The 55,814-nt window shown below is 73.5% G+C and carries 50 protein-coding genes and 1 pseudogene (2 of these 51 only partly in view); 20 read left to right on the forward strand and 31 right to left on the reverse strand.

The genetic code is table 11. The features are described 5' to 3' along the window. Together ACWDBE_RS25970 and ACWDBE_RS25975 are read right to left on the reverse strand one after the other, a co-directional pair. A protein-coding gene (locus tag ACWDBE_RS25970; RefSeq protein WP_449789927.1) for an ABC-F family ATP-binding cassette domain-containing protein crosses the window boundary here: on the reverse strand, positions 1-930 show its 5' portion. 708 nt of this gene lie to the left of the window's left edge; the window shows 930 of its 1,638 coding nt (coding positions 1-930); its start codon is at positions 928-930; the stop codon falls past the left edge of the window. A 181-nt stretch (positions 931-1,111) separates the two neighbouring features. After that, positions 1,112-2,335 carry a trypsin-like serine peptidase gene (locus ACWDBE_RS25975; protein WP_449809255.1) on the reverse strand — a complete coding sequence of 408 codons (1,224 nt, stop codon included), beginning with the start codon at positions 2,333-2,335 and terminating at the stop codon, positions 1,112-1,114. A 574-nt stretch (positions 2,336-2,909) separates the two neighbouring features. On the opposite strand from ACWDBE_RS25975, the gene ACWDBE_RS25980 reads away from it, so the two are divergent. Further along, entirely contained in the window at positions 2,910-4,523 is a 1,614-nt protein-coding gene (locus ACWDBE_RS25980; RefSeq protein WP_449789925.1) for an ABC-F family ATP-binding cassette domain-containing protein, read from the forward strand. A gap of 21 nt (positions 4,524-4,544) precedes the next feature. On the opposite strand, the gene ACWDBE_RS25985 is transcribed toward ACWDBE_RS25980, so the two are convergent. Continuing rightward, entirely contained in the window at positions 4,545-6,029 is a 1,485-nt protein-coding gene (locus tag ACWDBE_RS25985) for a S41 family peptidase (RefSeq protein WP_449809256.1), read from the reverse strand. A 241-nt stretch (positions 6,030-6,270) separates the two neighbouring features. Here ACWDBE_RS25985 and ACWDBE_RS25990 point away from each other — a divergent pair, with 241 nt between their 5' ends. Both ACWDBE_RS25990 and ACWDBE_RS25995 read left to right on the forward strand, forming a co-directional pair. After that, entirely contained in the window at positions 6,271-6,483 is a 213-nt protein-coding gene (locus ACWDBE_RS25990) for a hypothetical protein (RefSeq protein ID WP_224280451.1), read from the forward strand. A gap of 100 nt (positions 6,484-6,583) precedes the next feature. Next, a complete protein-coding gene (locus tag ACWDBE_RS25995) occupies positions 6,584-6,973 on the forward strand; it encodes a toxin Doc (protein WP_402413744.1) in 390 nt (129 codons plus the stop codon). Between the two features lie 24 nt (positions 6,974-6,997). Here ACWDBE_RS25995 and ACWDBE_RS26000 read toward each other — a convergent pair whose 3' ends face one another. From ACWDBE_RS26000 to ACWDBE_RS26045, 10 genes are all read right to left on the reverse strand, one after another. Further along, positions 6,998-7,696: a Pr6Pr family membrane protein gene (locus ACWDBE_RS26000; RefSeq protein WP_449809257.1), complete on the reverse strand. Its 699-nt coding sequence runs from the start codon at positions 7,694-7,696 to the stop codon at positions 6,998-7,000. A 157-nt stretch (positions 7,697-7,853) separates the two neighbouring features. Beyond that, positions 7,854-8,546 carry a response regulator gene (locus ACWDBE_RS26005; protein ID WP_449809287.1) on the reverse strand — a complete coding sequence of 231 codons (693 nt, stop codon included), beginning with the start codon at positions 8,544-8,546 and terminating at the stop codon, positions 7,854-7,856. 8 nt (positions 8,547-8,554) lie between these two features. Next, positions 8,555-9,853 (reverse strand): sensor histidine kinase, encoded by a 1,299-nt coding sequence (locus ACWDBE_RS26010; RefSeq protein ID WP_449809258.1) that lies wholly within the window; start codon positions 9,851-9,853, stop codon positions 8,555-8,557. Continuing rightward, entirely contained in the window at positions 9,850-10,827 is a 978-nt protein-coding gene (locus ACWDBE_RS26015; RefSeq protein WP_449789921.1) for a hypothetical protein, read from the reverse strand. The genes ACWDBE_RS26010 and ACWDBE_RS26015 overlap by 4 nt, the downstream gene beginning before the upstream one ends. Before the next feature lie 151 nt (positions 10,828-10,978). Further along, the gene (locus ACWDBE_RS26020) at positions 10,979-11,521 is read right to left on the reverse strand and encodes a GNAT family N-acetyltransferase (protein WP_449809259.1); all 543 of its coding nucleotides are present in this window, start codon (positions 11,519-11,521) and stop codon (positions 10,979-10,981) included. 79 nt (positions 11,522-11,600) lie between these two features. Then, positions 11,601-12,671, reverse strand: coding sequence for a hypothetical protein (locus ACWDBE_RS26025; RefSeq protein WP_449809260.1), 1,071 nt, complete (start codon positions 12,669-12,671; stop codon positions 11,601-11,603). A gap of 90 nt (positions 12,672-12,761) precedes the next feature. Further along, complete coding sequence (locus ACWDBE_RS26030) at positions 12,762-13,835, reverse strand: hypothetical protein (protein ID WP_449809261.1); 1,074 nt, start codon at positions 13,833-13,835, stop codon at positions 12,762-12,764. Positions 13,836-13,867: 32 nt separating this feature from the next. Beyond that, positions 13,868-14,929 carry a hypothetical protein gene (locus ACWDBE_RS26035; RefSeq protein ID WP_449809262.1) on the reverse strand — a complete coding sequence of 354 codons (1,062 nt, stop codon included), beginning with the start codon at positions 14,927-14,929 and terminating at the stop codon, positions 13,868-13,870. 1 nt (position 14,930) lies between these two features. Continuing rightward, entirely contained in the window at positions 14,931-17,054 is a 2,124-nt protein-coding gene (locus tag ACWDBE_RS26040; protein WP_449789917.1) for a hypothetical protein, read from the reverse strand. Between the two features lie 23 nt (positions 17,055-17,077). Further along, entirely contained in the window at positions 17,078-17,545 is a 468-nt protein-coding gene (locus tag ACWDBE_RS26045) for a hypothetical protein (RefSeq protein ID WP_449789916.1), read from the reverse strand. A gap of 256 nt (positions 17,546-17,801) precedes the next feature. Here ACWDBE_RS26045 and ACWDBE_RS26050 point away from each other — a divergent pair, with 256 nt between their 5' ends. The 4 genes from ACWDBE_RS26050 (at position 17,802) to ACWDBE_RS26065 (ending at position 23,768) form a co-directional block, all read left to right on the forward strand. Further along, the gene (locus ACWDBE_RS26050) at positions 17,802-18,983 is read left to right on the forward strand and encodes a CaiB/BaiF CoA transferase family protein (protein ID WP_449809263.1); all 1,182 of its coding nucleotides are present in this window, start codon (positions 17,802-17,804) and stop codon (positions 18,981-18,983) included. A 2-nt stretch (positions 18,984-18,985) separates the two neighbouring features. Next, positions 18,986-20,128 (forward strand): acyl-CoA dehydrogenase family protein, encoded by a 1,143-nt coding sequence (locus ACWDBE_RS26055; RefSeq protein ID WP_449809264.1) that lies wholly within the window; start codon positions 18,986-18,988, stop codon positions 20,126-20,128. A 154-nt stretch (positions 20,129-20,282) separates the two neighbouring features. Further along, positions 20,283-21,497, forward strand: coding sequence for an acetyl-CoA C-acetyltransferase (locus ACWDBE_RS26060; RefSeq protein WP_224279338.1), 1,215 nt, complete (start codon positions 20,283-20,285; stop codon positions 21,495-21,497). A 33-nt stretch (positions 21,498-21,530) separates the two neighbouring features. After that, positions 21,531-23,768, forward strand: a complete 2,238-nt coding sequence (locus tag ACWDBE_RS26065) for a 3-hydroxyacyl-CoA dehydrogenase NAD-binding domain-containing protein (protein ID WP_449789913.1) — start codon at positions 21,531-21,533, stop codon at positions 23,766-23,768. 161 nt (positions 23,769-23,929) lie between these two features. On the opposite strand, the gene ACWDBE_RS26070 is transcribed toward ACWDBE_RS26065, so the two are convergent. From ACWDBE_RS26070 to ACWDBE_RS26085, 4 genes are all read right to left on the reverse strand, one after another. Continuing rightward, a complete protein-coding gene (locus tag ACWDBE_RS26070; RefSeq protein WP_449789912.1) occupies positions 23,930-24,685 on the reverse strand; it encodes a MerR family transcriptional regulator in 756 nt (251 codons plus the stop codon). Positions 24,686-24,983: 298 nt separating this feature from the next. Further along, a complete protein-coding gene (locus ACWDBE_RS26075) occupies positions 24,984-26,072 on the reverse strand; it encodes an isopenicillin N synthase family dioxygenase (protein WP_449789911.1) in 1,089 nt (362 codons plus the stop codon). 428 nt (positions 26,073-26,500) lie between these two features. Next, positions 26,501-27,148 carry a response regulator transcription factor gene (locus ACWDBE_RS26080; RefSeq protein WP_355259304.1) on the reverse strand — a complete coding sequence of 216 codons (648 nt, stop codon included), beginning with the start codon at positions 27,146-27,148 and terminating at the stop codon, positions 26,501-26,503. Next, entirely contained in the window at positions 27,100-28,548 is a 1,449-nt protein-coding gene (locus ACWDBE_RS26085; RefSeq protein WP_449789909.1) for a histidine kinase, read from the reverse strand. The genes ACWDBE_RS26080 and ACWDBE_RS26085 overlap by 49 nt, the downstream gene beginning before the upstream one ends. 277 nt (positions 28,549-28,825) lie before the next feature. On the opposite strand from ACWDBE_RS26085, the gene ACWDBE_RS26090 reads away from it, so the two are divergent. Both ACWDBE_RS26090 and ACWDBE_RS26095 read left to right on the forward strand, forming a co-directional pair. Continuing rightward, complete coding sequence (locus ACWDBE_RS26090) at positions 28,826-29,539, forward strand: ABC transporter ATP-binding protein (RefSeq protein ID WP_449809265.1); 714 nt, start codon at positions 28,826-28,828, stop codon at positions 29,537-29,539. After that, positions 29,536-31,929, forward strand: coding sequence for an FtsX-like permease family protein (locus ACWDBE_RS26095; RefSeq protein ID WP_449809266.1), 2,394 nt, complete (start codon positions 29,536-29,538; stop codon positions 31,927-31,929). The genes ACWDBE_RS26090 and ACWDBE_RS26095 overlap by 4 nt, the downstream gene beginning before the upstream one ends. Before the next feature lie 341 nt (positions 31,930-32,270). Here ACWDBE_RS26095 and ACWDBE_RS26100 read toward each other — a convergent pair whose 3' ends face one another. From ACWDBE_RS26100 to ACWDBE_RS26115, 4 genes are all read right to left on the reverse strand, one after another. Next, entirely contained in the window at positions 32,271-33,029 is a 759-nt protein-coding gene (locus ACWDBE_RS26100; RefSeq protein ID WP_449809267.1) for a MerR family transcriptional regulator, read from the reverse strand. A gap of 131 nt (positions 33,030-33,160) precedes the next feature. Next, positions 33,161-34,213: a DUF2332 domain-containing protein gene (locus ACWDBE_RS26105; protein WP_449809268.1), complete on the reverse strand. Its 1,053-nt coding sequence runs from the start codon at positions 34,211-34,213 to the stop codon at positions 33,161-33,163. A 152-nt stretch (positions 34,214-34,365) separates the two neighbouring features. Beyond that, positions 34,366-35,580 carry an SUKH-4 family immunity protein gene (locus ACWDBE_RS26110; RefSeq protein ID WP_449809269.1) on the reverse strand — a complete coding sequence of 405 codons (1,215 nt, stop codon included), beginning with the start codon at positions 35,578-35,580 and terminating at the stop codon, positions 34,366-34,368. 141 nt (positions 35,581-35,721) lie between these two features. After that, a complete protein-coding gene (locus tag ACWDBE_RS26115; protein WP_449809270.1) occupies positions 35,722-36,312 on the reverse strand; it encodes a DinB family protein in 591 nt (196 codons plus the stop codon). Between the two features lie 167 nt (positions 36,313-36,479). Here ACWDBE_RS26115 and ACWDBE_RS26120 point away from each other — a divergent pair, with 167 nt between their 5' ends. Next, positions 36,480-37,319 carry a class I SAM-dependent methyltransferase gene (locus tag ACWDBE_RS26120; protein WP_449789903.1) on the forward strand — a complete coding sequence of 280 codons (840 nt, stop codon included), beginning with the start codon at positions 36,480-36,482 and terminating at the stop codon, positions 37,317-37,319. A 31-nt stretch (positions 37,320-37,350) separates the two neighbouring features. Here ACWDBE_RS26120 and ACWDBE_RS26125 read toward each other — a convergent pair whose 3' ends face one another. The 4 genes and pseudogenes from ACWDBE_RS26125 to ACWDBE_RS26140 all read right to left on the reverse strand — a co-directional run bounded on the left by ACWDBE_RS26125 (position 37,351) and on the right by ACWDBE_RS26140 (position 39,402). Then, positions 37,351-37,923, reverse strand: a complete 573-nt coding sequence (locus tag ACWDBE_RS26125) for a dihydrofolate reductase family protein (RefSeq protein ID WP_449789902.1) — start codon at positions 37,921-37,923, stop codon at positions 37,351-37,353. A gap of 257 nt (positions 37,924-38,180) precedes the next feature. Beyond that, positions 38,181-38,375, reverse strand: a pseudogene (locus tag ACWDBE_RS26130) (ArsR/SmtB family transcription factor); the annotation flags it as partial. Between the two features lie 73 nt (positions 38,376-38,448). After that, complete coding sequence (locus ACWDBE_RS26135) at positions 38,449-38,844, reverse strand: hypothetical protein (RefSeq protein WP_449789901.1); 396 nt, start codon at positions 38,842-38,844, stop codon at positions 38,449-38,451. An 18-nt stretch (positions 38,845-38,862) separates the two neighbouring features. Further along, positions 38,863-39,402 carry an RNA polymerase sigma factor gene (locus ACWDBE_RS26140; RefSeq protein ID WP_449789900.1) on the reverse strand — a complete coding sequence of 180 codons (540 nt, stop codon included), beginning with the start codon at positions 39,400-39,402 and terminating at the stop codon, positions 38,863-38,865. A gap of 509 nt (positions 39,403-39,911) precedes the next feature. Between ACWDBE_RS26140 and ACWDBE_RS26145 the strand changes: the two genes are divergently transcribed. From ACWDBE_RS26145 to ACWDBE_RS26155, 3 genes are all read left to right on the forward strand, one after another. Further along, the gene (locus ACWDBE_RS26145) at positions 39,912-40,574 is read left to right on the forward strand and encodes a hypothetical protein (protein ID WP_449789899.1); all 663 of its coding nucleotides are present in this window, start codon (positions 39,912-39,914) and stop codon (positions 40,572-40,574) included. Between the two features lies 1 nt (position 40,575). Then, on the forward strand, positions 40,576-42,306 hold the full coding sequence (locus ACWDBE_RS26150) for a DNA polymerase Y family protein (protein WP_449789898.1): 1,731 nt from the start codon (positions 40,576-40,578) through the stop codon (positions 42,304-42,306). A 63-nt stretch (positions 42,307-42,369) separates the two neighbouring features. Then, complete coding sequence (locus tag ACWDBE_RS26155; protein ID WP_449809271.1) at positions 42,370-45,660, forward strand: error-prone DNA polymerase; 3,291 nt, start codon at positions 42,370-42,372, stop codon at positions 45,658-45,660. 124 nt (positions 45,661-45,784) lie between these two features. Here the strand turns inward: ACWDBE_RS26155 and ACWDBE_RS26160 are convergent, their stop codons facing one another. Together ACWDBE_RS26160 and ACWDBE_RS26165 are read right to left on the reverse strand one after the other, a co-directional pair. Beyond that, positions 45,785-46,396, reverse strand: coding sequence for a hypothetical protein (locus ACWDBE_RS26160; RefSeq protein WP_449809272.1), 612 nt, complete (start codon positions 46,394-46,396; stop codon positions 45,785-45,787). 112 nt (positions 46,397-46,508) lie between these two features. Further along, on the reverse strand, positions 46,509-47,327 hold the full coding sequence (locus tag ACWDBE_RS26165; protein WP_449809273.1) for a TIGR03084 family metal-binding protein: 819 nt from the start codon (positions 47,325-47,327) through the stop codon (positions 46,509-46,511). Positions 47,328-47,510: 183 nt separating this feature from the next. On the opposite strand from ACWDBE_RS26165, the gene ACWDBE_RS26170 reads away from it, so the two are divergent. Beyond that, positions 47,511-48,287, forward strand: coding sequence for a helix-turn-helix transcriptional regulator (locus ACWDBE_RS26170; RefSeq protein WP_449809274.1), 777 nt, complete (start codon positions 47,511-47,513; stop codon positions 48,285-48,287). Here ACWDBE_RS26170 and ACWDBE_RS26175 read toward each other — a convergent pair. Then, positions 48,280-49,815: an AMP-binding protein gene (locus ACWDBE_RS26175; RefSeq protein WP_449809275.1), complete on the reverse strand. Its 1,536-nt coding sequence runs from the start codon at positions 49,813-49,815 to the stop codon at positions 48,280-48,282. The genes ACWDBE_RS26170 and ACWDBE_RS26175 overlap by 8 nt on opposite strands. A gap of 400 nt (positions 49,816-50,215) precedes the next feature. Between ACWDBE_RS26175 and ACWDBE_RS26180 the strand changes: the two genes are divergently transcribed. Beyond that, on the forward strand, positions 50,216-50,815 hold the full coding sequence (locus ACWDBE_RS26180) for a GNAT family N-acetyltransferase (protein ID WP_449809276.1): 600 nt from the start codon (positions 50,216-50,218) through the stop codon (positions 50,813-50,815). A gap of 4 nt (positions 50,816-50,819) precedes the next feature. After that, positions 50,820-51,206, forward strand: a complete 387-nt coding sequence (locus tag ACWDBE_RS26185; protein WP_449789891.1) for a VOC family protein — start codon at positions 50,820-50,822, stop codon at positions 51,204-51,206. Between the two features lie 17 nt (positions 51,207-51,223). On the opposite strand, the gene ACWDBE_RS26190 is transcribed toward ACWDBE_RS26185, so the two are convergent. Beyond that, on the reverse strand, positions 51,224-52,006 hold the full coding sequence (locus tag ACWDBE_RS26190) for a dioxygenase family protein (RefSeq protein ID WP_449809277.1): 783 nt from the start codon (positions 52,004-52,006) through the stop codon (positions 51,224-51,226). Between the two features lie 143 nt (positions 52,007-52,149). Between ACWDBE_RS26190 and ACWDBE_RS26195 the strand changes: the two genes are divergently transcribed. Beyond that, entirely contained in the window at positions 52,150-52,617 is a 468-nt protein-coding gene (locus ACWDBE_RS26195; RefSeq protein ID WP_392870016.1) for a MarR family winged helix-turn-helix transcriptional regulator, read from the forward strand. Here the strand turns inward: ACWDBE_RS26195 and ACWDBE_RS26200 are convergent. Continuing rightward, positions 52,614-53,954 (reverse strand): RNA polymerase sigma factor, encoded by a 1,341-nt coding sequence (locus ACWDBE_RS26200; RefSeq protein ID WP_449789889.1) that lies wholly within the window; start codon positions 53,952-53,954, stop codon positions 52,614-52,616. The two genes, ACWDBE_RS26195 and ACWDBE_RS26200, sit on opposite strands and share 4 nt — an antisense overlap. Before the next feature lie 52 nt (positions 53,955-54,006). Beyond that, the gene (locus tag ACWDBE_RS26205) at positions 54,007-54,378 is read right to left on the reverse strand and encodes a YciI family protein (RefSeq protein ID WP_449789888.1); all 372 of its coding nucleotides are present in this window, start codon (positions 54,376-54,378) and stop codon (positions 54,007-54,009) included. Between the two features lie 250 nt (positions 54,379-54,628). On the opposite strand from ACWDBE_RS26205, the gene ACWDBE_RS26210 reads away from it, so the two are divergent. From ACWDBE_RS26210 to ACWDBE_RS26220, 3 genes are all read left to right on the forward strand, one after another. After that, positions 54,629-55,039, forward strand: a complete 411-nt coding sequence (locus tag ACWDBE_RS26210) for a hypothetical protein (RefSeq protein ID WP_449789887.1) — start codon at positions 54,629-54,631, stop codon at positions 55,037-55,039. Between the two features lie 146 nt (positions 55,040-55,185). Further along, positions 55,186-55,644, forward strand: a complete 459-nt coding sequence (locus tag ACWDBE_RS26215) for a molybdopterin-dependent oxidoreductase (RefSeq protein WP_392868819.1) — start codon at positions 55,186-55,188, stop codon at positions 55,642-55,644. A gap of 128 nt (positions 55,645-55,772) precedes the next feature. After that, positions 55,773-55,814 carry the 5' portion of a GNAT family N-acetyltransferase gene (locus ACWDBE_RS26220; RefSeq protein WP_449809278.1) on the forward strand. The gene runs 477 nt beyond the window's last position, so only the first 42 of its 519 coding nucleotides appear in the window; the start codon lies at positions 55,773-55,775; the stop codon falls past the right edge of the window.

Genomic DNA, 55,814 nt, shown 5'->3' on the forward strand with positions numbered 1-55,814 from the left:
CTGCTTCTCGGTGGACTCGGTGCGCATCGCGCGGCCGATCTTGTCGTTGTCGGAGGACTTGCGGCGGGCGTTGCGCACGCCGTTCTCCATCCAGCCGCGCTGCATCCGCGCCCGGGCCTCCAGCCCGGCCTTGGTGTCGGCGTACTCCTCGTACTCCTCGCGGGCGTGCCGGCGGGCCACCGCGCGCTCCTCCAGGTACGCCTCGTAACCGCCGCCGTACAGGTTGACCTGCTGCTGGTGCAGGTCCAGCTCCAGCACCTTGGTCACGGTGCGGGCCAGGAACTCGCGGTCGTGGCTGATCAGCACGGTGCCCGCGCGCAGGCCCTTGACGAAGGACTCCAGCCGCTCCAGGCCGTCCAGGTCGAGGTCGTTGGTGGGCTCGTCGAGCAGGAAGACGTCGTAGCGGGAGAGCAGCAGCGAGGCGAGGCCGGCCCGGGCGGCCTGGCCGCCGGACAGGGCGGTCATCGGCAGGTCCAGCGAGACCTTCAGCCCGAGCGAGTCGGCGACCTCCTCGGCGCGCTCCTCCAGGTCGGCGCCGCCGAGGTCCAGCCAGCGCTCCAGGCCGGCGGCGTACGCGTCGTCGGCGCCCGCCCGGCCCTCGACCAAGCCCTCGGTGGCCTCGTCCAGCGCGGCCTGCGCGGCCGCCACGCCGGTGCGGCGGGCCAGGAAGTCGCGCACCGACTCGCCCTCGCGGCGCTCCGGCTCCTGCGGCAGGTGGCCGACGTTGGCGCCCGCCGGGCTCAGCCGCAGAGACCCGCCCTCGGGGGTGTCCAGGCCGGCCAGCAGGCGCAGCAGGGTCGACTTGCCGGCGCCGTTCACGCCGACCAGGCCGATCACGTCGCCGGGGGCGATGACCAGGTCCAGGCCGGAGAAGAGGGTGCGTTCGCCGTGGCCGGCGCTGAGGTCCTTGACTACGAGTGTCGCGCTCATGATGGGGCCGATTGTAGGAGGAGCGGGGCGCGCGGCCGAAAAGGCGGAGGCCGCGGCTGTCCCGCCGCGGCCCCGCCCCCGGATCAGTCGGCCCTGATCACTCGGCCCTGACCACTCGATGCCGATCGCTCGATGCCGATCACTCCGGGCCGATCACTCCGGGCCGGTCACCCGGTGCCGATCACTTGGCCTTCTTCGAGAAGTACTCGAACATGTGCTGGGCCACGTCCTCCAGGTACGGACCGGCCTCGTAGGTGTTCGCGCCGTTGCCGATGGAGGTGTCGCTGACCAGGGCGGGCTTGCCGTCCTTGGTCGCGTACCAGCCGCCGCCGCTGCTGCCGCCGGTCATGTTGCAGCCGATCAGCAGCATCGCCGGGCGGCTCGGGTCGCCGGTCTTCTTGGACGGCTTGCCGCCGTCGCAGTGCTCCAGCTCCACGCCGTCGAAGGGCTTGCCCTCCGGGAAGCCGTAGTTGCTGACGGCACCGACCTGGTCACGCGGGGCGTTGAACCAGAGCGGGACGGAACCGCCGACGGTCTCCTCCAGCGACTTGCCGCCCGGGTTGGGGTTGGCGACCTTGATGATCCCGAAGTCGTACTGGCTCCAGGGGCCGCCCTTCTCCGGGTCGGCCTCGGCGGCCCACTGCGGCGAGACCATGCCGGAGGTGGCGGTCCACTCGCCGTACGGCTCGGCGTCCTCCAGCTTGGCCTGCTTGTTGCCGTTGCTCAGCACGCCGTTGCTGTTGAAGGCCGGGGCGAAGGTGATGTCGGTGTAGTACTTGTTGCCCTTGCCGCCGTGCAGGCAGTGGCTGGCGGTCCACACCAGGTTGCTCTTGCCCGGGTTGGCCGGGTCGGAGACGACGGTGCCGGAGCAGACGTAGTCCTCGTTGCCGTCCTTGAAGAAGATCTTGCCGTTGACGTGCATGTTCTTCGGGAACGGGTGCGCCACGGGCTTGGCCGGGACGACGGCGGGCAGCTGGTCGGCGCCGCCGGGCTGGGCCGCGGTGGGCTGCGTGGTGGGCGCGGCGGCGGTGGGCGCGCCGGTGGCCGGGGCGGCGCCGGTGGGCTGTGCGGGCGGCTGGGTCGCGTCCGGCGCGGGCTGCGGCAGCGGCTTCGGCTTGGCCTCCAGCAGCTTCTGCAGCGTCCAGTAACCCTTGACCGCCGGGGTGATCACGTTGGCCTGGGCCCACTTGTCCCAGTCCTCCAGCTTCCAGGTCTTGAGCTCCTCGAGCGTCGGAAGCTTGATCGGAGCCGCCCCCGGGGTGCCGGCGGCGCTGGCCCCGGCGGTGGGAGCCGCGGTCGCGGGCGGGTCGACGTTGTCCGGCCCGCAGGCGGTGGCGACCACCATGGTCAGCGCGGCGACGGAGGCGCCCAGGACGGCACGGCTCGGCCGGGATATCGGTGACATGCGTTCAAATCCCCCTGTTGACTACCGCCATGCGGCCCGTTCCCCGGGCGCGGCCCCACTCGGCCGCAGGCATGGCAGGTGAGGAGTCTGCCATGCGTCCGGCGGCCTCTCGGCACCCGCCCCGGACCGGGAGGCGGCCGTCACCGGATCGGCACGGGATCGGCACCGGGCCTCCGTGGGGCCTCCGTGGGTCGTCCGTCGGGGCGCCGTCGGGGCCTTTGCGGGTCGTCCGTCGGGGCGCCGTCGGGGCCTCAGTGGGGCCTTCGCCGTGGCGCCGCCGGGGCCTCCGCCGGATAAATCGGTTGCACGCCTCGTGCGGGCTGCCTAGCGTGGTCCGGGTCACCAGCCAGACAAGGAGAAGGCCGTTGCTCTACTGAGGTCCCGGGACACCGCCCCCGCCGCGCAGGCCCTGCTGCCGTTGCGCGGTGCGCGAGTGTGCGACCTCAGTCACGGCCCGTGGCGCTCCCCTGCATGACGCCACCCCTTCGTTTCCTCCGGCCGTCCCCGGTTCCGCACCCGCGGTGTCTCCCCGTGTTGCTCACCACCCCTTCGGCAACCACCCCGGGAGGCCTGTATGGCACACCAACCCACCACCACCGCGGTCCTCTGCACCGAGCTCTCGTTCGAGTGGCCCGACGGCAAGCCCGTCCTGGACGGCTTCCACCTCGCCGTCGGCCCCGGTCGCACCGGCCTGATCGGGCTCAACGGCGCGGGCAAGTCCACCCTGCTGCGGCTGATCGCCGGCGACCTCACCCCCTCCGGCGGCACCGTCCGGGTGGGCGGCGAACTCGGCTACCTGCCCCAGGGGCTGACGCTCGACACCACCCTGAGGGTGGACGAGGCGCTCGGCGTCCGCGCCACCCGCGAGGCCCTGCACGCCATCGAGTCCGGCGACACCGACCAGCGCCACTTCGACGCGATCGGTGACGACTGGGACGTCGAGGAGCGCGCCCGCGCCACCCTCGACCGGCTCGGCCTGCACCGCCTCGGCCTCGACCGCACCACCGGCGAACTCTCCGGCGGCGAGGCGGTGTTGCTGCGGCTGGCCGCCCTGCTGATGGCCCGCCCCGACATCCTGCTGCTCGACGAGCCCACCAACAACCTCGACCGGGCCGCCCGCGAGCGGCTCTACGAGACGGTGGCCGGCTGGAACGGCGTGATGCTGATCGTCAGCCACGACCGCGAGCTGCTCCGGCACGTCGACCAGATCGCCGACCTCAGGGACGGCGAAGTCACCTGGTACGGAGGAAACTTCGAGGACTACGAACGCACCCTCGCGGCCCAGCAGGAGACGGCCGAGCGGCAGCTGCGCAACGCCGAGGCCGACGTCCAGCGCCAGAAACGGGACTTGGCCGAGGCCCGGGTCCGGCTGGACCGCAGCGCCGCCTACGGGAAGAAGCGCTCGGTCACCCGCAACGACCCGCACATCTTCGCCGGGATGCTCAAGCGCAAGGGCCAGGAGACGGCCGGCCGTCTCCAGGGCATGCACACCGAGCGCCTGGAGGAGGCCAGGGCCCGGCTCAGCGTGGCCGAGGAGGCGGTGCGGGACGACGCCGAGATCAGGATCGACCTGCCCCGCACCGCCGTCCCGGCCGGGCGCACCGTGCTCACCCTGGACAAGGTCCGGCTGCCCTACGGCACCACCGCCGCCCTCGACCTGCGCGGGCCCGAACGGATCGCCCTGGTCGGCCGCAACGGCGCCGGCAAGACCACCCTGCTGCGCACCATCGCGGGCGAACTCGCCCCGCTGGCAGGGGAGGTCATCACCCCGGTGCCGCTGCGGCACCTCCCGCAGCGGCTCGACCTGCTGGACGACGAGAGCTCCGTGGTGGAGAACGTCAAGCGGTTCGCCCCCGCCGCCGGGGACAACGCGGTCCGCGCCCGGCTCGCCCGCTTCCTGTTCCGCGGCGCCAGGGCCGACCAGCCCGCCGCCACCCTCTCCGGCGGCGAGCGCTTCCGCGCGACGCTGGCCGCCTTGCTGCTGGCCGACCCGCCGCCGCAGCTGCTGCTGCTCGACGAGCCGACCAACAACCTGGACCTCGCCAGCGTCCGCCAGCTCACCCAGGCTCTGGCCGCGTACCAGGGCGCGCTGGTCGTGGCCAGCCACGACCTGCCGTTCCTGCGCGGCCTGGGGCTCACCCGGTGGCTGGAGCTGGACGGCGAACTGCGGGCGGTGGCGCCGATGTAGAGAGTGTGGCCGAGGCGGCGGCTACTGCTGCCGGTCCTCCTCGCCCTGGGAGTCCTGGGAGTCCCGGGTGTCCCGGGCGTCCTCGGTGAGCATCCGGCGGGCCGTGCTCAGGGCCGAGTCCCTGAGCCCGGCCAGCTCGTCGGGGGTGAACACCGGGGTGCGGACGTTCGGCGGGATGCCCGGTCCGTCGAAGGTGCCGCCGTCCCGGGTGAGGTACTTCTCGTTCGGCAGGCCGACCAACAGATCCGGCGAGAGCGTCTTGATCATCACGTCGGAGAAGACGCCCTGGGTGTTCTCGCCGACGCGGAGCACCTTCGGGGAGCGGCCCATCATGGCCTGGGTGAAGGTCTCCGCGGCGCTGGTGGAGATCGAGGAGGTGAGGACCGCCACAGGCCCGGTGAAGTGCCTGCCCGCCGAGGGCCGTACGGTGATCGGCTCGGGCCGGGTGAACCTCGTCGGGTCGGCCGGGTCGTTGCGCGCCACCTTCCGGTAGGCGACGTAGGGGCGGTCGGTGAGTCGGGCGGCGATGTGCAGCCCGAGCGCGTCCGAGCCGCCGCCGTTCAGCCGTACGTCGACGACCAGGCCGGTGAGGCGGTCCGGCCCGGCCAGCAGGGCGTCCAGCGCCCGGTCCAGTTCGGCGAGCTGGTTCCGATGGCCGCCCTCGGCGTACCTGCCGAAGCTGCTCACCCGGAAGTAACCGATGCCGTCGGGGAGCCGGCCCACGCCGAGCCGACCGTCGGCGAAGAGTTGCTCCGGGCCGGCGAGCTGGGCGGCCGAGGCCTGTCGGGCCCGGGCGGTCAGTTCCTCGCTCTCCTCCGTCGTCCCGGGCCGCTGTCCGCCGAAGACCGACCCGGGGTGCCCGTCGACCACCCGGGCCAGTCCGGTGTGGGCGTCGCCGAGCGGGCGGAGCATGTCCACGAAGAGGTCCTGCAGCTGGTCGACGGTCGTCGTCGGGGTGATCGTGCGCCGCTTCTCGTCCCGGACGGCGTGCCAGTCGATGCCCTTGGCGGCGAAGAAGGGGTAGTTCTCCTCGAAGTTCTCCCAGAACCGGTCGAAGACCGCCAGCGGGTCGTTCGGAGCCGGCGAGGCGCACAGCGGCGGCAGGGCGTCCAGACGGGAGAGCGACTTGCTGCCGACCCCGCCCTCCTCGCGTTCGACGGCCCGGTTGTGGCCCTTGGGGGTGAGTGTCAGGGCGTTGTCGCCCATCTCGTAGCGGATGGTGCCGTCCGGCCCGGGCGCGGCCGTCTGAGTCCCGGTGATCCACCCGGGTACGCAGCTGTGTGCCGTCACGTCGTACGTGGTGAGCCGGCTCCCGGAGACCGCGAACAGCAGACCGTAGCCCTCCATTCGCCAGACCCCCTCCAGCGGGTTCGCCCGCCCTTCCCGGGCCGCCCCTCCCTGGGCCGTCCCTCCCTGGGTCGCGGCCGCCCCCGGCGCCGCCAGTCCCACGGCCGCCGCGAGCGCCACCGCCGCGGCCGCCGTCCTGCTGATGTTCCTGCGTGTCATCTCCGGCCTCCGCCGAACCCCGGTCTCCCCCGCGGAACCCCTCCGCCACCGCTCCCCGCCGACGCTACGGCCGCCCCCGTCGCCCGGTCGTCATCCCGGGTGGCGCACCCGCTTCCTCCTCCGGGTCCATCCGCACCGGCTGGAATGGTCCCTGGTGCTCTCGACAACCACCGTTTTGACTGCGGGTGAAAATCCGCCGTCCACGGCCCCAACTGCCCCTGGCTCCAGTACCATCGGTGACATGCCTGCGCTCAACATCGAGTACACGGAGCACGAGCTCGCCGCGATCCGCGAGGCCGCCGCCGCGGACGGCAAGACGGTGAAGGCGTACGTCCACGACCTGAGCGTGCGGGAGCAGCAGCGGAGAGTCTTCGTGGACCACGCGGTGGCGTTCTGGAAGGCGCACCGGGCCGAGTTCGACGCCGCGTTCCCCGAGGACGCGCCCGCGGCCTGAGCGGCCGTGCGGCGGCGGTGCGAGCGGCGGCCACTGTGGCTACGGCGGGCGCGAGCGCGCCGGGTGCTGGTGCTGGCGCGACCGGTGCGGGCGTGACACGGTGAGGGGCGGGGGAGCGGCGCTGCTCCACGTCGACCTGCGCTGGCTCCTCGACGTCCAGGAACTGGCCTCCCCGGAGGACCTCAGCGTGCGGGACTACTCGGCGCTCCAGGCCGCCGTCGCCCGGCACCGGGTGAACACCGCCCAGCTCGGCCACCACGCGGACCCGGCCTGGTGCGCGGCCACCCTGATGCACACCATCGTGCTGCTGCGCCCGCTGCCGGTGCGCAACAACCTGTACGCCTGCATGACGACGGCCGCGTACATGCACGCGGCCGGGGAGGGGATCGACTCGCCCTACGGGGCGTTGGTGGAGCTGGCCCGCGACATAGCGGAGGGCCGGGCGGACGTGTACGCGGCGGCCGACCGGATCCGCGCCTGGCGGATCTGAGGCCGGCCGGCCGTCGCGTCATCGTCAGTCCGAGGCCGCGCCCGATCCCGCGGCCGAGGCCGCGCCCGATCCCGCGGCCTGCGGCGCCGGCCGCAGCCTGCCCGCGATCCGCGTCCCGAGCCGGTCCAGCCCGACGACGAGCGCGGCGAGCACCACGAACTCGACGGTCAGCAGGGCGATCTGGCCCCAGACGTAGCCGTAGCCCTTGGTGGTCGGGTCGAAGAAGAAGTAGGGGTACGGCAGCGGGTAGTCGTCGAACAGTGCGTTGCGGGTGAGGACGATCGCCGCGTAGCCGAGCGGGAAGGCCAGCCAGAGCGGTATGTCCTTCCAGGCCGCGGCGTTGCGCGGCCTGAGCACCAGCCAGTCGACGATCACCAGCACCGGCGTCACGTAGTGCAGGAAGAACGACGACCAGTGCGCCAGCCTGTCCGGTCCGCTGACCAGCCCGGGCAGCGGGTTGGCGCCGTGTTCGAGCAGGATGTGCGAGACCAGCCCGGTGATCAGGATGTACAGCGTGGCGGCGCCGCGCAGCCGGGGCGCGGGCGCGTCCACGGTGTCGCGCTTGAGCATCCAGTACGCCGCGCCGACGAAGTAGCCGAACACGATCACGTTGCTCTGCACGGTGAAGTACACCAGCGGCGCGGTTCCGAGGCTCAGGCCGAGGCCCGCCGAGAGCACGATGCCCATGCGCCACCACAGCGCGGGCCGGGTCCGGACTGTCATGCGGCCACCAGTTCGTTTCAGGCGATACGGGAGGTATCAGGCGTCAAGGGGGAAGGCTGCACTCTACTCGCTGGGGCCGAGCGGATGGAATCCGTGTTCGACCCGCCCCGGCCCCGGTCTCCCCTTCCAAAAACTGATGAAGCGCCAGTTCGGCCTGTCAGCCGGGCAGTACGAAGCCCGACTCGTACGCCGCGATGACGGCCTGGGTGCGGTCCCGCGCGCCCAGCTTGGCCAGCACGCTGCCGACGTGCGTCTTCACCGTCTCCTGGCTCACCACCAGCTGCCGTGCGATCTCGCCGTTGTTGAGCCCGGTGGCCATCAGTCGCAGCACCTGGCCCTCCCGCTCGGTCAGCCGCCCGATCGGGCCCCGGTCCGCAGCCCCGGCCTCCCGGCGCCGGTCCGCGCCGTGGCGCAGCGCGAGGTCGCGGACGGCCGCCGGGAACAGCAGCGAGTCGCCGCGCGCGACCAGTCGCACGGCCTGCACCATCTCCTCCGCCCGGGCCCGTTTCAGCAGGAACCCGGCGGCGCCCGCGCGCAGCGCGTCGTACACGTGGTCGTCGTGCTCGAAGGTGGTGACCACCAGGATGCGCGGCGGCGGGGCCATCCCGCTGACCAGCTGCTCGGTGGCCCGGATGCCGTCGATACCGGGCATCCGGACGTCCATCAGCACCACGTCCGGGCGCAGTTCGCGCACCAGCGGGACGACCTCGGCGCCGTCCGCGGCCTCGCCGACCACGGTGAGGTCCGGCTCGCTCTCGATCACCACCCGCAGGCCCAGGCGGACCAGCCGCTCGTCATCCGCGATCACCACCCGGATGCTGTCGACACCCCGCTCCGCGCCGCTGTCCATGCCCTCGTTCACGTCGTCCCTCCCGTCGGCAGCCAGACGGCCAGCCGCCACGTCGTTCCGTCCTCGCCCGGCCCCGCCGCGCTGCCGCCGTGCAGTGCCGCCGCCCGCTCCGCGATCCCGCGCAGCCCGCGTCCGCCGCCGGGGCGGCTCGGTCGGGCGGGGCCGAGCGGGTTGGTCAGTTCGATCTCCAGCCGGCCGCCCGTCAGTGCGACCCGCAGTCCGGCCGGGGCGGGTCCGGCGTGGCGCAGCACGTTGGTCAGGCCCTCCTGCACGATCCGGTACGCCTCGCGGGAGACCGCCTCGGGCAGGCCGGGCAGCCCGGGCGCCAGCTCGGCGTCCACCGTCACGCCGGCGCGGCCGAGTTGGCGCAGCAGGTCGTCCAGCCCGGCGAGGGTGGGCCCGGCCGGTTCGGCGGCCCGCGGGTCCTCCTCGCGCAACAGTCCGAGCACGGTGTCGAGTTCGGCGACGGCCGCCCGGGCGGTCTCCTCGATCGCCGCGAGCGCCTCGGCGGCGAAGTCCGGGTTGCTGCGCAACACCCGGGCGGCGGCCGAGGCCTGGATGCCGACGGCACTGAGCGCGTGCCCGACCGAGTCGTGCAACTCGCGGGCCAGCCGGTTGCGCTGGGCGAGCACCGTGGCCCGGCGCTCGGCGGCGGCCACCCGCTCCTCCGGGGTCGGGCCGAGCAGGGCGGGCGCCCAGCGGGCGAGCAGCGCGCCGCAGACGGCGTTGGTGCCGATGATCAGCAGCAGCAGGCCGAGGCCGAGGGCGGGGCCGCTGGCCAGCCAGGCGGGGAAGTGCCGCTGCCACATCCGGACGAACTCCTCCGTCCCCGAGAAGCCGCAGACCAGCACCACCGCGAAGGGGGTGCCGGCCAGCGTCATCCCGGCGACCACCCCGCCGAACAGCAGGTGCAGCACGTACCAGAGCGCGGTGCGCCGGCGGGCGGCCCAGGAGCGGGCCGGTCCGGCGGCCAGCTCCTCCGGGTGGGGCGCCGAGCACAGCGCCCGCGCGGCCGCGCCCTCCAGTCCCCGCACCATCGGCACCAGCGCGGTGACGGCGGCCATCGGTAGCGAGGTGGCCAACGACAGGACGTACAGGAGCAGTTGGCGGGCGGGTGACTGGTTCGGGTCGAGTGCGCCGAACAGCACCACCGACAGCATCCAGTACGGCATCAGCAGCGCGCCGCCCAGCACCAGGTGCACCCAGCGCAGCCGGGCCCGCCGCCCCAGTGCGGCTCCCGCCGCACGCCGCAGCCGGTCGCCCACGCGCGCCGCACGCCGCAGCCGGTCGCCCACCCCCGTGATCACCCGCGCGACTCTACGGCAGCGGCGCGTCGGCGGGCGCCCAGTTCGGTCAGCGCCATCGCCCCGACCGCCAGGACCAGCACCGCGGCCACCACCTGGGCGGCCTGTACCAGGGGCATCAACCCGGGCACGGCCATCCGCAGCTCGGTCACCCGGGTCGTCGTCGCCCCGAAGGCCACCACCTGCCAGGCACCCCAACCGAACAGCGAGCCGGCCGCCGTCCAGACCACCAGCAGCGGCCCGAGCAGCCGGCGCCCCGGACGGAACCGGAAGACCAGGACCAGCAGCGCCGCCACCGCGGCCACCGCCATCACCGCGCAGACCCCGTCCATCACCGCCACGCCCCGGTTCCGCTCCTCCACCATGACCTGCGGCAGTCCGGCGCCACCCCCGAGCGCCCAGTAGGCCCGGCTCGCCGCGACGCCCGCGGCGAGCAGCGCGGCGACGCAGGCGAGGGAACGTTGCACGGGCAGCGTGGGGGAGTCGGGCAGGTCGCCGATCCGCTCCCGCAGCAGCCCGGCCCAGCGCCGGCGGGCGTACAGCGCGAAGGCGGTGAGCAGGGCGAGGCCCTGGACGGCGAAGCCGCCGTACACGACGAGGAAGACCCAGTCGCCGACGCCCTTGTCGTCCGGGTCGGCGCGCTCCGGCCCGAGCACCAGCAGGCTCAGCAGGTACAGCGGCAGCGCGACCAGGATGGTGCCGAGCAGCCCGGTCGCCACCCACATCGGGAACGCCACCAGCCCGGCCGGTGCCCGCCGCCCCCACGGGCGGACGAACGCCAGCGCCAGTGCCACGGCGATCGCGTCCATGCCGAAGGTCAGCAGGTTCACCAGCCACAGCCGGTCCATCCCGCCGGGGTCGTCCGATCCCACCGGATGCCCGGTCAGCCAGAGCAGCTTCAGCGTCAGGTACGGCCCGGTCGCCGCCACCGCCGTCCAGGCCGCCCCGGCCCGCAACACGTGCTCGTTGATCCTCATGCCCCCACGGTCCCGCCGGGGCGCACCCCGGGGCGTCCGCCGGGGGCGCGATCCCCCTCCCCCTGGCGGGGGATCTCCGGCCCGGGACCGCGCTGTGGGCCGACCTCAAGCCGGGCGGCAGGCCATTCTCGGGCCGTGCGGCGGACCGACCTCAGGCCATGCGGTGGATCAACCGGTCCTCCTCGTCGGTCCGGCCGTCCGGGTCGGCGACCAGCCCGAGCCGCCCGGCGAGCCGACGCGAGGGCAGGTTGTCGGCGTGGATCAGGGCGATCACCGGGACGCCCGGGTAGCGCGGCAGCGCCTCGGCCATCGCCGCCCGGGCCGCCTCCGCCGCGTACCCCAGACCCCAGGCGGACGGCCGGAACCGGTAGTAGAGGTTGAACACCCGCTCCCCGTCCAGGGTGTGCAGGTACAGCCCGGCGAACCCGATGACCGTCCCCGGGTCCTCCCGGGTGGCGACGGCGCAGTACCCCACCCCGTCCCGCACCCAGTCGGCGACGAACCCGTCCAGCATCTCCTGCGCCTGGGCGATCTCCCGCTGCGGCCCGTTCGGGTTGTACCGGTTGGTCTCCGGATCCCCGTGGATCGCGAACACCACCTCCACGTCGCCCTCCTGCGGCCGCGTCAGCACCAGCCGCTCGGAGACGGTGACGATCGTCCGGGAGGTGTGGTCGGTCAGGTCGGTGGTGGTCATGGTGCTTCCCCGTGTCTCGCGTAATAGGTCTCCCGCAAGATAGACCATTACTCCGACACTCGCTCGTCGATTTCCGCCGCTAGAGGATCGGCTCGCAGCCGATCGCCCTGCCGCCGGCGGTGAGGAACTGCTGCCACGTCTCGGCGGTGCCGGGGAACGGCCCCTGGACGGTGATGTCGGAGTCCATCCGGAAGTACGTCGGCTTGCCCTGGCAGGTTGCCACCACTTCCTGGTCCGTCATGGGAGACCCCGCCCAACGCGACCGCCCGAACGCCGGCGAGGCGGTCTTCTCGGACACCGGGCCGCGCACCCGGGGCTCGGTCCCGATGGAGAAGGAGATCGCGGGACGGCCCTGGTCCGTACTGATCCGGCAGACCCACAACGGGTCGAACGCGGTGTTCACGCTCTCCTTGTAGCCCTTGCCTCCGACCGCACCGGTTGCCGTGAATCCGGGCAGGCCGCAGACCGAGGCGGGATCGAGTCCATGCTCCTGCCCGGCCCGCGACAGCTCGTGCGGTGCGGGAAGCGGCGACTTCCCGCACCCCTTGTCCGCGGCTAGGCCGTTCGCCGCGGCCACGGCGAGCCGGGCGAGCTTCTCGGCGTCGGGTCCACCGGGGCTGCCAGAGCCGACCTCGACCCGCAACCCGTTGCCGCACTCCTCGGGAAGCAGCGCCCAGGCCCGGCCGTCGCGAGCAGCCCCGGACGCGCCGCCGTTCGCCGAAGCCGCGAACAGCCGATCCCCCGAGTCGGCCAGGTAAGGACCGAGGTCGTCGGCCTGACGGACTTCCACGAAGACGGACCGGCTGTTGCCGAAGACTCCGTAGCTCACCGTCGCCGTGCAGAACGCTCCACCACTGGGCGACTGCCAGGCACCGTTCGCCTCGCTGCCGACGGTGCCCGGCCCGAGAGCATCGTTGAGGGCCGCCGCGCTCACCGCGCCCTCGCACACGCTGCCCGGCCCGAAGGCGTTGGTCAGGTTGTTCGCGAGGAACGCCCCCGCCCCGGCCAGGACCGCCGCCACCCCCACCACGGCGACCGCCGCCCGCACCCGCAGCGGCCAGGTGGTGAACCCGCGCCGGTCGAGCGCCGCGTCGATGCGTCCGAGCCCCTCGTCGGAGCTGCCCGGCTTGTCGTCATCCTTCGTTTCCACGAGTGCTGTTCCCTGGTCGCTGATCGGTCGGTCGGATGCGGGCGTGCTGCTGCGGGCGGCCGGTCACGAACCGGCCGCCCGCAGCAGGTGCTAGAGGATCGGCTCGCAGCCGATCGCCCTGCCGCCGGCGGTGAGGAACTGGCGGACCAGGTCCTTCTGGTCGGGGAAGAGGAAGGGCTTCTCCAGGCCCGAGGTGATCCCACCGGTGACGGTGAAGAAGACGTCCTTGCCCTGGCACGTGGTGACGAGCGTTCCGCCGGCCACCCACTGGGCCCGCCCCAGATCGGACGTGCTCGCGCCGTCCTTCCGGACCAGGGCGGTGGTCCGCGGCTCGGTCGTGATCGCGAACTCCTGCACCCGGCTGTCGTACTGCGAGTCCCCGCCGATCCGACACGACCAGATCGGGGCGGTGGCGGTAGTGACCTGCTGCGGCATGCGCCACTGGGCCTCGGGGTTCCTGGCGGGTGCGAACCCGGGCAGTCCGCAGAGGTTGGTCCAGTCCGGGTCCGTCACGGCGCCCTTCGCCGACAGTTCCTTCGGCGCCGCAAGGGCCCGGTCGGCACAGCCGCGTGCCTTGGCGACCCTGTTGGCGAAGGCCACGGCCAAGCGGGCTCGGGCCTCGTCGTGGCCCGGCTGGTCGGCGCGCACCTCGGCGCGCACGCCCTTCTCGCACCCCTCGGGGAGCACGGCCCATGCGACATCCGGAGTCACCGAACCGGCCGAGTCACCGGAGAACAGCCGGGCATCCGACGCGGCCAACACTCCCGGTCCGTCATCGGTGTTGAGGGCGATGGTGAAGTGCACGAGCTTCTCGGAGGTCGTGAACACACCGGAGCTGACCGTGGCCGTGCAACTGTTCCCGGTGTGGTCCTCCGTCGCCGAGTAGCTGCCCTTGCTCCCACGGATCCGCCCGGACCCCAGCAGGTCGTGCACCTGGGCCGCCGTGGCCACCCCGTCGCACACGGCGTCCGGCCCACCGAGGTTCGTCAGCCGGTAGACCGCGAACCCCAAGGCCCCGACGAGGACGAGGCAGAACGCCACCAGCACCGTCGCCAACCGCATCCGCAGCGCCCGCGTGGTGAACCCCCGCCGGTAGAGCGCGGTGTTCAGCCGCCCCGCCGCGCTCCGCCGGCTGTCCTGGCCGTCCGGGTCGTTCTGTTCCATGGCGTGTCCCCCTTCGCTCGTCGTTCGTCCGGCTAGAGGATCGGCTCGCAGCCGATCGCCTTGCCCCCGGCGGTGAGGAACTGCTGCCAGGTGGAGTCGCCGGCCGGTCCGGAGCTCCAGGTGCCGTTGAGTTCCATCCGGAAGGTGGTCGGCCGGCCCTGGCAAGTCGCCGTCATCTCGCCGGGCCGCACCCAGCGGGCCCGGCCGATCCCCGGTTCGTCCTTCGGGGTTGCCGGGGCCAGGAGCCGGGGCTCGGTGCCGATGGTGAAGGTGATCGGGGACCTCGGACTCGCGTCCGAGTGGATGAGACAGGTCCACAGCGGGTCGGTCGCGGTGGTCACGGTCTCCCGGAGGGCCGCGCCGCCGAGGCTGACGGGCGCGGTGAGCCCGGGCAGGCCGCAGACCGCGTTGCGGTCGACGTCGTGGTCCTTCCCGGCAGCGGAGAGTTGGTGCGGCGCGGGCATGGACGACGTACCGCACCCCTGTTGTGACGCGACGTGGCCGGCCGCCGACACGGCGAGTGCGGCGAGCTTCTCTGCCCCGGGCCGGTTGTCGCGGTCCGCCCTGACGGTGATCCGCTGCCCGCTGTCGCACGCCTCGGGAAGCAGCGCCCAGGCCCGGTGGTCGAAGCCCGCGCCGGACGCTCCACCGTTGGCCGAAGCGGCGAACAGCCGGGCCTCCGCGTCATTCGCGACGACGGATAGATCGCCGTTCTTGCGCAGTTCAACGGTGACGGACCGCTCGTTGCCGAAGACCCCGGAACTCACCTTCGCCGTGCAGAAGGCTGATCCGCTGTGCAGGTACCCGTTGCCGAACGCCTGATCGCTGACCTTGCCCGGCCCGAGCGCGTCGTTCAGCAGATCCGCGCTCACGGCGCCCTCGCACACACTGTTGGGACCGAAGGCGTTGGTCAGGTTGTCCACCAGGAACACCCCGGCCCCGGCCACGACCGCCGTCACCGCCACCACGGCGACCGCCGCCCGCACCCGCAGCGGCCAGGTGGTGAACCCCCGTCGGCTGAGTGCCGTGTCCAGACGCCCGCCGACGGCGCTCCCGTCGCCGGACTGATCGGCGGTGTGCTGTGTCTTCTTCATCTCAGCGCCCTCCGAGTGCGTTGCGGTACGTCTGGTTGACGCCTGTCCCGTAGCTTTCGGACACGTCGTGCAGCAGCTTCTGGGGCACACCGGCGGTCGAGTTGATCTCCGCCTGGGTGAGACCGGCCAGTCCGGCCTTCTCGACGATCATCGTCTTCAGCTGGTTCTCGCCGGAGTTGAACATCTTGGACAGGTCCGCCTGCGTCTGCTGGTCCTGCTCGCTGTTGAGCCCGTTCGCCCACTCCGAGGTACCGACGTCCACCATGCGCTGGACGAAGTCGCCCACGACCGGTACGGGAGTCAGGGGCGTGCCGATGAGGTGGTAGTTCATCTTCGCCTGCCAGTTGTTCTGGAACACGACGTCGTCGTGGTGACGGGTCATGACGTCCGACTGTGCGCCGCTGAGCGCCCCCAGGACCTGGCCGGCCTCCCGTACGTAGCCTTCGATGCCGGGGCCGGGGTGCCCAGTGCCGTCCGGCCTGAACGCCTCGGCGGGGTAGGCGTCGAGTCGCCGGGCGATCTCCTGGCTCTCGGCGTAGTGGATGGCCTTGAACGCCTCCGGGTCGTCGGACACACCTCGGATGACCCGGATGAGGCGGTCCCGGTCGATGGCCAGCCCGCTGGTCTCGGAGTGCCCGTTGACCTCCTTGCCGATGATCTCGTACGTGTCGGCCGCGTAGTCGGCGATCATGTTGCCGAACGGCCGGCGCAGTCCGACGGGGAGTTCGGTCACATGGCCGGCGGAGTCGCCGCCGAAGTGGCTGATCGTGTCGGACATGATGCGCGCCATCGCCGCATCGTGCGGGCGGACCGGCGGCTGGTTGCCGTGCGGATCGCGGCCGGTGGTGGCGGCCTCCAGGGCATCGCCGAACGCACCGCGGGAGGTGTCCTGCGCGAGCGCGTCCAGCTGGTTGTGTTCGTAGCCCTGGTTGGGCCACTGGCGGTCCTTCAGCAGGTAGGCAAGGTTCTTGTTGGCCGCGGGGTCGAGGAACTCCTTCGACGCCTCGGGGTGGCGGCTCATGGTCTGCATGAGGTCTCGCATCGGATCGCCCTGGTGGCCGGAGATGTTGCTCCAGTCCGGGCCCCACAGGTCTTCGCCCTTGAGTTTGCTGCCGCGCTCGTAGTCGACCAGGTCGGTGCCGACCTTGGTCAGGAAGCCCTTGTCGAAGCTGCCCCTCGCGTTGAGCAGTGCTGTCAGCGCCGGATAGTTGTCGTTGTAACCCGCCGCAGATGCCCCGGGGCGACGGGCGGCGGCCAGCAGGCCGTCCTCCCAGGCCTTGCCCATTCCGCCGTCGCGGGTGGCGGTGGCCAGTGCGACGGACAGGCTGCCGTAGACCTCCTGGTAGCCCTTGGCGTTGTGGTTGCCGTGCGCGAGGCCGTCGTAGACCTTGCTGTACTCCAGCAGGGCGTCCGGACCTGTCTTGCCGCCGTAGTTGAGGCCGTTGAGCAGGGTGGTGGAGAAGTCCTTCTTGTCCGCGTTGGCGGCCATGAGCGCCTGTAGCTGCTTGAGCTGGTCGTCGGAGAGGCTGCCGGCCTTGGACATCAGGTCCTTCGCCCGGTTGGCGTCGGCGACCGGGCCGGCGCCGTACGGGGCGGCGTTGAAGGCGGTGGTGCTGGTTCCTATGTCGCCCTGGAGGGCCACGGTGGCCCGCTGGTCGGCGGCGGTGGCCTTCGCGACGGCCTTGCCGAGCCGGTCCGACAGTGCCTGGGCGTTGGCCCGGATCGTGCGCTCGGCCTCGGGGTCGTTCCTCTCCTCCTTCGGGACGGTCCAGTTGACCGTCCCGTCGGCGGTGACGCTGAGGGTGGTGTCGCCCTGCGCGTCGTGCAGCGCCGCGTCGAGGTCGCGGCGGGCGGCCGCGAAGTCCTCGGCGGCGGCTTTCATGATCGCGGCGAGGGCGGTGGCGACGGCCGAGGCCTGCTTGAAGTCGCCGTCGATGCCCTGCATGGCCGTGGTCGCTGCGTCGGCGGCGTCGCCCTTCCAGCCGGCCCGCTGTGCGGTGCTGGTGAGGTCCTTGGCGACTCGGCCGTCCAGGGCGGTGAGGGCCTTGGCCACGCCGGCCCAGGCTTCGGCGGCTTCGTTCACCCCGGAGAAGTCGGCCTCGTGCAGTTCCTTGAAGGACACCATCTGTCTGTTCCCCCCGGTACCTGTCAGTTGTTCGAACGCATGTCGGCGGCGATTCCGGCCTCGTTGGCGCCGTAGAACCGCTGGGTCTTGTCGAGGTTTCCGGCGGCGTTGCCGAGCTTGTCGTGCAGGGTCTTGCACTGCTGCAGCCAGCGCTCGGTGCTGCTGGTGAGGGCGCCGCCGAAGGAGAAGCCGCGGATCCTGGTCGACGCGGTGCTCGCGTACTCGGTGAGGCTGTGCGCGCCGGGGCCCGCCTTGCCGTTGGCGTTGTCGAGGTCGGTGGCGATCTGCCGGGCTATCCCGGCCGAGGCGTTGAGCTCGTGCGGGGTGTCCAGCCGGGTGGTGCCCAGGGCGGGTGGGATGAGCGCGGGGTTGCCGTCGCCGACCGGGGCCGGAGGGGCGTACGGCGACTTCGCGGTGTATGCGGGCCCTGAGCTCGGCATCGGGTCCTTGGCCGGTGCGACCGGTCCCGTGGTGAAGTACGGGCTACCCATGTGCGAATCCTCCCCATTCGATGAAGCAGCCGCTCCCCTGCGGCAGTGAAGACCGTACAGGGACCCGCTGTCAGTACACCGACCCACCCTCCGTGGCGCCGGACGCGCGGAGAGTGGTCGCGCTCAGTGGGGCTGTGCCAAGGGGGAATTGGCGGCCCGGCGCGAGGGCGGAGGTCTTGTTACCGGCGGGTCGCTTGCCTATCATCCCGAGTGTTACAGCTTTACTGTCAAACCCGTCGGAAGGGTTCAGCAGCCAGTGGGTGACGCGAGCAGGACGCCGGGGGCCGGGGGGCCGTTGGCGGGTGTGCGGGTGGTGGAGCTCGCCGGGATCGGGCCGGGGCCGTTCGCGGCCATGCTGTTGGGGGACCTCGGGGCGGACGTGGTGCGGGTGGACCGGCCGGAGCCCTCGCCGCTCGGCACGGACCCGGCGTACGACCTCAGCAACCGCAACAAGCGCTCGGTGCTGATCGACCTGAAGTCCCCCGAGGGCCCTGCGCGGGTGCTGGACCTGGTCGAGCGGGCGGACCTGCTGATCGAGGGCTACCGGCCGGGCGTCGCGGAACGGCTCGGGGTCGGGCCCGAGGCGTGCCTGGCGCGCAACCCGGCGCTGGTGTACGGCCGGATGACCGGCTGGGGGCAGCACGGCCCCCGGGCGGCGGCCGCCGGGCACGACCTCGGGTACGCGGCGGTCGCCGGGGTGCTCGGGATGGTGGCGGCGCCGGGCGGGGCCGAGGAGCCCCCCGGCATCCCGGCCAACCTGCTGGGCGACTACGCCGGCGGCTCGCTGTACCTGGTCGTCGGCCTGCTCGCCGGACTGCACCACGCCCGGGCCACCGGCACCGGCCAGGTGGTCGACGCGGCGATCGTGGACGGCGCGGCGCACCTCGGCAGCATGCTGTGGGGCCTGCTCGCGGCCGGCCACTGGCAGGACCGCCGGGGCGTCAACCTGCTGGACGGCGGCGCGCCGTTCTACGCGGTCTACCGGGCGGCGGACGGCGGCCACCTGGCTGTCGGCGCGCTGGAGCCGCGCTTCTACGCGGAGTTCGCCCGGCTGCTGGAGCTGGGACCGGACGCGCCCGGCCAGTACGAGCTCGCCCGCTGGCCCGAACTGCGGGCCCTGATCGCCGCGCGCTTCGCCACCCGGACCAGGGCCGAGTGGGAGGCCGTCTTCGCGGGCTCCGACGCCTGCGTGGAACCGGTACTGACGATGCGTCAGGCCTCCGTGGACGCCCACCTGTCGGCGCGTGGGACGTACGTCGAGGTGGACGGCGTCACCCAGCCGGCCCCCGCCCCGCGCTTCTCCGCCACCCCGGGTGCCCTGCGCCGCCCGCCGGCCCGGCCGGGTGCGGACACCGCCGAGGTGGCCCGGGACTGGGGCGTCCCCTCTCTCGACGTCAGTACCCCATCCCCCAACGCTTCGGCAGAGCAAGGAGAGTAGCGTTGCAGCGCGAGATCTTCACCGAGCAGCACGACGACTTCCGGGCCACCGTGCGGGCCTTCCTGGCCAAGGAGGTGCTGCCGCACTACGACCGCTGGGAGAAGGCCGGCATCGTCGACCGCTCCGCCTGGCTCGCGGCCGGCCGCCAGGGCCTGCTCGGCCTCGCCGTGCCCGAGGAGTACGGCGGTGGCGGCACCCCGGACTTCCGCTACGCCGCGGTGCTGGCCGAGGAGTTCGCCCGGGCCGGTGCCTCGGGTCTGGCCATCGGCCTGCACAACGACATCATCGGCCCGTACCTCACCTCGCTCGCCACCGAGGAGCAGAAGCGCCGCTGGCTGCCCGGCTTCTGCTCGGGCGAGCTGATCACCGCGATCGCGATGACCGAGCCCGGCACCGGCTCCGACCTCCAGGGCATCCGCACCCAGGCCGTCGACCGGGGCGACCACTACCTGCTCAACGGCGCCAAGACCTTCATCTCCAACGGCATCCTCGCCGACCTGGTGATCGTGGTCGCCCGCACCACCCCCGAGGGCGGCGCGCACGGACTGAGCCTGCTGGCCGTCGAGCGCGGCACGCCCGGCTTCGAGCGCGGCCGCAACCTCGACAAGATCGGCCAGAAGGCCCAGGACACCGCCGAGTTGTACTTCGAGGACGTCCGGGTGCCGAAGGAGAACCTGATCGGTGAGCTGAACGGCGGCTTCGTCCACCTGATGCAGAACCTCGCCCAGGAGCGGCTCACCATCGCCGCTGCGGCGATCGCCGGCGCCGAGTACCTGGTCGAGATCACCACCGACTACGTCAAGCAGCGCGAGGCCTTCGGCCGTCCGCTCGCCAAGCTCCAGCACGTCCGGTTCGAGATCGCCGAACTGGCCACCGAGTGCGCCGTCACCCGTGCCTTCGTGGACCGCTGCATCACCGAGCACAACCGCTACGCGCTCACTCCGGCGGACGCCTCGATGGCCAAGTGGTGGGCCACCGAGCTGCAGAAGCGCACCGCCGACCGCTGCCTCCAACTGCACGGCGGCTACGGCTACATGAGCGAGTTCCCGGTCGCCCGGGCGTTCACCGACGGCCGCATCCAGACCATCTACGGCGGCACCACCGAGATCATGAAGGAGATCGTCGGGCGTTCCATCCTCGGCTGAGACCCTCCGTCGATCGGGTTGCCCCGCCGGCCCGTTGCCCCGCAAGCCCGTTACCCGCAAGCCCGTACCCGCAAAGCACGTTGCCCCTCAAGCTCACCGCACCGCAGACCACAGACCCACTGCTCCGAAGAACCCGCTGAAAGGCGTTCCCACCGTGACCACCGAAGCGTACGTCTACGACGCGATCCGCACCCCGCGCGGCCGGGGCAAGGCCTCCGGCTCGCTGCACGGCACCAAGCCGATCGACCTCGTCGTCGGACTGATCCACGAACTGCGCAACCGCTACCCCGGGTTGGACCCGGCCGCGATCGACGACATCGTGCTCGGCGTGGTCAGCCCGGTCGGCGACCAGGGCTCCGACATCGCCCGGATCGCCGCCATCGCGGCCGGCCTGCCCGACACCGTCGCCGGCGTTCAGGAGAACCGCTTCTGCGCCTCCGGCCTGGAAGCCGTCAACCTGGCTGCCGCCAAGGTCCGTTCCGGCTGGGAGGACCTCGTCCTGGCCGGCGGCGTGGAGTCGATGTCCCGGGTGAAGATGGCCTCCGACGGCGGCGCCTGGTTCGCCGACCCGATGACCGCGTACGAGACCAACTTCGCCCCGCAGGGCATCGGCGCCGACCTCATCGCCACCATCGAGGGCTTCTCCCGCACCGACGTGGACGCCTTCGCCGCGGAGTCCCAGGCCCGCGCCGCCAAGGCCCAGGCGGACGGCCTGTTCGACCGCTCGGTCGTCCCGGTGCGCGACCGCAACGGCCTGGTCGTGCTGGAGCGCGACGAGTTCATCCGCCCCGGCACCACGGTCGAGACCCTGGCCGGCCTCAAGCCCTCGTTCGCCGCCATCGGTGAGGCCGGCGGCTTCGACGCCGTCGCCCTCCAGAAGTACCACTGGGTCGAGGCCATCGACCACGTCCACCACGCGGGCAACTCCTCCGGCATCGTGGACGGAGCCGCGCTGGTGGCGATCGGCAACCGCGAGGTCGGCGAGCGGTACGGGCTGCGCCCGCGCGCCCGGATCGTCTCCGCCGCCGTCTCCGGCTCCGAGCCGACCATCATGCTCACCGGCCCCGCCCCGGCCACCCACAAGGCCCTCGCCAAGGCCGGTCTCACCGCCGCCGACATCGACCTGGTCGAGATCAACGAGGCCTTCGCCGCCGTCGCGCTCCGCTTCATCCGCGAACTCGGCTTCCGCCACGACCAGGTGAACGTCAACGGCGGCGCGATCGCGCTCGGCCACCCGCTCGGCGCCACCGGGGCGATGCTGCTCGGCACCGTGATCGACGAACTGGAGCGGCGCGACCTGCGCTACGGCCTGATCACCCTCTGCGTGGGCGGCGGCATGGGCATCGCCACCATCGTCGAGCGCATCTGACTCCCTCCCCGCAGATCTGGAGACCGTGAACCCATGAGCGACACCACCACCATCCGCTGGGAGCAGGACCAGGACGGCGTGGTCACCCTCGTCCTCGACGACCCCACCCAGTCCGTCAACACCATGAACGAGGCCTTCGTCGCCGACTTCGAGGCCGTCGTCGAGCGGCTGGCGGCCCTGGCCTCCCAGGAGGCCTCCCCGGACGCGCTGCGCGGCGTGGTGATCACCTCCGGCAAGAAGACCTTCTTCGCCGGGGGAGACCTGCGGATGCTCTCCGCCGCCCGCCCCGAGGACGCCGAGGCCGTCTTCGAGAAGTCCATGCGGATCAAGCGTTCGCTGCGCAGGCTGGAGACCCTCGGCAAGCCGGTCGTCGCCGCCGTCAACGGCAGCGCGCTCGGCGGCGGCCTGGAGATCGCGCTCGCCTGCCACCACCGGATCGCGCTCGACACCCCCGCCAGCCGGATCGGCCTGCCCGAGGTCACCCTCGGCCTGCTGCCGGGCGGCGGCGGTGTGGTCCGTACGGTCCGGCTGTTCGGCATCGCCGACGCCCTGCTGAAGTTCCTCGTCCAGGGCCGCCAGTACCGTCCGGCGCAGGCGCTGTCGCACGGACTGGTGCACGAACTGGTCGACACCCCCGAGGAGTTGGCCGCCCGCGCGAAGGCCTGGATCGAGGCCAACCCGAACGCCGTCCAGCCCTGGGACGTCAAGGGCTACAAGATCCCCGGCGGCACCCCGGCCACCCCGGCCTTCGCCGCCAACCTGCCCGCCTTCCCGGCCAACCTGCGCAAGCAGCTCAACGGCGCTCCCTACCCGGCCCCGCGCAACGTCCTCGCCGCCGCCGTGGAGAGCGCCCAGGTGGACGTCGACACCGCGATGGTCATCGAGGCCCGCTACTTCACCGAGCTGGCCTGCGGGCAGACCAGCACGAACATGATCCAGGCGCTGTTCTTCGACATGCAGGCGGTCAACTCCGGCGCCGGGCGGCCGAAGGGCGTCGAGAAGCGACCGGTCCGCAAGGTCGCGGTGCTCGGCGCCGGGATGATGGGCGCGGGCATCGCCTACGCCTGCGCCAAGGCCGGCATCGAGGTCGTGCTCAAGGACGTGAGCCTGGAGGCCGCCGAGCGCGGAAAGGCCTACTCCGAGGGACTGTTGAACAAGGCCGTCGGCCGCGGGCGCTCCACCGAGGCCAAGCGCGACGAACTGCTGGCCCGGATCACCCCCACCGCCGAGGCCGCCGACCTGGCCGGCTGCGACGCGGTCATCGAGGCCGTCTTCGAGAACACCGAGCTCAAGCACAAGGTGTTCCAGGAGATCGAGGGCGTCGTCGGCCCCGACGCGCTGCTCTGCTCCAACACCTCCACCTTGCCGATCGGCCTGCTCGCCGAAGGCGTCGAGCGCCAGGGCGACTTCATCGGCCTGCACTTCTTCTCGCCGGTCGACAAGATGCGGCTGGTCGAGATCATCCGCGGGCCGCAGACCGGCGACGAGGCGCTGGCCCGTGCCTTCGACCTGGTCCGGCAGATCGACAAGACCCCGATCGTGGTCAACGACTCCCGCGGCTTCTTCACCTCGCGGGTGATCGGCCAGTTCCTCAACGAGGGCGTCGCCATGGTCGGTGAGGGCGTCCACCCGGCCAGCATCGAGCAGGCCGCCGCCCAGGCCGGCTACCCCGCCAAGGTGCTCTCCCTGATGGATGAGCTCACCCTCACCCTGCCGCGCAAGATCCGCGACGAGCACCGGCGTTCGGTGGAGGCCGCCGGCGGCACCTGGACGCCGCACCCGGCGGACGCCGTGGTCGACCGGATGGTCGACGAGTTCGGCCGCCCGGGACGCAGCGGCGGCGCGGGCTTCTACGAGTACGGCGAGGACGGCAAGCGCGGGCGGCTCTGGCCGGGGCTGCTGGAGCACTTCGGCCGTTCTTCCGACGGTTCTTCCGACGGTTCCGCCGTTGGTTCTGAGGTCGGTTCTGCCGCTGAGGTTCCGTTCGAGGACCTCAAGGAGCGGATGCTGTTCAGCGAGGCGCTGGACTCGGTGCGCTGCCTGGAGGAGGGCGTGCTGACCTCCGTCGCCGATGCCAACGTCGGCTCGATCCTCGGCATCGGGTTCCCGGCCTGGACGGGTGGCGTGTTCCAGTACATCAACGGGTACGAGGGCGGACCGGCCGGCTTCGCGGCCCGCGCCCGCGAACTCGCCGCCGCGTACGGCGAGCGGTTCGCGCCGCCGGCGCTGCTGGAGCGGGTCGCGGCCGAGGGCCGGACCTTCACGGACTGAGCCGCGCTCCCGGTCGGGGTTGGTGAGGCCGCAGGCGCCGTGCGACGCGCGGCGCCTGCGGCCTGCGGCCACCGGTGTGCGGTCTGTGATGTGCGGTCCGGGGTCCGGGGTCCGGGGTCCGGGGTCCGGGGTCCGCGATCCGCGACCTCACCGGGCTTCCGCTACCGCTCCGGGCGGCCCGGCTCCTGGCTCAACTCCTCGTCCAGTTCGTCCCGCAGGGACCGCTGGAAGGCTGTGACCAGGGCCTGCGCCACCATCGGCTGGATGTGGTCCGTCAGTGCCCGCATCCGGGCCAGCTCCTCCGGCGCGGGCTCGCTCTCCCGGTACGGCTTCCACACCGTCTCGCGGAACAGCCGGTGCAACTCCCGTGCCGTCGCCCGACTGTGCTCCAACACCACCGCCCGGGCGGCCAGCAGCGTCTCCAACGGGATGGGCACGTCCAGGATCCGCACGCCCAGCGGCAGCAGCCCGGGATCCACCCGGAACACCTCCGGATCCGCCGTCCGCTCCAGCGCCCCCATCGCGGCGAGCCGTTCGACCTGCTCCTCCGTCAGCCCCCGCCCGGCCCGCCGCTCCAGCTGAGCCCTGGTGGCCTCCTCCGGGGTCTCCGGCGTCCAGGACGCCACCAGCGCACGGTGGATCGCCAGGTCCAGCGGCGTGCTGTCCTCCGGCAGCCGCGCCAGGTACCGCTCGATCGCGGCCAGCGTCAGCCCCTGCCGCTGCAACTCCTCGATCAGCTCCAGCCGGTCCAGGTGCGCCGCCCCGTACAGTCCCACCCGCCGCGGCCCCAACTCCGGTGGCGGCAGCAGGCCCTTCGTTCCGTAGAACCGCACCGTCCGCACCGTCACCCCGGCCCGGGCCGCCAGCTCGTCCACCGTCAGCCGCGGTCCGGCCCCCGCCCCGCCGTGCTCCCCCATCTGCCGCCTCCCGCGCTGGCACACTCCTGCTGTGACAGCAGCAGTGTGACAGTGCCGTCCCGGCCGGTCCACCGATGGGCGAGGGGCGGTGGGCGGTGGGCGGGCGGCGGTGCATGGTGGGCGTAGGTGTGGGCGTGGGCGTGGGCGTAGGTGTGCGCGTGCGCGTGGGCGTGCGGCCGGGGGAGGCGTACGGGTGCGGATACGCCGACGCCCCTGCCCTCCGCCGGGGCCGGCTTCCGGCGGAGGGCGGAGGGCGGAGGGCGTCGGGCGGGGCGTCGGGTGGAGGCGCCGGGCGGGGTCAGGCGAGGGCGGCGTGGTGGCGGCGGGTGACCTCGGGGTGGGCCCGGGTGTACCCCTTCCACTCGTTGAGGCCGAAGTCGGCGAAGAGCGGGTTGTCCGGGTCCTCGGTGGCACCGGGGGCGTGGTGGGCGTGCGGGAAGTCCAGCGGCTCGATGTGGGCATCGAGGCGGGGGTTGTAGAAGAACGGCACGGAGAAGCGCTCGCGGGCTCCGGGTGGGCTCACCACGCGGTGGCTGGTGGCCTTGAGGTAACCGTCCGTGGCCACCTCCAGCAGCTCGCCGAGGTTGACGACGAAGGCACCGTCGAGGGGCGGGACGTCGAGGAAGGTGCCGTCCGCGCGCTCGACCTGGAGGCCGCCGACGGTGTCCTGTAGCAGCAGGGTGATGAAGCCGTAGTCCTTGTGGGATCCGACGCCCTGGCCGGCGCCGTCCGGGGCGGTGCCGGGGTAGCGGACCAGCTTGAGACGCAGGTGGGGGTGGCCCGCGAAGGCCCCGTCGTAGAAGTCGGGGCGGGCGCCGATCGCGGTGAGGAGTTCGTGCAGCAGACGGCGGGCGACCTCCCCGAGGTGCTCGATCCAGCCGAGTGCGGCAGTGCGCAGCTCGGGGAGCGCCTCGGGCCACTGGTTGGGCCCCTCCAGCCACCAGTACGGGGGCTCGCCGTCGCTGGGGACGTGCGGGGGCAGCTCGGCGCCGATGTCCAGCTGGTCGCGCCAGTCCTGGCTGCCGCCGGTGCGCTCGTCGCCGGTGCGGGTGTAGCCCCGGTAGTGGGGGGAGTTGAGGTTGCTCACGGCGAGCCGGTCGGCCTCGGGGAGCGCGAAGAAGGCGCGCATGGCCCGGGTGAGCGCGGTCGTCTCCTCCGGGGTGACGCCGTGACCGACGAGCTGGAAGAAGCCGACGCCGGTGGCCGCAGTGCGGAGCTCGTCGTGCAGGCGGCGGCGGTCGTCCGGGCTGCCGTCGGCGAGCGAGAGGTCGATCACCGGGAGGGCGTCCGCCGGAGAGTTCGCCGGGGCGTCTGCAGGGGCGTCCGCCGGAGTGGAGCCGGTAGCGGTCTCGGATATGGGCGTGTACTGCTGCGTCATGTGTGACATCCGCTGGGTCTCGTCCCGGCTGGTCCCGGTGGTCGACCGGGGACGGCCGGAGCTGCGCCTGGTGCGGCGGGTGCTCCGGGGGCCGGGAGGTGGCGGCGGCCGGGCAGGGGCCGCCGGTGAGGGTGGGTGGCGCGAGGTTCAGCCGGAGCGTCGACAGGACATGGTCGTCACGCGGAGCAGGTCCACGTGGCGGCGGCGAACAAGGATGAGCACCTCACCAGCGTAATTGACCCGTTCTGCGGTGGGCGAGCCCCCTGCAGCGGAGGGCCACTCGCCACTTGTCGGTGATCTATCAAGTTGTGGGGCGGTGGGGCGACGGAGCCGGAGTGCGGCCGATTGTGACTCCCTTCGATTGGCGGACCCCTTCAGGTGGCAGGCTCCTTCGGGTAGCGGACCCCTTCGGATGGACGATCCCTTGGCGGCTCCCTTCAGGAGTTGTTGAGGTAGGCCAGGACGGCGAGGACCCGGCGGTTGTCGTCGTCGGAGGGCTGGAGGTCGAGCCGGACGAAGATCGACGCGGTGTGCTTGGCGACGGCTCGCTCGGTGATCACCAGCTGCTGGGCGATCGCCGCGTTGGACCGCCCCTCCGCCATCAGCGCCAGCACCTGCCGCTCGCGCGGGGAGAGGGTGGAGACCGGGCCGGCCGAGGAGTTGTGGGTGAGCAGCCTGGTGATCACCTCCGGATCCATCGCGGTGCCGCCCTGGGCGACCCGTCGTACGGCGTCGATGAACTGGGTGCCGTCCATCACCCGGTCCTTGAGCAGGTAGCCGATCCCGCCGGTGCTGCCGGCCAGCAACTCGCGGGCGTACAGCTGCTCCACGAACTGCGACAGCACCAACACGGGCAGGCCCGGGTGAGCCCTGCGGGCCGCCAGCGCGGCCCGCAGCCCCTCGTCCGTGAAGCCCGGTGGCAGCCGGACGTCCACCACGGCGATGTCGGGCCGGTCCGCGGCCACTGCGGCGAGCAGTTGCTCGCCGTCCTCCACCGCCGCGGTGACCTTCATGCCGTTGGCCTCCAGCAGCCGGGTCAGGCCGTCCCGGAGGAGGAAGAGGTCTTCGGCGATGACAACGCGCACGGGATCTCCAGGTTCACGATGGTCGGTCCGCCGGACGGGCTGCTGATCGCGAGCACCCCGTCGAAGGCGGCCAGGCGGCGTTCGGTTCCGCTGAGGCCGGTTCCCCGGGACGGCTCGGCGCCGCCGCGCCCGTCGTCGGTGACCGATATCCGCAGCAGCCCGTCACTGTGCCCTATCTCGATCCACACGTGCGAGGCCCCGGCGTGCTTGACCACGTTGGCCAGCAGCTCCGTCACCGCGAAGTAGGCGGCCGACTCCACCGGGGCCGGCGCCCGGCCGGACAGGCTCCCGGTGAAGCTGACCGGCAGCGGCAGGTCCAGCGCCGTCGCCTGCACCGCGTCGGCCAGGCCGCGGTCGGCGAGCACCGGGGGATGGATGCCGCGGACCAGGTCCCGCAGCTCGCCCAGCGCCTTCACCGAGGACAGCCGGGCCTCGGCCAGCAGCGGCCCGAGGGCGTCCGGGTCGTGCTTCAGCTGCTCGGCCACCGTCAGCAGCATGCCCAGCGCCACGAGCCGGGCCTGCGCCCCGTCGTGCAGGTCCCGCTCGATCCGGCGCAGCTCGGCAGCTCCGGCGTCGATGGTGTCCGCCCTGGTCCGTGCGAGATGGCTGACCTGGCGGGCGAGCTCGACCCGCCGGGACGGCCCGAGCAGGGCCCGGGCGGCCTTCTCGTGGATCCTCAGGACCGGTGGGGCGGCCCACAGGGCGGCCAGCGGGGAGATGGTCAGGCCCATCGAGTAGACGACGCCCAGGGCGAAGAACCGTTCGTTCCGGCCGAAGACCTCCAGGGCGATCGGCGCCAGCAGGACGATCACGGCGACGAGCAGCACGGTGGTGCCGGTGAGCAGCACCCAGGCGAAGTCCCGCCACGTCGCCGGGTCGGTGAGCCAGCCGCCGGCCCGCAGCCGCTGCCAGGGCCCGGCCCCGGCCGGACCGCGGTACGGCACCGGGATCGGCCGCCCGCTCCACTTCCCGACCGTCCGCCTGCTCTCCGTCGCGATCCAGCGGGCGCCGAACAGCCCGAGCACCACCAGCGAGGGCGCCATCCAGAGCGAGCCGGCCCGGCCGCCGGGGGCGGCACCGCCGTAGAGGTGCGCCGCCATCAGCGCTATCGCCCCCGGGGCGAACAGCGCGGCGCCGAGCGCCCGGCCGCCGCCCCCGGTGGCCCAGCACAGCGCCCAGAGGGCGACCGGTGCCATCGGCACCGCCAGGATCAGCGGCCCGCCCGGGTGGAAGTCCCGGGGCTCGTCCGGACCGAACAGTGCGGTGGCCAGCAGGACCGGCCCCGCCAGCAGCGCGAGGAGGCCCGTCACGGCCAGCGTCACCGCGTACCAGGCACGCACCCCGTCCGCGCAGGCCCGGCCGACCCGCAGGGCCGCCCCGTTCAGCACTCCCGCGTTCATGACGCGCCCCCTCTTCCTTCCGAGACCCCCGTCCGGAGGCCTCGAGGCCACGGCTCCGGAGCCCCCCGTGGGCCCCGGTTCCGATCTTTCGCTGGGTCAGTCTGCCCGGCCGGAGCCTCCGGCGCTCTAGGCCTGAACACCCAGTTCGGGGTGTATCTGGATACACCCCGAGGAGGCCGTCCAGACGGCTGTCGGCACCCCGCCGCCGATTCGTAGCGTGATGTTCCGTCAGCCGGCCCGGGATTCCCGGTGCCGGATCTCGAACCGTGGAGGGCCCGTGAACGCGCCGATCATCCGGATCCGCGGCGTCAGCAAGACGTACGACCGATCCGACGCCGCCCGCCCCGCCCTGGCCGGGCTCGACCTGGAGGTCAGGGCCGGCGAGGCGGTGGCCGTGCTCGGCCGATCGGGCAGCGGCAAGTCCACCCTGCTGAACCTGATCGCCGGCCTCGACCGCCCGAGCGGGGGCGAGGTGGAGGTGGACGGCGTGGCCGTGCACCGGCTCGGCGAGGCCGCGCTGGCCGAGTACCGGCGGGCGCGGATCGGCATGGTGTTCCAGTTCTTCAACCTGCTGGACGACCTGAACGCGGAGGACAACGTGATGCTCCCGGCCCAGCTGGCCGGGATGCGGCGGGAGCAGGCCCGGGCCCGGGCCGGGGAGCTGCTGGAGCGGCTGGGGGTGGCCCGGCACGCCAAGGCCTTCCCCGGCCGGCTCTCCGGCGGCGAGCGCCAACGGGTCGCGGTGGCCCGGGCGCTGATGAACCGCCCGCCGCTGCTGCTGGCCGACGAGCCCACCGGGGCGCTGGACACGGCCTCGGCCGCCGACGTCCGCGACCTGCTGCGCGCTCTCAACGCGGACGGCCAGACGATCCTGCTGGTCACCCATGACACCGCGCTCGCCGAGGACTGCGCCGACCGGACGATCGAACTGCTCGACGGCCGGCTGGTCAGGGACACGGCCGCCCTGCCAGTACCGGGCGGTGGCCGATGAGCGCGCTCGGCAAGGTGGTGCGCGCCGGGGTCGGCCGTCGGCGGGTGCAGACCCTGGTCATGGTGCTCACCACGATGATGTCGGTGACGGCGTGCATCCTCGCGCTCGGGCTGCTGGTCGCCGCCCGGGGCCCGTACCAGCGCTCCTTCGCCGACCAGCACGGCGCCCACCTCAACGTGCTGTACGACCAGGCCAAGGCGAGCCCGGCCCAGCTCGCCGCGGCGGCCCGCCTGCCGGGTGTGACGGCCTCGGCCGGCCCCTACCAGGCGGTCACCGTCCAGCCGCGTTCCGGTCCAGGCACCAGGATCCCGCCGGCCGGGAGCCCCCTGCCGCCGACGACGCTGGTCGGCCGCGGCGAGAAGGGCGCGCTGGACGATCTGCGGATCACCGAGGGCCGCTGGGTCGCAGGCCCCGGGGAGGTCGTGTTCCTGGACGGACACTCCTCGCTGGCGGTCGGCGACACCATGGAGTTCCCAGGCCTTCCGGGGCACCCGGCGCTCAAGGTCGTCGGCCTGGCGGCCTCGGTCTCCTGGAGTGCGGACGGCTGGGTCGTCCCCGAGCAGGTGCCCGGGCTGACGGCGCCCGGCACCACGCCCGCCGCCCAGTACCTCTACCGCTTCGCCCACGCCGACAGCGACGCCGAGGTGGAGGTCGACCGCGCCGCGCTCGCCGGCGCCGTCCCGGCCGGGGCGCTCGCCAAGGCCACCTCCTACCGGCCCGTTCAGGAGGAGGCGAACCGGACGGCCTCGACGTTCGTCCCGTTCGTCACGGCCTTCGGGGCGCTCGGGCTGGCCATGTCGGTGCTGATCATCGGCGTCGTGGTCAGCGGCGCCGTCAGCGCCGCCACCCGGCGGATCGGCATCCTCAAGTCCCTGGGCTTCACCCCGGCCCAGGTGGTGCGCGCCTACGTCGGCCAAGCGCTGATCCCCGCCGGAGTCGGCACGGCGCTCGGGGTGCTCCTCGGCAACCTGCTGTCCGTCCCGGTCCTCGGGCTGGCCCACAAGGCCCTGCGCGGCGGACTGCTCGGCATCCCGGTCTGGGCGGACGTCGTGGTCGCGGTGGTGGCCCTGGGGGCCGTGGCGGGCACCGCGCTGGTGCCGGCGCTGCGGGCCGGGCGGCTGTGGACGGTGGAGGCGCTCGCGGTCGGCCGGACGGCGCCGGGCGCCACCCGGGCGGCCGTCCGCGGCGCGGCCGACGGGGCCGGGGCGGCCGGCCCGCTGTCCCGGGCGCAGGACCTGATCGGCCGACTTCCGGTGCCACGGGCCCTCAGCCTCGGACTGGCCTCCCCGCTCAACCGGCCGGGCCGTTCGGCGACCACGGGTGCCGCCGTGGTGCTCGGCACGGTCGGGGTCACCCTCTGCGTGGGCCTGACGCTCTCGCTGGGCTCCCTCCAGGACGGCCTGATGGCCGGCCGCGCGGGCAAGGTGGTGGTCCAGGCCCCGATCGAGGGCTCCGCGCCGCTGGCCGACCACGTGGACGAGGCGGCCGTGGCCAAGGCCATCGACTCCCGCCCGGGCACCCGAGCCTGGTACAGCAGCGCCCCGAGCCCGGCCGCCCTGGCCGGCAACACCGGGCGCTCCGAGGTGGTCGCGCTCAGCGGAGACGCTTCCTGGAGCGGCTTCCAACTGATCTCCGGCCGTTGGTTCCAGGGCCCCGGCGAGGTCGTGGTGGCCGCCGCCTACCTGCGGGCCAACCAGGCGAAGGTCGGTGACACCGTCACCCTCACCGACCACGGACGCAGCACCCCGGCGAAGATCACCGGTGAGGTCCTGGCCACCAACGACCTGGTGTTCACGGACCGGTCCACACTGGTGCCGCTCGGCGGCGCGATCCACGCCGAGGCGCTCACCTTCCACATCGACCTCACCCCGGGCACCGACGCACAGGCCTACGCCGACGGGCTGGACGAGGTCGTGAAGCCCCTGGGCCTGGGCGCCGACCCCGGCGGGGAGCACCTCAACATCGTGGTGCTGGCGATGAACACCCTGGCGGGCACGCTCACACTGCTGCTCTCCGTGGTGGCGGGGCTCGGAGTGCTGAACACCGTGCTGCTGGACACCAGGGAACGGGTGCACGACCTCGGGGTGCTCAAGGCACTCGGGATGTCACCCCGGCAGACCGTCGGCATGGTGCTCACCTCGGTCTGTGCCAGCGGGCTGGCGGCCGGGCTGATCGGGGTCCCGCTCGGCATCCTGGTGCACCACCAGGTGATGCCCGCGATGGCCCGAGCCGCCGGAATCGGTGTGCCGGATGCCGACCTCGCCGTGTTCGACCCCTCGGTGGCGGGGCCGCTGATACTCGGCGGCCTGGTGCTGGCCCTGCTCGGAGCCGTCCTCCCGGCCACCTGGGCGGCCCGCACCAGGACGGTCACGGCGCTGCGGACGGAGTGACGGCGGGGGAGAGAGGAGAGGACACGCCCTGCGCCCGGCGTCTGCCGGGGAGCCCGGGGGAGCCCCCCGTAAGGTTCCCCGGCAGAGCCGGACCGGACCGAGCTGGACTGGACCGAGCTGGACTGGACCGAGCTGGACTGGACCGAGCTGGACTGGACCGAGCCAAGCCGGACCGGGCCAAGCCGGACCGAGTCAGGCCGGGCCGAGCCAAGCGGGATCGGACAGAGCCGTTCCCGCCCGAGCCGGACGGGCAGCCCAGCACGGCCAAGGGTCGCGCGTCGGCCCGGCCGCCCGCCAGGCCCGGCCGCCCGACCAGGCCCGGCCGCCCGACCAGGCCTGGTTCAGGACAGCCGAGTCGCCGCGTACGCCTCCATGGCGGCGCGCTGGTACGCGGCCAGGCCCGGGGCGATGGCCTCGTACGCGGCACTCCACTGCTCGTTCTCGGTGCAGGAACGGGCGATCGCCAGGTACTCCTCGGTCGGGACGGACCGGATGGCGTGCAGCAGCTGGTACTCCTCGTCGATCGTGCTCTGCACGGGCTCGGCGTCGGCCGGGTGGCCGGCCGCCATCAGCTCCGCCAGGTGGATCATGCGGGCGGTCCGCTCGCGCTGTCCGGCCTCGATCTCGGCCGGGGTCATCGCGGCCGTCGCGCGCCGGGCCGCCTCGGCGTGCTCGGGGAAGTCCCGCAGGCTCGCGTCGACGTCGTCGGGCTGGATGCCCTCGAAGAGGTTCTCGGGGCGGTTGATGGTCATGGGGGTGCCGTCCTTCCGGGCGCGTTCCAGGTCGGCGATCGTGCGGGAAACGGTGGCGGCCAGGGCGTCGAGCCGGTCGCGTTCGGCGACCAGCCGCCGACGGTGGCCCCGCAGGGCCTCCAACTCGTCCACCTGATCGCCCAGGATCCGGGCGATCTCGGTCAGCCCCACGCCCAGCGCCCGCAGTACCAGGATCTGTTGCAGCTGGAGCAACTGCCGCTCCTCGTAATAGCGGTGGCCGTTGGAGCCGATCCAGGCCGGGGGCAGCAGCCCGATCTCGTCGTAGTGCCGCAGTGTTCGGGCAGTCACTCCGGACATCCGGGCCACTTCGGCGATGGGCCAGGCCATGGTCCGCCTCCCTCGTCTCCACGTCCCACGTTCGCGTGGACCGGGGCCGGTTCTCCGGCCCTGGTCACGACAGTAGAAGCTGCCGCTGCGGCAGCTTCAAGCCCGAGGGCGCCCCGCCGCCAGCGCGCCGGCTACGCCTCGCCGAACCAGTCCAGGGACTGTCCGTGCGGCCCGGTGAAGGCGACCGGCCGTTCGTCCAGGGCGAGCACGAACAGACCGGAGCCGGCCGGTGCCGGACGGGGGAGGCGTCGGGCGACGGTCGGCAGTACCGAGACCGCCTCATTGGAGATCCAGTGCCCGGAAAGCCCGCGCATCGTCGCCGCGAACTCCTCCCGCCCCTCCGGCGGCAGGTACGAGAGCACCGCGCTGTGGAACACCACCGGAGTCGCCCCTGCCGGGGCCTGCGCCACCAACTCCCGTACCGTCGCGTTGAGATCGCCGCGCACCAGCAACGGCGGTTCGGACCGGGCGACCCGGACGGCGCCGCGGAGCCGGTCCAACCGGTGGGTCTGCTCGGGCCAGACCAGTGATTCCAGCCAGCGCATGTCCTCCTCGGCCCGCACGTCCAGCGGATTGAGGTCGATCCCGGCCCGCCAGACCACCTCGGGCAGCCGCTCCCGCGGGGAGCCGGGGAACGGCACCAGCCCGGTCACCGCGCAGTCCAGCGTCACCGGGCTCGCCGCCGCGCCGAACTCGGCGCCGAACTCGGCGTCGAACTCGGCGACGGTGGCGCCGGCGCCAAGCCTGACTCCCTTCCCCGCCCCGGCCAGGAAGCGGTACCGGTACCGATACCGGTCCGGGTACAGGCAGAGCCCCGCCGAGGCGCCCACCTCGATCAGGGCGAGCGGTTGCGGCAGCGCGGCCAGCAGCGGCAGCAGGGTGGCGCAACGGCCCGCCTCGTTGGTCTGCGTCCGCCGCTCCAGCATCGTCGCCGAGACCTCGGCCCAGTGCTCCGCCACCCAGCGGCGGAAGGCCGGCCAGCCGTCCGTCACCGGCCCACCCAGGTGCCGTACCGCGCCGAACAGCAGGTTCGGCTGCCGCTTCGCGGCCGGAAGCCCGTCGAGCAGCGCACACAACTGCCCGTCTCCGGCGACGCGTTCGGCCAGCTCCTGGTAGACCGGCGAGTTGCCGCGCGCCTCCCGCTCCGCGAATTCCCGGTAGAGGTCCCCCGTACCGCTGCGCATCCCCCACACGTCCTTCCGACGTCTTCTCGAGTGATCGAATCGGCCCAGACTACGCCCGGGCCGACGCGCCACCCTCCGCCCGGAACCGACCCAGAACCGACCCGGAACCGGCTCAAGGCCGCGCCGACGGAAGGCCGCGCCGACCGACCCGCTCAGCCGAGCAGACCGCCCATGTGCCCGTCCTCGGCGAGCAGCCGCCACGAGCATCCGGGCGAGGCGAACGCCTCGGGGTCGACGGCCTCCACCAGCCCGTCCACCACCGCGCTCAGCAGCGCCTGCGGATCGAACACCGCCCAGGTCTGCCGGGCCCGGCCGTACTCCCAGCGGTCCCACTCGGCGCGCAGCCGCTCGTACGTCCAGAGGGAGTAGAGCAGGGCGGTGAGGTCACGGTTCAAGTAGGCCTCGGGGTGGCCGTCGTCGTACCAATCCGGCAGCTCCAGTCGGCCGGTGGCGCCGTCCAGGGCGATCGTCAGATCGGTCGGCCAGTCCCCGAGGGCGAGGAACTCCCGCTGGTACGGGCGCTCCTCCTCGCCGTCGAAGTACTCGGGATACGCCTCGCCCATGGTGACCAGCGGCTCCTCGCACACCCCGAACATGGCTCCGCCCAGCGGCAGGCCGACCTCGGTCAGCAGCCGTCGGGTCGGCCCGTGCACCAGGGCGGCGGGCAGTTCCTCGGGCCGGAAGAGGTGTACCCGGCCGGGGCCGCCGTCCTGGTCAGTCAGCGCCGCCAGCTCCGACACCAGCTCCAGGGCCACCTCGTACGCGGGGCCGCCCGGGCCGCCCGGCAGCGCACCCCAGCCCAACGCCCGCACCAGCAGCGCGGTGCCCCAGTGCGGGGGTGGGGCGGAGCCGTCGCCGAACAGCCCGGGGTCGATCTCCCGCATCCGTCGCTCGGCTTCCGTCAGCACCTCGGCCATCACGGTCGGGCCGCGCCGCCCGTCCAGTGCCTCCGGGCGCCGGGCCGCCTCGGCCACCGCGTCCACCTCGCGCACCAGGCCCGCCAGCGCGGCGACGCCGGAGGCCAACAGGTCCCGCCGTGGGCCGCCGTTGTCCAGGAACACCTCACCGGTCACCCCGTCCAGCAGCACCAGGCTGCCGCCGGCGGCGAACGGTGTGGAGTACGCCGTCTCCCCGAGGACGAACAGCCGCTCCGTCTCCGCGGGGACCGCCGTCGGCTCCCCGTCCCCGAGCACCTCGAAGTCCAGGAACGCCCCGGTCTCCGGCAGCCCCTCCCGCGCCAGGAACTCCCGACTCCCCGCGTGCACAACCCCAGCCGGAAGCTCCACCACCCGCTGACACCCCACGTGCCCCACCTCTCCCGGCCCACCCCGTGATCCCCAGACCCTAGCGGCCCGCCCCGACAGCACTCGGGCACTCGCCGAGCGGGGCAGCCGGTGGGAGCCGACCGGTTGCTGCGGCGCCGGGCCCTTTGCGGCGGCTCAGACCCTCCTCGCCGCACCCTCGCCGAACCTCGCCGAACCCCGCCTCACCCCCGCCCCCCTTCCTCCTCAGCCGAGGCCGCCGGCCTCCCGGGCGGCCTGCTCCACGCGGTCGTGGTGGGCCCGCCACCAGTCGGCGTCGCCGGGGGCGGTGTTGGCGCCGTCGGAGCGCTGGCCGGTGGCGCCGTCCACGAGTTCGCGGACCAGGTCGGCGTGGCCGACGTGACGGTGGGTCTCGGCGATCATGTGGACGAGCACCCGGTGGAGGGTCTGCTCGTGGCGGGCACCGAACGGCACCTTGCCGACGGCGTCCAGCGGCAGGGCCTCGATGATGGCGTCGGAGTGGGCCCAGACCCGTCGGTAGCGTCCGACGACCTCCTCGGTGCTCTCGTCCGCCCGCGCCCACATGTCGCCGTTGGGTTCGGTCTGTCCGGTGATCCACACGGGGGCCGGTTCGGGGAAGGGGCGGCCGAAGGTGTCGCCGAAGTACAGCGCCTCGGCGCCGGTGACGTGCTTGACCAGGCCCAGCAGGTTGGTCCCGGTGGGGGTGAGCGGGCGGCGCAGGTCGTACTCGGAGAGGCCTTCGAGCTTCCAGAGCAGGGCGTCGCGGGCATCCTGGATGTAGATCCGGAGATCGTTCTTGTCGTCGGTCGAAGTCATGGGACCAGTCTGTTGGCCGCAGGATGCCTGTCCATCGGGTTTCCCGTCCCGCCCGGTCCCGGCCGGCCATGGCCGTCCCGCTGGTTCCGGCCGGCTGGGACCGAGCGTCAACACGTGTCATGGTCAAGACTGTTCACCGAAAGTCAGGCCCCTTCGAAGGAGCGGCGATGACCGACGAGGCCTGGTCCTGGGACGAGACGCTGTTCGCCGGAACGGCCGCCCACTACACCCGCGGCAGGCTCCCGTACGCCCCCGGACTGGCGGAGGCGTTGGGCGAGGAACTGGGGCTCGACGGGCGGGGACGGCTGCTCGACGTGGGGTGCGGGCCGGGCACGCTGGCGTTGGGCCTGGCGCACCTGTTCGGTGAGGTCGTCGGGGTGGACCCGGACGCCGGGATGATCGCCGAGGCGCGCCGGGTGGGCGCCGCGGAGCCCAAGGCCACCTGGGTGCGGGCCCGGGCCGAGGAACTTCCGTCGGGGCTCGGCACCTTCACACTGGCGGTCTTCGGCCAGTCCTTCCACTGGATGGACCGCGACCTGGTGGCGGCGACCGTACGGCGCATGCTGCGGCCCGGCGGCGCCCTGGCGCACATCTCGGACCTGAAGGGCGAACCGCGTCCCACCGAGGGGCTGCCGCACCCGCCGGTCCCGTACGCCGCGATCGGGGAGCTGGTCCGGCACTACCTCGGCCCGGTCCGCCGCGCCGGGCAGGGGCTGCTGCCGCACGGCACGCCGGGCGACGAGGCCGCCGTCCTCGCCCGGGCGGGCTTCACCGGTCCGCGGCGGATCGTCGTCCCGGGCGGGCGGCCGCTGGAGCGCACGGCCGACGACGCGGTCGCGGGCGTCCTCGCGCTCTCCTACTCGGCCCCGCACCTGTTCGCCGAGCGCCGTCCGGACTTCGAGTCGGACCTCCGTCGACTCCTCGCCCTGACCTCGCCGTCGGGGCTCTTCTCGGAGCGGCAGCCGAGCAGCGAGGTGTTCGTCTGGCGCACAGCGGACGGGCGTTGACCATCAGGGAGGCGCGGACGGGCCCTGCCGGTCAGCGGACCACGTCGAAGACCTGCTTCTGGAGGCCGTTCCCGTACACCTGGTGCTCGACCAGCTTCAGCTTCTGGGCGTCCTTGTCCGTCGTGCTGAACATGCGCTTGCCGGCGCCGAGCAGCAGCGGGAAGACGAGCAGGTGGTAGCGGTCGATCAGGCCGGCGTCGGAGAGGGCGCGGTTCAGGGCGGCGCTGCCGTGGAGGATGATCGGGCCGCCCTCGGTCTCCTTCAGCGCGGCGACCTCGTCGAGCGAGCGCAGGATGGTGGTCTCGCCCCAGTTCGACACCAGGTCGTCCTCGGTGAGGGTGGTGGAGACGACGTACTTCGGCAGCGTCTTGTAGCGGGCGAACTCCGCCATGTCCGGCCACACCGGGCTGAACGCCTGGTAGCTGACCCGGCCGAGCAGCATCGCGGTGGCCTCCTCCTGTTCCCGCCCCTTGATCTCGAACGCCTCGGGGAGGAACTCGATGTCCTTGAAGGTCCAGCCGGAGTTCCGGTAGCCGGGTTCGCCGCCGGGGCCCTCGACCACGCCGTCGAGCGAGATGAAGGCGGTGCTGATCAGGGTGCGCATGAGTGGTTCCTCGGTTCTTTTGCGGGTCTGGGTCTGAGTCTGAGTCTGGGTAGGGATCGGGTCTGTCGGCCCGAAGGCCCGAAGGGGCAGGTCAGGCGAGGGCCTCGGCCAGCCACTGCTGCCAGGCGGCCTCGGCCTCGGCCCCGTCAGGAAGCGGGCCGAAGAGGTGGTGGAACAGCAGCACCAGGCCGGAGCCGTGGTGGAAGGTGTAGAGCCCGTCGGCGGTGCGGACCTCGACGCGTTCGTAGTCCGCCCAGACCTGCGAGTTCGACGAGGCCGTGCCGCTCCAGTTCCTTCAGGTGGTAGTTGACCTTCTGCCGGGGCAGTCCCAGTCGGGCGGCCAGCATGGCGGCCGAGGCGGGCTCGGTCAGGGCGGCGAGGAGGCGTGACCGCATCGGGTCCAGCGAGGCCTCGGCCGCGGCGGGTTCTTCGATCACGGCGACTTCCAGCACCGTTCCAGCTTCCATCCGACAAAAATTTGTCAAGGAAAAAACACTTGTCGGTAGTCCGGTCGGGCGAGCGCCGTCACCCGCCCGGCGCCGTCACCCGACGGCGCAACGGCGCCGACGTACCTCCGGACCCGTCCTCCCGGTGCTCGCCCTCGCCTTGGCCGGCGACGGTCAGCCTGCACTGGCCGTCCCCGCAGGAGCGCTGGAGGCGGCCCCGCGAGATCGTCTGCATCAGGCCGATCGTCCAGCAGGTCGGGCAGCCGCGCAGGGCGAACAGGCCGACCGGCAGGAGGGTCAGGGCGACCGGCCCGACCACCGGGATGACGGCGACCGAGCCGACCAGCGCACCGAAACCCACCACGCCGCGCACGACGTGCTCGAGCAGGGACCTGCTCGCGAAGTCGGGGCCGTCGGGTCCGGCATCGGACCCGTGCTTCGTCCCATCCTTCGTCTTGCCCGTCGTTCCAGTCATCGTTGCCTCCATCCGGATTCAGGTGGTGGCCCGCAGGGCCTGTTGGACCGCCGTACGGGCCCGGTGCAGGCGCGACTTCATCGCCGCCGTGCTGAGGCCCAGTGCGTCGGCGACCGCGCGGCCGCTGTGGCCCTGGATGTCCCGCATGATCAGCACGCGGCGCTGGTCCGGGGGCAGGGCGGCGATAGCGGCCGCCACCGTGCCCGCCTCCAGGCTCTGCAGAACCTGGTCCTCGGCCGAGGGCGCGGGGGTGTCCTGCCGCAACGGCACGCTGCGGTCCCGCAGGTGGGCGCGTGCGCGTCGGAGGCACTCGTTGCGGACGATGCGGAACATCCACGACGCCAGGGCGCCGGAGGCCCGCAGCATCCCGATCTTGCGGTACAGGATGATCAGGGCCTCCTGTGCCGCGTCCTCCGCGTCCTCCGGGGTGGCGCAGAGGGAGCGGGCGAATCGCTGCACGTTGGGGTGCGAGCCCGACACCAGTGCGGTGATCGAGTCGACGTCGCCACCCTGCGCGGCCGCGATCAGCCGTGCGCCGGGCCAGGTCGATTCAGCCACGTCCGGCTCGCCTGCGCTTCACGACCACCATGCAGGTGCAGAGCAGCACCAGGGCGACGGCGATGCCGATTCCGATGATCATCACTACCTCCGGATCCCGTGCCGGACGTTCGTCGGCACGGTCTATAAGAGGTGCGCGCCCCCTCGAAGGATTCGGCCGTGCGGCGGAAAAGTCGCCCGCGTTCCCGGTGGATCGCCGTCGGCCGTGCCCGGCAGCGGCCTGGGGCCAAGCCCACCGACCTACGGCCAGGCCACAGTGGGGCCGGTTGCGGAGAGTGACAGGTGGGGTGACCTGGGCGGACTTGAATCTTTGCGAACGAATGTTCGATCCTGGGGTTGTGCCCGTTTTCGAATCTGTTTTCGAATCCACCGCTGAGCAGCCCGCCCGCCCCGTGCTCCGCCCGGTGGCGTCCCCGGCTGCCGTGCCGGGGAAGCCGGGGGAGCAGGGGGAGCGAGAGGAGCGGGGGACGCCGGGTACCTGGCAGACGGCGGTGGGGGCCCGGGGGCTGGTGCCGGTGCCTTCCGCGCTGCGGGAGGTGCTGCCCGACGCCGGGCTGCGCCGGGGGACGGCGGTGTCGGTGGCGGGCGGGGACACCGGGCTGCTGCTGGCGCTGGCCGCCGGGGTGAAGGAGACCGAGGGCGGCTGGGCCGCGGCGGTCGGACTGCCGGACCTGGGGTTGGCCGCCGCCGAGGGGTACGGGCTGGACCTGCGACGGCTGTTGGTCGTGGACGACCCGGGGGCGCACTGGGCCGAGGTGGTCTCGGTGCTGGCCGGCGCGGTCGAGCTGATCATGCTGCGCCCGGACGGGCCGGTGCCGCCGAAGCTGGCCGCCCGGCTGGCGGCGGTGCTGCGGCGCAGCGGCTGCGTGCTGCTGGTCGCCGGCCCATGGCCGGGCGCGGCACTGCGGCTGGGGGTGCGCTCGGGGCGCTGGTTCGGGCTGGGCGACGGCCACGGGCAGCTCGTCGGCCGACAGGTGGAGGTGGTGGCCGAGGGCCGCGGCTCGGCGGTGCACGGCCGGACGGCCCGGCTCTGGCTGCCGGACGAGCACGGCGCGGTGCGCCCGCTCCAGGAGCAGCCGCTCCGGGAACAGCCACAACCGGCGGCAATCCCGGCGATCCCGGTGATACCGGCGGCGGAGCCGTTGGCCCCCCGCGTGGCGGCGGTGGTCTGAGATGGCGGACGACAGAACCCCCCGGGTGCTGGTGGTCTGGTGCCCGGACTGGCCGGTGGTGGCCCTCACCGGCGACGACCCGGTCGCGGTGACCGAGGGCGGGCGGATCCTCGCCTGCTCGGCGGGCGCCCGGGAGGCCGGGGTGCGGCAGGGGCAGCGGCTCAAGCTGGCTCAGCGGCTCTGCCCGTCGCTGGAACTGCGCGACCGCGACCCGGAGGCGGAGACCCGCCGCTTCGAGCCGGTGGTCGCGGCGGTGGAGGCGTTCACGCCCCGGGTGGAGGTGATCCGCCCGGGCCTGTGTGCGATCCCGGTGAAGGGCCCGGGCCGCTACTTCGGCGGTGAGGAGGCGCTGGCCGCCAAGGTCGGCAGAGCGGTGGCGGACGCCCTCGGGCAGCCGCTCGTCCCGGACGCCGTCCCGGGTGCGGTGGCCGTCCCGGTTGCGGCGCCCGTCGAAGCCCGGCCCGTCGAAGCCCGATCCGTCGAGGCCCGGTCGGCAACCGCTCCGCAGGCCCAGGTCGGCGTCGCCGACGGCCTGTTCGCCGCCGTGCTCGCCGCCCGGGCCGGGGTGCTGGTCCCGGCCGGCCGGACGGCGGAGTTCCTCGCCCCGTACCCGGTGAGCGCGCTGGGTGACGAGGCGCTGGCCGAGTTGCTCGGGCGGCTCGGCCTGCCCACCGTCGGGGCCTTCGCCGCGCTGCCGGCCGAGTCGGTCGCGGACCGCTTCGGCCCCTCCGGGACGGTCGCGCACCGGCTGGCCCGAGGCTTGCAGCCGCGCCCGCTGGTGCCGCGCGAGGAGGAGCCGGACCTCGCCGTCGAGCAGCGCTTCGACCCGCCGGAGCTGCTGGCCGAGCCGCTGGTGTTCGTCGCCCGCACGCTGGCCGAGCAGCTGCACCAGCGGCTCGCCGGGGCCGGGCTGACCTGCCGCCGGGTGGCCGTCGAGGTGGCCTGCGCGGACGGCCGGACGGCCTCCCGGCTGTGGGGGCACGAGGGCCGGCTGTCCGCGACGGCGCTGGCCGAGCGGGTCCGCTGGCAGCTCCAGGCCTGGCAGGGCGCGGGCACCTTCGCGGGCACCTCCGAGGGCGCCTCCGCGCGCAACGACCAGAGCAGTGACCCGAGCAGCGACCCGAGCAGCGCCCGGGGCAGCGATCCGAGCAGCGCCCCGGACGGCCAGGTCGGCTTCACCCTGCTCCGGCTGGCCCCCGACGGCCTCTCCCCGGACCAGGGCCGCCAGCTCGCGCTGTGGGGCCAAGCCGTCGCGGACGACCGGGTGGAGCGCGCGGTCGCCAGGGTGCAGGCGGTGCTCGGGCACGCCGGGCTGCGCCGGATCGAGCCGGCCGGCGGGCGGGGCCCGGGCGAGCAGGTGGTCAAGGTGCCGTGGGGCGAGCCGTACGAGGCGGCGGTGCCGGCCGACGCGCCCTGGCCGGGGCGGCTGCCGGAGGTGTGGCCCGCCGTGGTGCTGCGGGAGCCGGCGTCGGTGCGGGTGCTGGACGGGGCCGGGCGGCCGGTCACGGTGGACGGCCGGGCGGGGGTGTCGGCCCGGCCGGCCCTGGTCGTGGTCCGGGGCCGGGAGGAGCGGGTGGACGGCTGGACCGGGCCATGGCCGGCGGTCGAGTACTGGTGGGACCAGTCGCTGGCCCGGCGCCGGGCGCGGTTCCAGGTCGTGGTGGGCGGCGGCCGGGCGCTGCTGCTCACCGTGGAGGGGGGTGCCTGGTACCTGGAAGCCGGCTACGACTAGCGGCTCCGGAACCCAGTGGGAGGGGGGAGCAGGACGAGTACGAGAACGACGAAGGCGACCCCGATGGGCTTCACCAGCCACCCCACCGTTCCCTGGAGCGAGCTGCACCGCAGACTGACCGGTGCCGCGCCGGACCGTACGGTCGTCCCGCTGCGCCGCACCCGTCCCGTTCCCGAGGAGCCCCCGACCCCGGGCCCCGGCCCCGAACCCGGCCCCGAACCCTGGGCCGAGCTGCACGTCCACTCCGCCTTCAGCTTCCTGGACGGCGCCAGCGATCCGGAGGACCTGGTCGCGGAGGCGGTCCGGCTGGGCGTGGAGACCCTCGCGATCACCGACCACGACGGCCTGTACGGCGCCGTCCGGCTCGCCGGGGCGGCCCGGGGCACGGGCCTGGCCACCGCGTTCGGCGCCGAACTGACGATCCGTCACGAAAGTTCGACGGAACACCTGTTGGTCCTCGCCCGTGACCCGGCCGGCTACCGCCGCCTCTCCGCCGCGATCGCCGCCGCCCAGCTGGCCGGCGGCGCCAAGGGCAACCCGGTGTACGACCTCGAGGCGCTCGCCGGGGCGCACGACGGTCACTGGGCGGTGCTCACCGGCTGCCGCCTCGGCCGGGTCCCCGCCGCGCTGGCCGACCCGCCCGCCGACCCGGGCACCCGCCCGAGCGCCCACCGGAACGCCACCCCACCCGCCACCCGGAGCGAGGCCGAGCACCGACTCCGCACCCTCACCGAGGCGTTCGGCCGCGAGAACGTCCACGTCGAGCTGATCGACCAGTGGCTGCCCGGCGACGACCGGCGCAACGACGCCCTCGCCGCCCTCGCGGCGAAGGCGGGTCTCCCCGTCGTCGCCTCCACCAACGCCCACCACGCCGGCCCCGCCCAGGGCCGACTCGCGCAGAGCCTCGCCGCGCTGCACGGGCGCCGCACCCTCCAGGACGCGGTCGGCTGGACCCGGGCGGCCGGCACCGCGCACCTGCGCTCGGGCCGCGAGATGGCCGGCCGGCTGGCCCGTTTCCCCGGAGTGCAGCGGGCCACCGTCGAACTCGGCCGGGCCTGCGCCTTCGACTTCGCCCGGCTGGACCCGGAGCTGCCCGGCTTCCCCGTCCCCGCGGGCGAGACCGAGATCAGCCACCTGCGGGCCCTGGTCGCGGCCGGCGGCCCGGCCCGGTTCGGCCCCGGCAACGCCGCCGCCCGCCGCCAGCTCGCCAAGGAACTGGACGTGATCGAGGACCTCGACCTGGCCGGCTACTTCCTGATCGTGCACGACATCGTGGACTTCTGCCGGAGCCGGGACATCTGGTGCCAGGGCCGCGGCTCGGCCGCCAACTCGGCGGTCTGCTACGCCCTCGGGATCACCGCCGTCGACCCGATCCACTACAAGCTGCTGTTCGAACGCTTCCTCTCCACCGCCCGGGACGGGCCGCCCGACATCGACCTGGACATCGAGAACCGCCGCCGCGAGGAGGTCATCCAGTACGTCTACGGCCGCTACGGGCGCGAGCACGCCGCCCAGGTCGCCAACGTGATCACCTACCGGCCCCGGCTGGCGATCCGCGACGCCGCCCGGGTGCTCGGCTACCCGCAGGGGCAGGTGGACGCGTTCAGCCGGCAGACCGACTTCCGCTCCGCCCCCGGCGCGGACGCCGTCATCCCCGCCGACGTGCTCCAGCTCGCCACCCAGCTCCACGGCCTGCCCCGCCACCTGGGCATCCACTCGGGCGGCATGGTGCTCACCCGGGAGCCGATCGGCGAGATCTGTCCCACCGAGTGGGCCCGGATGCCCGGGCGCTCCGTGCTCCAGTGGGACAAGGAGTCCACCGCCGGCGCCGGGCTGGTGAAGATCGACCTGCTCGGCCTCGGCATGCTCGCGGCCCTGCACGACGCCTGCGACCTGGTCGCGGAGCACCACGGCCTGCGCTACGACCTGGCCACCATCCCGGACGACGACAAGGGCGTGTACGCGATGCTGCGCCGGGCCGACACCGTCGGGGTGTTCCAGGTCGAGTCCAGGGCGCAGATGGCGACCCTGCCCCGGCTCAAGCCGGACCACTTCTACGACCTGGTGGTCGAGGTCGCGCTGATCCGACCCGGCCCGATCCAGGGCGGATCCGTCCACCCGTACCTGCGCCGCCGCGCCGGGGCCGAGCCGCCCGGCTGCCCGCACCCGCTGATGGAGAACGCGCTCGGCAAGACCCTGGGGGTGCCGCTGTTCCAGGAGCAGATGATGCAACTCGCCATCGACTGCGCCGGGTTCACCCCCGCGGAGGCCGACCGGCTGCGCCAGGCGATGGGCGCCAAGCGCTCGCACGAGCGGGTCGCCCGGCTGCGCGAGCGGCTGCTGGGCGGGATGGCCGAGCGCGGCATCCCGCCCGAGGTGGCCGAGGACGTCTACGGCAAGATCGAGGCCTTCTCCAACTACGGCTTCCCGGAGAGCCACGCGATCAGCTTCGCCTACCTGGTGTACGCCAGCGCCTGGCTCAAGTACCACTTCCCTGCGGCCTTCACCTGCGCCCTGCTGGCCAACCAGCCGATGGGCTTCTACTCGCCGCTCAGCCTGGTCACGGACGTCCGGCGGCACGGCGTGCGGGTGCGCGGGGTGGACGTCAACGCCAGCGGGGCGCGGCCCTCCCTGGAGCCGTACCGGGGGCCGACCCCCAAGCCGCCGCTGACCGCAGGGCGCCCGCAGCCGGCGATCCGGCTCGGCCTGGAGACGGTGCGCGGCATCGGCACCCCGCAGGCCGAGGCGATCGTGGCCGGGCAGCCGTACGCCGACCTGGAGGACTTCGCCCGCCGCACCGGTCTGCCGGGGCCCGTCCTGGAGGCGCTGGCGACGGCCGGGGCCTTCGACTGCTTCGGACTGACGCGACGTCAGGCGCTTTGGGCGGCAGGGGCGTTCGCCGGAATCTCGGCCGAGCTGATCCCCGGCGCCACCCCCGGCACCGAGGCGCCGGAGCTGCCCGGCATGAGCCCGGTCGAAGAGACCATCGCCGACCTGTGGGCCACCGGCACCTCCGCCACCAGCCATCCACTCCAGCACCTGCGCGCCCAGCTGGAGCGCGGCGGAGCCCTCTCCGCCGACCGGCTCCCGGACGTGCCGCCGGGGACGGCCGTGGTGGTCGGCGGCCTGGTCACCCACCGGCAGCGGCCGCCGACGGCCGGCGGGGTGCTCTTCCTCAGCCTGGAGGACGAGACCGGGCTGATCAACGTGATCTGCAACCGTCCGGTCTGGGAGTCCCAGCGCCGCACCGCCCTGGACCGGGCCGGGCTGCTGGTCCACGGGCACATCGAGCGCGACCGGGGCGCCACCAACCTGATCGCCACCCGGCTCACCCCGCTGCGGATCGGCCTGTGAGCGGCTCCCCGTTCCGGAGGACGGGCCGCTCGGCGAGGCCGGGCGGCGGGAAGGCGCCGTCCGTGCGGCGGGCGGGCGTTGTCCGTGCGGTGGGCGGGCGTTGTCCGTGCGGTGCGTCAGAGCGTCAGACCGGGTAGCCGATCTCCGCGAGGTCCTCGGCGAGCTCCTCCAGGTCGGTGTCCGGGTTGAGCGCCGCCACCACGGCCGGGGTGAGCGGGCGCAGCGCCAGGACGTGCCCGATCGCGGCCGGGTCCAGCTCGTGCTCCGGCTCGAAGTACTCCTCGGCCCACGCCAGGTAGGCCTCCGCGGAACCGTCCAGCAGCAGCTCGAAGAGGCCCTCCGCGCCCCGCTCGGCGGCCGCGCCGCGCCAGGCGGCGTCCTGCGGCGCGCGCCAGAAGCAGACCGTCACGACCGGCCCGTCCTCGTCCTGGAAGGCGGGCTCCTCGGCGAAGCGGCGGAACTCCTCGGGGACGGCCGCGAGCAGCTCCGGACTGTTCGCGGCCCCGTGGCCGAAGCCCCGCCCGTAGACGCCGGCGGGGGAGAACACCATGAACCAGTCGGACCCCTCGCCGTCGCGCATCGAGGCCATCTCCTCGCCCTCGCCCCAGGCGGAGTCGAAGGAGTAGTACCGCGCCGCCCAGTCGTCCGGGCAGATGATCGCGTCGAGCATGGCCGGCGCGCGGCAGCGGTCGCGCAGGTCGGGGATGGCGGGCAGGCGGCTGAGCAGGTCGTTCATGCCCACCATTCAATCCCGGGGGCCGACAACGGATCCCCGGGGCCCGGTGCGTGTCCCCTCGCGGCCCGCGCCCCCCGGTGCGCGCCGTACATCCTGCGTCCAGGCGCCCGCCCTACGCCCCGGGCGGTCGACCCTTGCCCGGCGCCCCGGCGAAGGCCTGGGCGATCGGGAGCCAAGCGGTCGCGACCGGCCCGGTGGCGGTGAGGGCGAGGTCGTCCCGGTGGCGGCGCTGGGTCACCAGCAGGCAGAAGTCCAGGGCCGGCCCGGCCACCACGTCCTGCGCCCCGGCCGGGCCGATGGACCAGGTGCCGCCGTCGGGCGCGGCCAGTTCGAGCCGGACCGGGCGCTCGGGCGCGGGCAGCCCGTGCAGGGTGAATGCGAAGCCCAGGGTGCGCAGCCCCAGGTGGGCGATGTGCCGCAGCCGGTCGGTGGGCTCGCGGGTGGCGCCGAGCGCGTCCGCGACGTCCTGGCCGTGCGCCCAGGTCTCCATCAGCCGCGCGGTCGCCATCGAGGCGGGTTTCATCGGCGGGCCGAACCAGGGCAGCCGGACGTCGGCCGGGGCCGCGCCGAGCGTGGCCAGCACCTCCGCCCGCCCGGCCCGCCAGCGGGCGAGCAGCGCCGCGGGCTCGGCGGCCGCTCCGGCGCGGGCGCCCTCCTCGACCGGGTCGGCGCCGGCCGCCGACAGCTCGGCGAACCGCCCGCCGAGCGAGGCGCCGAAGCCCTCCGGATCGCGTGCGGCCAGCGCCGTCCAGTCGTCCGTCCAGGCCAGGTGGGCGATCTGGTGGGCCACCGTCCAGCCCTCGGCGGGCGTCGGGCGGGCCCAGCCCGCGGCCGGCAGTCCGGCGACCAGGTCGTCCAGCACCGCGCTCTCGGTTCGCAGGTCCGCCAGCAGACCGCCCAGGACGTCGTCCGGGGCCTTCGGCTCGGTCATCGGTTCCCCTTCCGGTCAAGGCGGTTGCCGCCGGTGGCCAGCACCCGCTTCCGCAGGTGTTCACCACCCGCCGGTAGCGTCCGCGCGCACCCTACGCCCGGGCAGCCGCCGGCGTCCGCGACTCCACGAAACACGCATGTCAGGACTCTCGCCACCGGCCCCACCGCGTGTGACAATTCCGCGATGACCAGGGCTGCGGACCCCCGCCTTGCGCAACCCCTCGACGACGCTGCGCAACCCGACGATCCCCAACTCGCCGCGCGCGCCGCCGAGCTGGTGCGCGAGGCCGTGCTCGGCGACCTCGCCCGCCGGGTGGTGGCGGAGTGCGGCGTCGACGTCGGCCTGGTCGGCGTGCCCGAGCCGCTGCCCGGCAGCCGCCCCGACGCCGAGGGCATGGTGCTGCGGCACTGGGCCGGCACCCGGGCCGACCTGCTGCACGACATACCCGTCCCGGCCGGACTCGGCCTCGGCGGCCGGGCGCTCGCCGAGCGCGCACCCACCTGGGTGCCCGACTACCGTGCGGCGACGAACATTTCGCACCACTACGACGCGGCCGTGGCCGCCGACGACCTGTACGCGATGCTCACCGTCCCGCTGATGGACGGCGGCACCGTGCACGGCGTGGTGTACGCCTCGCTGCGCACCGTCGTCCCGTTCGGGGACGTGCGGATCTCCGCGGTCGGCACGCTGGCGAAAGCGGCGGCCCGGGCGCTCGCCGGAGCCGCCGCCTGGAACCGCGAGCGGCCCCGGAAGCCCTCCACCGTACCGCCGTTGACCCCGCGCGAGCACGAGGTGCTGCGCTGGGCGGCGACCGGCCGGACCAACCCGGAGATCGCCGCCCGGCTGGGCCTGACCTGCAACACGGTGACGGGCTACCTCAAGTCCGCGATGCACAAGCTCGGGGTCCGCAATCGGACCGAACTCGCCCTAGCGGCGCGGGAGTCGGGGCTCGTCAGTTGACCTGGCGGTCCCGCCCGGACCAATACGGCTCGCGCAGCCGGAACTTCTGCAGCTTCCCGGTGGCGGTGCGCGGCAGGGAGTCCCGGAACTCCACCGTGGTGGGCGACTTGTAGCCCGCCAGCCGCTGCTTGCAGTGCGCGATCAACTCGGCCTCGGTGACCGCCTCGTGGCCCTCCCGGAGCACCACCAGCGCCTTCACCGTCTCGCCCCACTTCTCGTGCGGCACCCCGATCACCGCCGTCTCGGCGACCGCCGGGTGGTCGTACAGGCAGTCCTCCACCTCGATCGAGGAGACGTTCTCCCCGCCGCTGATGATGACGTCCTTCTTGCGGTCCGAGATGGTCAGCAGGCCGTCCGTGAGGGTGCCGCCGTCGCCGGTGTGGAACCAGCCGTCGCGCAGCGCCTCGGCGCTCGCCTCGGGCTGCTGCCAGTAGCCGTCCAGCACGGTGTTGGAGCGCACCAGCACCTCTCCGGAGGGATCCACCCGCAGCCGGGTGCCGAGCGCCGGGGCGCCCGCCCGCACCAGCTTCTCGGCCCGCTCGGCGGCCGGGAGCGCGTCCCACTCGGCCCGCGAGCGGTTGACCGTGACCACGGGGGAGGTCTCGGTCAGGCCGTAGAGCTGCATGAACTCCCAGCCCAGCTGCTCCTCGACCTGCTGGATCACCGAGGTCGGCGGCGGGGCGCCGGCCACGATCATCCGCACCCGGTCCCGGCCGGGCACCGGGCCGTCCCAGTCGGCGGCGGCGTCCAGCACCATCTGGACCACGGCGGGTGCGCCGGACAGGAAGGTCACCCCGTGCCGCTCGACCCGGCGCAGGATCTCCGCGCCGTCCACCTTGCGCAGCACGATGTGCTGCGCGCCCAGGCCGGTGAGCGAGAACGGCAGGCCCCAGCCGTTGGCGTGGAACATCGGCAGGGTGTGCAGGTAGACGTCCCGGTCGCCGGCGCCGTAGTGCAGGGCCATCACCGTCGCGTTCAACCAGATGTTGCGGTGGGTGAGCTGAACGCCCTTGGGGCGGGCGGTGGTTCCGCTGGTGTAGTTGATGGTGGCGGTGTCGTTCTCGTCCACCGCGTAGCGCCGCGGGGTGCCGTCGAAGTCGTACAGCACGGCGTCGCTGTCCGCGCCGAGCACGAACTTGTGCTTGGCCACCACCCCGCCCAGCGAGTCCGCGACCTCGGGGTCGACCAGCAGCACGGAGGCGCCGCTCTGCTCGACGATGTACGACACCTCCTCGGCCTTCAGCCGGAAGTTCACCGGCACCAGCACCCGGCCGTACCCGCTCACCCCGAAGAAGGAGGTCAGCAGCCGGGCCGAGTTGTGCGAGACGATCGCGACCCGCTCGCCCGGCCCGACGCCGAGCCGGTCCAGCCCGGCGGCCTGGGCCCGGGCCAGCTCGGCGACCCTGCGGTAGCTCAGCTCGCCCCAGGATTCGGCCGGCTGCACCGGCTCGTCGACGATGCCGACCCGGTCGCCGTAGACCAGCTCGGCCCGGTCGAGGAAGTCCATCACGGAGAGTGGAATCTGCATGGGGCCCACTGTCCTCCCCGGCCCGCGCCCTGCACACCCCCGATCGGGGGTGTCACCCGTCCGTGGGTACCGCACCCGTGCCCGCGGTTGTGCCCGTGCCCGTATCCCCGCCCGCACCCGCCCCCACCCGCCCCGCCTCGCCCGGGGTGCCGCGGCCGCCGCCAGTGCCGCCGCCAGCCGCTCCCGGGCGATCCCCAGCACCCGCCCGGACGGCCGGTTCGCCGGCACGTCCCCGCCCCGGCAGTCCAGCAGCGGCCGCGGCCCGCCGCCGGGCCAGTCAGCTGGAGCCCGACCCTCCGCTTGCTGCGCCCGGCGCGGACAGCGGGCCGCAGTGCCTGCCTCCGCGCCCGCCGACTGCTAGGAAGGCCGCAACGCACGGTCCACCCACGGGGAGCACATCATGAACGACCACCGGCCCGACGCCTCGCTGGGGCTGGGAGGGCCTCAAGTGACCGCCACCGCGGCCATTTCGGCCGACGGCCTGGTGCTGCGGCCCTTCGAGGACGCCGACGCGCCCGCCCTGGTCGAGGCCTACCGCGACGAGACCCTGCGCCGCTTCACCCGCACCCCGGTGAACGACGCCGAGCAGGCCGCGCACTGGCTGCGGCTCCAGTACGAGGGCCGGGCGGCCGGGACCCGGTACTCCTTCGCCGTCCTGGACGCCGGCGAGCTGGTCGGCAACGTCGTGCTCAAGCGCGGCACCCCGGGCGGGGAGAGGGCCGAGGTGGGGTACTGGACGGCCGGCCCGGCCCGCGGCCGGGGGGTGGCGCCGCGCGCGGTGGAGGCCCTCACCGCCTGGGCCTTCGCCACCTTCGCCGCCGACGGTCTGCGCCGGATCGACCTGCTGCACGAGGGCGACAACCACGCCTCCTGCCGGGTCGCGGAGAAGAGCGGCTACGCCTTCACGGAGATCGTCCCGGCCTTCCCGCCGTACCCGCTGGACGGCCACCGGCACTCCCGGAATTGGCTGGACGGATCCGCTCGGCGCACTTCAGAGTAGGCGCATGGCTTCTTTGGTACGACATGTGACGATCGACTGCGCCGACCCGTACGCCCTGGCCGGCTTCTGGGTCGAGGCGCTGGAAGGCACCCTGGGCGCGGACGACAAGCCCGGTGACGAGATGGCCGTGGTGGAGTCCGCCGGCGCCTCGCTGCTCTTCATCCGGGTGCCCGAGGGCAAGTCGGTGAAGAACCGGGTCCACCTCGACCTCCAGCCGCAGGACCGCGGCCGGGACGAGGAGGTGGAGCGCCTGGTGGCCCTGGGCGCCACCGTCCTGGAGGACCACCGCCGGCCGGACGGCAAGGGGTGGGTCACCCTGTCCGACCCGGAGGGCAACGAATTGTGCGTCGAGCGCAGCCAGGCCGAGCGGGTCGCCACCGGCGACGCCTGACCGCCCGGCCGGGCGGCTCAGCCCAGCTGGATCGAGCGCTTGGCCAGGCCCATCCAGAACCCGTCGATGACGCTGCGCTGGCTGTCCAGGTCGGCCTCGCCGGCGCCGAGGGTGACGAACAGCGGGGCGAAGTGCTCGGTGCGCGGGTGGGCCAGGCGTCCGGCCGGGGCCTTGTGCTCGAAGTCGAGCAGCGCGTCCAGGTCCTGGGCCGCCAGGGCGCGCCGGCCCCAGTCGTCGAACTCGGCCATCACCGAGGTGACCCGTCCGTCCCTGCTGAGCGCCCGCAGGTTGTGGGTGAAGAAGCCGCTGCCGACGATCAGTACGCCCTCGTCGCGCAGCGGGGCGAGCTTGCGGCCGATCTCCATCAGCCGCTGCGGGTCGAGGGTGGGCAGCGAGACCTGGAGCACCGGGACGTCGGCGTCCGGGTACATCTCCACCAGCGGGACGTACGCGCCGTGGTCGAGTCCGCGGTCGGGGATGTCCTGGACGGGCGTGCCGGGGGCGCGCAACAGCTTGCGCACGCGCTCGGCGAGCTCCGGTGCGCCGGGGGCGGCGTACTGGACCCGGTAGTAGTGCTCGGGGAAGCCCCAGAAGTCGTAGACCAGCGGGACGGTGGTGACGGCGCCGAGGGCGAGCGGGGCCTCCTCCCAGTGGGCGGAGACCATCAGGACGGCCTTGGGCCGGGGCAGGTCGGCGGACCAGGCGGCCAGCTCGCCCGGCCAGACCGGGTCGTCGGCCAGCGGCGGGGCGCCGTGCGACAGGTACAGGGCGGGCATGCGCTCGGGGGCCGCGGTGCTCATGGCGTCCTCCTCGGGACCGTTTCGACCGGTGGGCGGGTCTGGCAGTTCGGGTCAGGTAGTTCAAATTTGAACGTTTACTCCGATCGACGGTACACCTTCGTTCGAATTTGAACAACAGGAGTAGGCTTCACCCCATGTCCTCACTGAACGAACCCCGCTGGCTGGACCGGGACGAGGCGGCCGCCTGGCGGGGCTTCGTCACCGCGAGCAACCTGCTGAACCGGCGGCTGGAACGCCAGCTCAAGGAGGACTCCGGCCTCTCCCACCAGCAGTACGAGATCCTGGTGCACCTGTCCGCCGCCCCCGGCGACTCGCTGCGGATGACCGAACTCGCCGACAAGCTGGTCACCTCCAAGAGCGGGCTGACCTACCAGGTCACCCAGCTGGAGCGGGCGGGCCTGGTCGCCCGCCGCTCCTGCCCCAGCGACGTGCGCGGCGTCATCGCCGAACTCACCGACCAGGGCCGGGAGATGCTGCGCCAGGCCGCACCCGGGCACGTCGCCCTGGTGCGCGAGCTGCTGATCGACGTGCTCACTCGCGAGCAGCTCGCGGTGCTCGCCGAGGGCCTCGGCGCGGTCAGCGCACGACTGCGGCTGGAGGAGGACTCCTAGCCGGAGTCGGAGCCGGAGTCGGGGGAGTCCTCCCGGCCGGAGCCGGCGGAGGCCCCCTTGCCCTCGCCACCCCGCCCCTCGCCACCCTGCCCCCCGCCGAGCGCCGCCGCCCGCTCCAGCAGCAGCTCCCGCTCCCGCTCGTTGCGGGTCAGCCCCGCCGCCCGCTCGAACTCCTCCCGGGCCTCCGCCGCCCGCCCCAGCCGGGCCAGCAGGTCGCCCCGCACGCTCGGCAGCAGGTGGTAGCCGCGCAGCGCCGGCTCCGCCGCCAGCCCGTCCACCAGCTCCAGCGCCGCAGCCGGGCCCCGCGCCATCGAGACCGCCACCGCCCGGTTCAGCGCCACCACCGGGGACGGCGACAGCGCCAGCAGTCGTTCGTACAGTGCGGCGATCGTCCCCCAGTCGGTGTCCGCGTAGCGTCGCGCCCGGGCGTGGCAGGCGGCGATCGCGGCCTGCACCGAGTACGGCCCGGTGCCCGCCTGTTCCAGGGCGTCGAAGCCGCGCCGGATCAGCAGCCCGTCCCAGCGGGCCCGGTTCTGCTCGGCGAGCAGCACCGGCCGCCCGTCCGGCCCGGTCCGGGCGATCGTGCGCGAGGCCTGGAACTCCAGCAGTGCGGCCAGCCCGTGCACCTCCGGCTCGGCCGGCATCAGCACGGCCAGCACCCGGGCCAGCCGCAGCGCGTCCTCGCACAGCCGGGGGCGGAGCAGGTCGTCCCCCGCGGTCGCCGAGTAGCCCTCGTTGAAGATCAGGTAGATGACCTCCAGCACCGAGGAGAGCCGCCGCGTCCGGTCCTCCCCGTACGGCACCTCGAACGGCACGCCCGCCTTCGCCAGCGCCCGCTTCGCCCGGACGATCCGCTGCGCCACCGTCGGCTCGGGCACCAGGAAGGCGCGGGCGATCTCCGGGGTGGCCAGCCCGCCGAGCAGCCGGAGGGTGAGCGCGATCCGCGCGTCCGCGGACAGCACCGGGTGGCAGGCGGTGAAGATCAGCCGCAGCAGGTCGTCGTCGATGTCGTCCGGGGCGGCCGGCTCCGGGGGCGGCACGTCCCCCGCGGACCGCCCCACCTCGGCGAGCTTGCGGGCGTAGACCTCCCGGCGGCGCACCAGGTCGATCGCCCGGTGCTTGGCGGTGGCCGTCAGCCAGGCGCCCGGGTTGTCCGGTACGCCCTCCCGGGGCCACCGCTCCAGCGCGGCCACCAGCGCGTCCTGCGCCAGCTCCTCGGCGATGCCGACGTCCCGGACGATCCGGGCGACCCTGGCGATGATCCGCGCGGACTCGATCCGGAACACCGTCTCGACAGCCGCCGTCGTGGTCCTGGGGGTAACTGCCCTCTCCGTCACGGCCACCCATCAGAGCAGCCGGTGTGGAGGGAGGCAAGCGTCGACGCAGGTGCTACTTCGGCGGCTCCGGCATCTCGTCGATCTGCCGGACCTCGGCTTCCACCGGCCAGTGCGCGGGGTGGCTCTGGAGGAACCGTCGGGTCCACTCCAGGGCCTCGGCGTGGTCCTTGCACTGGAGGATGGCGTAGCCGCCGACGACCTCCTTGGTCTCGGTGAACGGCCCGTCGGTGCAGCTGACCTTCCCGTCGCTCCAGGTCAGCCGGGTGCCCTGGGAGGTCGGGGTGAGGCCGGCGGTCTCCAGCATCACACCGGCCCTGGTGATCTCTTCGAACAGTGCTCTCATTCGCTGCTCGAAGCCCGGGTCCGGCTCCCAGCCGCCGCGGGCGTTCTCGTCGATGCGGATCAGCGCCATGAAGCGCGGCATGGTGACTCCTCGGTCGAGCGGGCGGGGCCTCTCCCCGCCTCTCACCCCTGCGTCGAACGGGCCGGCGCCGGATCGACACCGCCGTGGGGGAAATCCTTCCGGCTCCTCCCCGTCCGCGCTCGGGAGACGGGCCGCGGGACGGGCCGCGCGACGGGCTGGGAGGCGGGCCGGGAAGGGGTGCACCGCTGTGCCGTCCGGGCGGTCCGTGGTCGAATGGCCTGCACGTGCGAGCGGTGGAGGGGAGACACGGATGCTTGTGGACATTCTGGGTGCGGTCGTCGAGATCCTGGGGGCGACGGTCGGCGAGTCGAAGGTGGAGGAGCGCAAGGAGCGCGACGCCTTCGCCGAGGGGCGGGTGGTGTTCTTCGAGGGCTGCGTCACCGGTGCCCGGCCCTACTGCCGCCCGACGGCGGAGTTCCTGCAGGCCTCGGTCGGCGCGCTCGCGATCTCGCCGCTCCGCGCGGCCACCGTGCGGGCCCGCTACCTGCCGAGCGACCTCGTGCTGGTCGAGGTCCGGAAGCGGCGCGACGGCGACCCGAAGACCATCGAGAAGAACTGGACCGTGTTCGAGTGCCTGGACGGGCAGGACGTGGTCCTGATCGGCTGCGCCTCGGGCAACGCGGGCTACGTCCGCCGGGCACTGCGGTTCGAGGGCGTCTGACCGCAGAATCCAGCCGAGCAGGGTGTCTGTCATCGCAACTGCGGAGACATAGTTCTTTTGTCCTGGCAGCTGCGAATGCCTACCTGTCGCCTCGGGTAGTCCTCCTCGCGGGCCACAGTGCCGTGGTCCGCGAGGAGGGAGCACCCATGACCCCGGCGAGACCCACCGTCCGACTCCACGGCCACCTCGACCGCCCCGCCGAACTCACGGTCGCGCAGCTGCGCGCCCTCCCCGCCCGTCGGGTCGAGGTCGGCTTCGACTGCCTGACCGCGGGCGAGCGGCGCCACGGCTACGAGGGCCCGCGTCTGCTGGACGTGCTGCGTGCCGCCCGGCCCCGGATCGACTTCTCCGGCCGCAAGCAGCGGCTGCGCTTCCTGCTCTCCGTGGCCGGCGCCGACGGTCACCGGGCGGTGGTCTCCTGGGCCGAGATCGACCCGGACTTCGGCGACCAGGAGATCCTGCTCGCCACCAGCATGGACGGCGCCCCGCTGGACGCCACCGGCCCGCAGCTCGTCGTCCCCGACGACCACTGCGGCGCCCGCTACGTCAATGCCGTCACCGCCGTCTGGCTCGGCCCCCTCGGCGACCCGCACCCTTCAGTCTGACGCCCGCCCCTCCGTCTGACGCCCGCCCTGCGGCCTGCCTCCCCGCTCCGCGGCCGCCCGCCGGAAGGGGCCGGACGGGGGTCCGAAAACACTCGCCGGAGCCGGGTTTCCATGCCAACATGCCCCATATGGGGACGATTCTGCACGGCGCCTTGGTCACGCTCCGCCCT

This window comes from Kitasatospora sp. NPDC001132, assembly GCF_053598415.1.

Excerpts from the sequence above, each read along its gene's own strand:
- ACWDBE_RS25975 (WP_449809255.1), bottom strand. The coding sequence starts at position 2,335 with ATGTCACCGATATCCCGGCCGAGCCGTGCCGTCCTGGGCGCCTCCGTC.
- ACWDBE_RS25980 (WP_449789925.1), top strand. The coding sequence starts at position 2,910 with ATGGCACACCAACCCACCACCACCGCGGTCCTCTGCACCGAGCTCTCG.
- ACWDBE_RS25985 (WP_449809256.1), bottom strand. The coding sequence starts at position 6,029 with ATGACACGCAGGAACATCAGCAGGACGGCGGCCGCGGCGGTGGCGCTC.
- ACWDBE_RS25990 (WP_224280451.1), top strand. The coding sequence starts at position 6,271 with ATGCCTGCGCTCAACATCGAGTACACGGAGCACGAGCTCGCCGCGATC.
- ACWDBE_RS26000 (WP_449809257.1), bottom strand. The coding sequence starts at position 7,696 with ATGACAGTCCGGACCCGGCCCGCGCTGTGGTGGCGCATGGGCATCGTG.
- ACWDBE_RS26005 (WP_449809287.1), bottom strand. The coding sequence starts at position 8,546 with ATGGACAGCGGCGCGGAGCGGGGTGTCGACAGCATCCGGGTGGTGATC.
- ACWDBE_RS26015 (WP_449789921.1), bottom strand. The coding sequence starts at position 10,827 with ATGAGGATCAACGAGCACGTGTTGCGGGCCGGGGCGGCCTGGACGGCG.
- ACWDBE_RS26020 (WP_449809259.1), bottom strand. The coding sequence starts at position 11,521 with ATGACCACCACCGACCTGACCGACCACACCTCCCGGACGATCGTCACC.
- ACWDBE_RS26030 (WP_449809261.1), bottom strand. The coding sequence starts at position 13,835 with ATGGAACAGAACGACCCGGACGGCCAGGACAGCCGGCGGAGCGCGGCG.
- ACWDBE_RS26035 (WP_449809262.1), bottom strand. The coding sequence starts at position 14,929 with ATGAAGAAGACACAGCACACCGCCGATCAGTCCGGCGACGGGAGCGCC.
- ACWDBE_RS26040 (WP_449789917.1), bottom strand. The coding sequence starts at position 17,054 with ATGGTGTCCTTCAAGGAACTGCACGAGGCCGACTTCTCCGGGGTGAAC.
- ACWDBE_RS26045 (WP_449789916.1), bottom strand. The coding sequence starts at position 17,545 with ATGGGTAGCCCGTACTTCACCACGGGACCGGTCGCACCGGCCAAGGAC.
- ACWDBE_RS26065 (WP_449789913.1), top strand. The coding sequence starts at position 21,531 with ATGAGCGACACCACCACCATCCGCTGGGAGCAGGACCAGGACGGCGTG.
- ACWDBE_RS26070 (WP_449789912.1), bottom strand. The coding sequence starts at position 24,685 with ATGGGGGAGCACGGCGGGGCGGGGGCCGGACCGCGGCTGACGGTGGAC.
- ACWDBE_RS26075 (WP_449789911.1), bottom strand. The coding sequence starts at position 26,072 with ATGTCACACATGACGCAGCAGTACACGCCCATATCCGAGACCGCTACC.
- ACWDBE_RS26085 (WP_449789909.1), bottom strand. The coding sequence starts at position 28,548 with ATGAACGCGGGAGTGCTGAACGGGGCGGCCCTGCGGGTCGGCCGGGCC.
- ACWDBE_RS26095 (WP_449809266.1), top strand. The coding sequence starts at position 29,536 with ATGAGCGCGCTCGGCAAGGTGGTGCGCGCCGGGGTCGGCCGTCGGCGG.
- ACWDBE_RS26100 (WP_449809267.1), bottom strand. The coding sequence starts at position 33,029 with ATGGCCTGGCCCATCGCCGAAGTGGCCCGGATGTCCGGAGTGACTGCC.
- ACWDBE_RS26105 (WP_449809268.1), bottom strand. The coding sequence starts at position 34,213 with ATGCGCAGCGGTACGGGGGACCTCTACCGGGAATTCGCGGAGCGGGAG.
- ACWDBE_RS26115 (WP_449809270.1), bottom strand. The coding sequence starts at position 36,312 with ATGACTTCGACCGACGACAAGAACGATCTCCGGATCTACATCCAGGAT.
- ACWDBE_RS26120 (WP_449789903.1), top strand. The coding sequence starts at position 36,480 with ATGACCGACGAGGCCTGGTCCTGGGACGAGACGCTGTTCGCCGGAACG.
- ACWDBE_RS26125 (WP_449789902.1), bottom strand. The coding sequence starts at position 37,923 with ATGCGCACCCTGATCAGCACCGCCTTCATCTCGCTCGACGGCGTGGTC.
- ACWDBE_RS26135 (WP_449789901.1), bottom strand. The coding sequence starts at position 38,844 with ATGACTGGAACGACGGGCAAGACGAAGGATGGGACGAAGCACGGGTCC.
- ACWDBE_RS26150 (WP_449789898.1), top strand. The coding sequence starts at position 40,576 with ATGGCGGACGACAGAACCCCCCGGGTGCTGGTGGTCTGGTGCCCGGAC.
- ACWDBE_RS26155 (WP_449809271.1), top strand. The coding sequence starts at position 42,370 with ATGGGCTTCACCAGCCACCCCACCGTTCCCTGGAGCGAGCTGCACCGC.
- ACWDBE_RS26160 (WP_449809272.1), bottom strand. The coding sequence starts at position 46,396 with ATGAACGACCTGCTCAGCCGCCTGCCCGCCATCCCCGACCTGCGCGAC.
- ACWDBE_RS26165 (WP_449809273.1), bottom strand. The coding sequence starts at position 47,327 with ATGACCGAGCCGAAGGCCCCGGACGACGTCCTGGGCGGTCTGCTGGCG.
- ACWDBE_RS26170 (WP_449809274.1), top strand. The coding sequence starts at position 47,511 with ATGACCAGGGCTGCGGACCCCCGCCTTGCGCAACCCCTCGACGACGCT.
- ACWDBE_RS26175 (WP_449809275.1), bottom strand. The coding sequence starts at position 49,815 with ATGCAGATTCCACTCTCCGTGATGGACTTCCTCGACCGGGCCGAGCTG.
- ACWDBE_RS26180 (WP_449809276.1), top strand. The coding sequence starts at position 50,216 with ATGAACGACCACCGGCCCGACGCCTCGCTGGGGCTGGGAGGGCCTCAA.
- ACWDBE_RS26185 (WP_449789891.1), top strand. The coding sequence starts at position 50,820 with ATGGCTTCTTTGGTACGACATGTGACGATCGACTGCGCCGACCCGTAC.
- ACWDBE_RS26190 (WP_449809277.1), bottom strand. The coding sequence starts at position 52,006 with ATGAGCACCGCGGCCCCCGAGCGCATGCCCGCCCTGTACCTGTCGCAC.
- ACWDBE_RS26205 (WP_449789888.1), bottom strand. The coding sequence starts at position 54,378 with ATGCCGCGCTTCATGGCGCTGATCCGCATCGACGAGAACGCCCGCGGC.
- ACWDBE_RS26210 (WP_449789887.1), top strand. The coding sequence starts at position 54,629 with ATGCTTGTGGACATTCTGGGTGCGGTCGTCGAGATCCTGGGGGCGACG.
- ACWDBE_RS26215 (WP_392868819.1), top strand. The coding sequence starts at position 55,186 with ATGACCCCGGCGAGACCCACCGTCCGACTCCACGGCCACCTCGACCGC.